Annotated in this window: 34 protein-coding genes and 5 pseudogenes; 17 read left to right on the forward strand and 22 right to left on the reverse strand. The window is 71.5% G+C overall.

Annotation, left to right across the window (positions count from 1 at the left end; genetic code table 11):
* Window positions 1-96: 96 nt before the first annotated feature.
* Window positions 97-468 (forward strand): annotated as a pseudogene (locus tag ACIRFL_RS37680) (alpha/beta hydrolase fold domain-containing protein); the annotation flags it as partial.
* A 30-nt stretch (window positions 469-498) separates the two neighbouring features.
* On the opposite strand, the gene ACIRFL_RS37685 reads toward ACIRFL_RS37680, so the two are convergent.
* On the reverse strand, window positions 499-1,260 hold the full coding sequence (locus tag ACIRFL_RS37685) for a DeoR/GlpR family DNA-binding transcription regulator (RefSeq protein ID WP_404038372.1): 762 nt from the start codon (window positions 1,258-1,260) through the stop codon (window positions 499-501).
* 78 nt (window positions 1,261-1,338) lie between these two features.
* Here ACIRFL_RS37685 and ACIRFL_RS37690 point away from each other — a divergent pair, with 78 nt between their 5' ends.
* The 7 genes and pseudogenes from ACIRFL_RS37690 to ACIRFL_RS37720 all read left to right on the forward strand — a co-directional run bounded on the left by ACIRFL_RS37690 (window position 1,339) and on the right by ACIRFL_RS37720 (window position 6,768).
* Window positions 1,339-2,538 (forward strand): MFS transporter, encoded by a 1,200-nt coding sequence (locus ACIRFL_RS37690; RefSeq protein WP_404038279.1) that lies wholly within the window; start codon window positions 1,339-1,341, stop codon window positions 2,536-2,538.
* 225 nt (window positions 2,539-2,763) lie between these two features.
* Window positions 2,764-2,922, forward strand: a pseudogene (locus ACIRFL_RS37695) (polysaccharide biosynthesis protein); the annotation flags it as partial.
* Between the two features lie 118 nt (window positions 2,923-3,040).
* Window positions 3,041-3,199, forward strand: a pseudogene (locus ACIRFL_RS37700) (alcohol dehydrogenase catalytic domain-containing protein); the annotation flags it as partial.
* 697 nt (window positions 3,200-3,896) lie between these two features.
* Entirely contained in the window at window positions 3,897-4,967 is a 1,071-nt protein-coding gene (locus tag ACIRFL_RS37705) for a saccharopine dehydrogenase NADP-binding domain-containing protein (RefSeq protein ID WP_404038282.1), read from the forward strand.
* Window positions 4,968-5,064: 97 nt separating this feature from the next.
* A pseudogene (locus ACIRFL_RS37710) lies at window positions 5,065-5,745 on the forward strand (IS481 family transposase); the annotation flags it as partial.
* Window positions 5,746-5,862: 117 nt separating this feature from the next.
* Window positions 5,863-6,183, forward strand: coding sequence for a hypothetical protein (locus tag ACIRFL_RS37715; RefSeq protein WP_404038284.1), 321 nt, complete (start codon window positions 5,863-5,865; stop codon window positions 6,181-6,183).
* Between the two features lie 312 nt (window positions 6,184-6,495).
* A complete protein-coding gene (locus ACIRFL_RS37720; RefSeq protein WP_404038287.1) occupies window positions 6,496-6,768 on the forward strand; it encodes a hypothetical protein in 273 nt (90 codons plus the stop codon).
* Window positions 6,769-6,851: 83 nt separating this feature from the next.
* Here the strand turns inward: ACIRFL_RS37720 and ACIRFL_RS37725 are convergent, their stop codons facing one another.
* Genes ACIRFL_RS37725 through ACIRFL_RS37745 form a run of 5 tightly spaced genes read right to left on the reverse strand, consistent with a single transcriptional unit; the run spans window position 6,852 to window position 11,808 of the window.
* A complete protein-coding gene (locus ACIRFL_RS37725; RefSeq protein WP_404038290.1) occupies window positions 6,852-7,919 on the reverse strand; it encodes an aldose 1-epimerase family protein in 1,068 nt (355 codons plus the stop codon).
* Window positions 7,916-8,662: an SDR family NAD(P)-dependent oxidoreductase gene (locus ACIRFL_RS37730; protein ID WP_404038293.1), complete on the reverse strand. Its 747-nt coding sequence runs from the start codon at window positions 8,660-8,662 to the stop codon at window positions 7,916-7,918. Before ACIRFL_RS37730 ends, ACIRFL_RS37725 begins: the two co-directional genes overlap by 4 nt.
* A 10-nt stretch (window positions 8,663-8,672) precedes the next feature.
* Complete coding sequence (locus tag ACIRFL_RS37735; RefSeq protein ID WP_404038296.1) at window positions 8,673-9,479, reverse strand: enoyl-CoA hydratase/isomerase family protein; 807 nt, start codon at window positions 9,477-9,479, stop codon at window positions 8,673-8,675.
* Window positions 9,476-10,600 carry a carbohydrate ABC transporter substrate-binding protein gene (locus tag ACIRFL_RS37740; protein WP_404038299.1) on the reverse strand — a complete coding sequence of 375 codons (1,125 nt, stop codon included), beginning with the start codon at window positions 10,598-10,600 and terminating at the stop codon, window positions 9,476-9,478. The genes ACIRFL_RS37735 and ACIRFL_RS37740 overlap by 4 nt, the downstream gene beginning before the upstream one ends.
* Window positions 10,597-11,808: a CaiB/BaiF CoA transferase family protein gene (locus ACIRFL_RS37745; protein WP_404038302.1), complete on the reverse strand. Its 1,212-nt coding sequence runs from the start codon at window positions 11,806-11,808 to the stop codon at window positions 10,597-10,599. Before ACIRFL_RS37745 ends, ACIRFL_RS37740 begins: the two co-directional genes overlap by 4 nt.
* A 264-nt stretch (window positions 11,809-12,072) precedes the next feature.
* Between ACIRFL_RS37745 and ACIRFL_RS37750 the strand changes: the two genes are divergently transcribed.
* Together ACIRFL_RS37750 and ACIRFL_RS37755 are read left to right on the forward strand one after the other, a co-directional pair.
* On the forward strand, window positions 12,073-13,245 hold the full coding sequence (locus tag ACIRFL_RS37750) for a fumarylacetoacetate hydrolase family protein (protein WP_404038304.1): 1,173 nt from the start codon (window positions 12,073-12,075) through the stop codon (window positions 13,243-13,245).
* A 20-nt stretch (window positions 13,246-13,265) separates the two neighbouring features.
* Window positions 13,266-14,309, forward strand: a complete 1,044-nt coding sequence (locus ACIRFL_RS37755) for a LacI family DNA-binding transcriptional regulator (RefSeq protein ID WP_404038307.1) — start codon at window positions 13,266-13,268, stop codon at window positions 14,307-14,309.
* A 239-nt stretch (window positions 14,310-14,548) separates the two neighbouring features.
* Here the strand turns inward: ACIRFL_RS37755 and ACIRFL_RS37760 are convergent, their stop codons facing one another.
* Window positions 14,549-15,214, reverse strand: a complete 666-nt coding sequence (locus tag ACIRFL_RS37760) for a ThuA domain-containing protein (RefSeq protein ID WP_404038310.1) — start codon at window positions 15,212-15,214, stop codon at window positions 14,549-14,551.
* 76 nt (window positions 15,215-15,290) lie between these two features.
* A complete protein-coding gene (locus ACIRFL_RS37765) occupies window positions 15,291-16,433 on the reverse strand; it encodes a mandelate racemase/muconate lactonizing enzyme family protein (RefSeq protein WP_404038313.1) in 1,143 nt (380 codons plus the stop codon).
* Between the two features lie 177 nt (window positions 16,434-16,610).
* On the opposite strand from ACIRFL_RS37765, the gene ACIRFL_RS37770 reads away from it, so the two are divergent.
* On the forward strand, window positions 16,611-17,360 hold the full coding sequence (locus tag ACIRFL_RS37770; RefSeq protein WP_404038316.1) for a FadR/GntR family transcriptional regulator: 750 nt from the start codon (window positions 16,611-16,613) through the stop codon (window positions 17,358-17,360).
* 85 nt (window positions 17,361-17,445) lie between these two features.
* Here the strand turns inward: ACIRFL_RS37770 and ACIRFL_RS37775 are convergent, their stop codons facing one another.
* The 12 genes from ACIRFL_RS37775 to ACIRFL_RS37830 all read right to left on the reverse strand — a co-directional run bounded on the left by ACIRFL_RS37775 (window position 17,446) and on the right by ACIRFL_RS37830 (window position 31,261).
* Window positions 17,446-20,076 carry a hypothetical protein gene (locus ACIRFL_RS37775; protein ID WP_404038318.1) on the reverse strand — a complete coding sequence of 877 codons (2,631 nt, stop codon included), beginning with the start codon at window positions 20,074-20,076 and terminating at the stop codon, window positions 17,446-17,448.
* Between the two features lie 117 nt (window positions 20,077-20,193).
* Window positions 20,194-20,985, reverse strand: a complete 792-nt coding sequence (locus tag ACIRFL_RS37780; RefSeq protein ID WP_404038321.1) for an SDR family NAD(P)-dependent oxidoreductase — start codon at window positions 20,983-20,985, stop codon at window positions 20,194-20,196.
* A 28-nt stretch (window positions 20,986-21,013) separates the two neighbouring features.
* The gene (locus ACIRFL_RS37785; protein ID WP_404038324.1) at window positions 21,014-21,355 is read right to left on the reverse strand and encodes an L-rhamnose mutarotase; all 342 of its coding nucleotides are present in this window, start codon (window positions 21,353-21,355) and stop codon (window positions 21,014-21,016) included.
* Window positions 21,356-21,423: 68 nt separating this feature from the next.
* Window positions 21,424-22,266 (reverse strand): carbohydrate ABC transporter permease, encoded by an 843-nt coding sequence (locus ACIRFL_RS37790; protein ID WP_404038327.1) that lies wholly within the window; start codon window positions 22,264-22,266, stop codon window positions 21,424-21,426.
* The gene (locus tag ACIRFL_RS37795; RefSeq protein ID WP_404038330.1) at window positions 22,263-23,174 is read right to left on the reverse strand and encodes a carbohydrate ABC transporter permease; all 912 of its coding nucleotides are present in this window, start codon (window positions 23,172-23,174) and stop codon (window positions 22,263-22,265) included. Before ACIRFL_RS37795 ends, ACIRFL_RS37790 begins: the two co-directional genes overlap by 4 nt.
* Before the next feature lie 3 nt (window positions 23,175-23,177).
* On the reverse strand, window positions 23,178-24,446 hold the full coding sequence (locus tag ACIRFL_RS37800; RefSeq protein ID WP_404038332.1) for an ABC transporter substrate-binding protein: 1,269 nt from the start codon (window positions 24,444-24,446) through the stop codon (window positions 23,178-23,180).
* Window positions 24,447-24,496: 50 nt separating this feature from the next.
* Entirely contained in the window at window positions 24,497-25,942 is a 1,446-nt protein-coding gene (locus ACIRFL_RS37805; protein WP_404038335.1) for a hypothetical protein, read from the reverse strand.
* Window positions 25,943-25,962: 20 nt separating this feature from the next.
* Window positions 25,963-26,847, reverse strand: a complete 885-nt coding sequence (locus ACIRFL_RS37810) for an amidohydrolase family protein (RefSeq protein WP_404038338.1) — start codon at window positions 26,845-26,847, stop codon at window positions 25,963-25,965.
* The gene (locus ACIRFL_RS37815; protein ID WP_404038341.1) at window positions 26,844-27,875 is read right to left on the reverse strand and encodes an aldo/keto reductase; all 1,032 of its coding nucleotides are present in this window, start codon (window positions 27,873-27,875) and stop codon (window positions 26,844-26,846) included. The genes ACIRFL_RS37810 and ACIRFL_RS37815 overlap by 4 nt, the downstream gene beginning before the upstream one ends.
* A 5-nt stretch (window positions 27,876-27,880) precedes the next feature.
* Window positions 27,881-28,900 carry a hydroxyacid dehydrogenase gene (locus ACIRFL_RS37820; RefSeq protein ID WP_404038344.1) on the reverse strand — a complete coding sequence of 340 codons (1,020 nt, stop codon included), beginning with the start codon at window positions 28,898-28,900 and terminating at the stop codon, window positions 27,881-27,883.
* Window positions 28,897-30,147: a mandelate racemase/muconate lactonizing enzyme family protein gene (locus ACIRFL_RS37825; protein ID WP_404038347.1), complete on the reverse strand. Its 1,251-nt coding sequence runs from the start codon at window positions 30,145-30,147 to the stop codon at window positions 28,897-28,899. The genes ACIRFL_RS37820 and ACIRFL_RS37825 overlap by 4 nt, the downstream gene beginning before the upstream one ends.
* Window positions 30,148-30,409: 262 nt before the next feature.
* The gene (locus ACIRFL_RS37830; RefSeq protein WP_404038349.1) at window positions 30,410-31,261 is read right to left on the reverse strand and encodes a fumarylacetoacetate hydrolase family protein; all 852 of its coding nucleotides are present in this window, start codon (window positions 31,259-31,261) and stop codon (window positions 30,410-30,412) included.
* A 274-nt stretch (window positions 31,262-31,535) separates the two neighbouring features.
* On the opposite strand from ACIRFL_RS37830, the gene ACIRFL_RS37835 reads away from it, so the two are divergent.
* Window positions 31,536-32,318: an IclR family transcriptional regulator gene (locus ACIRFL_RS37835; RefSeq protein ID WP_404038352.1), complete on the forward strand. Its 783-nt coding sequence runs from the start codon at window positions 31,536-31,538 to the stop codon at window positions 32,316-32,318.
* Window positions 32,319-32,333: 15 nt separating this feature from the next.
* On the opposite strand, the gene ACIRFL_RS37840 is transcribed toward ACIRFL_RS37835, so the two are convergent.
* Both ACIRFL_RS37840 and ACIRFL_RS37845 read right to left on the reverse strand, forming a co-directional pair.
* On the reverse strand, window positions 32,334-33,722 hold the full coding sequence (locus ACIRFL_RS37840; protein ID WP_404038355.1) for a glycoside hydrolase family 28 protein: 1,389 nt from the start codon (window positions 33,720-33,722) through the stop codon (window positions 32,334-32,336).
* A gap of 45 nt (window positions 33,723-33,767) precedes the next feature.
* Complete coding sequence (locus ACIRFL_RS37845) at window positions 33,768-34,943, reverse strand: GntR family transcriptional regulator (protein ID WP_404038357.1); 1,176 nt, start codon at window positions 34,941-34,943, stop codon at window positions 33,768-33,770.
* Between the two features lie 391 nt (window positions 34,944-35,334).
* On the opposite strand from ACIRFL_RS37845, the gene ACIRFL_RS37850 reads away from it, so the two are divergent.
* The 5 genes and pseudogenes from ACIRFL_RS37850 to ACIRFL_RS37870 all read left to right on the forward strand — a co-directional run bounded on the left by ACIRFL_RS37850 (window position 35,335) and on the right by ACIRFL_RS37870 (window position 42,552).
* Entirely contained in the window at window positions 35,335-37,224 is a 1,890-nt protein-coding gene (locus ACIRFL_RS37850; RefSeq protein WP_404038360.1) for a right-handed parallel beta-helix repeat-containing protein, read from the forward strand.
* Window positions 37,225-37,375: 151 nt separating this feature from the next.
* Complete coding sequence (locus ACIRFL_RS37855) at window positions 37,376-39,805, forward strand: glycosyl hydrolase family 95 catalytic domain-containing protein (protein ID WP_404038363.1); 2,430 nt, start codon at window positions 37,376-37,378, stop codon at window positions 39,803-39,805.
* A gap of 301 nt (window positions 39,806-40,106) precedes the next feature.
* Window positions 40,107-40,496, forward strand: a pseudogene (locus tag ACIRFL_RS37860) (DJ-1/PfpI family protein); the annotation flags it as partial.
* Between the two features lie 13 nt (window positions 40,497-40,509).
* Window positions 40,510-40,998: a helix-turn-helix domain-containing protein gene (locus ACIRFL_RS37865; protein ID WP_404038366.1), complete on the forward strand. Its 489-nt coding sequence runs from the start codon at window positions 40,510-40,512 to the stop codon at window positions 40,996-40,998.
* A 159-nt stretch (window positions 40,999-41,157) separates the two neighbouring features.
* Window positions 41,158-42,552 (forward strand): DJ-1/PfpI family protein, encoded by a 1,395-nt coding sequence (locus ACIRFL_RS37870; protein WP_404038369.1) that lies wholly within the window; start codon window positions 41,158-41,160, stop codon window positions 42,550-42,552.
* Window positions 42,553-43,110: the final 558 nt, after the last annotated feature.

The raw sequence follows: 43,110 nt of genomic DNA on the forward strand, positions 1-43,110 counted from the left end.
GAGATCCTCGCCAAGGTCCGACTCGTCCAGACCAGCGTGAAGAAACTCGTCAATAACAACTCGAAGTAACTCAATCAGGGTCACGAGACACTAGCCCGGACTACCGACTGCGTCGTTGTCTCGGTCGAATACCGTCTCGCGCCCGAGAACCCGTATCCCGCCGCGATCGACGACTGTTTCGCGGCTCTTTCCTGGATCGCTGAAAGCCGGCATGAGTTGCGCGTCGACCCGCGCCGCATCGCTCTTTACGGACCGAGTGCGGGTGGCTGCCTGGCAACGGCCACCGCATTGCTCGCCCGTGACCGCGGCGGCCCGGAGATCGCCTACCTGATGCTCATCTCTCCCATGCTGGACGATCGTTCGTCGACGCCCTCCAGCTTCGTCAACACCGGATTCGGCGCCGACCTGACGGTAAGAGTCCGGTCACGTCGGCTCAGCGCACTGCGCAGGGCTCTGTTCGTGCCTTGAGGGGCGCCGGAGCGTCGCCGGTGGCCGGGCTCAGACGATCCTGACGGTGGTGCCGCTGTTTTCGAGTGCGGTGGTCTCGTCGGCGGGTGCGGTGGTGTCGGTGACAAGGACGTCCACCAAGGTGGAGGGGCCGACGTAGGCGTGGGTGGTGCGGCCGAGTTTGCTGCCGTCGGCGGCGGCGATGATGCGACGTGCCGAGGTGATGACCGCCTTTTTCACCGCTGCTTCTTCGAGGTCGTAGGCGGTCATACCGTCGTCGGCGGTCAAGCCGCAGCAGCCCAGTACGGCGGTGTCGAATCGCAGCGCCGACAGGGAGGCGAGGGTGAGGGGCCCGGTGAGTGCACCCTCGCCGGCGCGGGGCCGGCCCCCGGGGACCAGGAGCGCGGTCGGTTCGGGCGCGCCACTGAGGACGTGAATCGCCTGCAGTGACAGGGGCATCACGGTGACGTGGCGTCCGCGCAGTGTGCGCGCGACTTCCAAACACGTTGTTCCACTGTCGAGCAGCACGGTCTCGCCGCTGGTGATGAGTGAGGCCACCTCCGCCGCGATCTGGCGCTTGGCATCGATGGCTTCGTGGGCGCGCAGCGCGAAGGGAGGTTCGTCTCCTCGCAGGAGGAGGGTGCGTGCGCCGCCGCGGAACCGTTCGAGGACGCCTTGCGCGGCCAAGTGATCCAGATCGCGACGAATGGTCATCTCCGAGGCGCCCGTCAGATCGGCGAGTTCGGTGACAGTGGCCGTGCCTGCCTCCTGGACGGCCTGCGTGATCAGTCGGTGACGTTCCACGGTGCTCATAGCGTGATTCAACACCACCCCCGACCGAACAGTGATGAGGTTCGAAGCTGGGTGTTTCGAACATAGCGGTTGTTCGTTATGGTGTCCCGCATGGAACGGGCACTGCATGCATCTCGCGTTGTGACATTTGTCTATTTCGTGCTCAATGGCACGTTGCTGGGCCTGTGGGTGGTGCAGATCCCCGCCATCGAGGCACGCGTGGGCATCAGCCACGCGGCCCTGGGCGGGTTCCTTGTGCTCCTGGGGGCAGGGGCCTTCGCCGGCATGCAGGTCGGCGGACGTCTGTCCGACCGGCTCGGCACACGCACCGTCGTTCCCCTGGCCGGAGTGCTGTGCAGCGTGACCCTGGTACTGCCCGGTCTCGCCCGAGAACCGTGGCTCCTCGGAGCGGCCCTGCTGCTCTTCGGATTCGGCAACGGCACCCTCGACGTCAGCATGAATGCGCATGCCGTGCAGGTGGAGAAGGCGTACGGGAGGCCTGTCATGTCGGCCTTTCATGCCACGTTCTCCGTCGGCGGTGTCCTGGCCGCGCTCGCCGGCGCCGCGGCCATAGGCATCGGATGGGGCCCGGCTGCGACACTGGGCACCGCCGCGGGTATCGGCGTCGTCATCGCCCTGGCGTCAGCTCGTGGTCTCCTGCCCGCCGAGTCGACCGCTCCCGCGGCCGGTGCCGCAGGTGAGCCCGTGGTGAGGAATCGCGCTGTTCCCGCCCGGATCTGGCTCCTGGCCGTCCTGGCTCTGCTGGTCATGCTGTGCGAGGGAGCCGCCAACGACTGGAGCGTCCTGCACCTCAAGACCGTGCTGGGCGCGCCGGAGAGCACCGCCGCCTTCGCCTACGGGACTTACGCGGCGACGATGACCACCGGCAGGTTCCTGGCGGACCGGGTATCCGCCCGATTCGGGCCGGTCGCCGTCCTGCGGTACGGCGCGGCTCTGGCCGCCGTCGGCATCACGGTCGTGGCCCTGTCGCCCTGGATCTGGGCAGCGCTGACCGGCTGGGCACTGTTCGGCCTGGGCCTGTCCGGATGCATTCCGCAACTGTTCAGCGCCGCCGGACACGCCGACCCCACGGCTGCGGGCACCAATGTCTCCCGGGTCGCCGGACTCGGCTACATCGGCATGCTCGCGGGCCCCGCGGTCATCGGCTGGATGACCCATCTCATGGCCCTCAACCACACCTTCCTGCTCCCCGCCCTGTTCTGCGCGACCGCGGCCGCAGCGGCCGGCATCCTGCGCCCCTCTCCAGACCGGCCACGCGTGGTCGAGCTGACCTCCTGACCGCCTGCGTGGCGCGCCCTGACCACGCGCCACGCAGGCTTCGTGCCCGGGATGCATCGCGAGCTGGAACAGGGCGGATCGGGGGCCAGGGGATCGCGGGTGCTCGGCCATGGGTGGCCTGATGGAGCTGTGGCCCAGGCTCCCGCACAAGTGCCTCCCCTCGGCTGCGACCCGGAAGCCGGATCGCGTGCAGGGCCGGGGGGTCGGGGTGAAGGCAGCCGAGCCGTGCGTGCCGGGTACGGCAGGGCCGCATGGCTGCGCACCGCGCTGCGCGGCCGGAGCGAGCGGCAGGCCCGGCACAACGGGACGGGCCGGCGGCAGACGGAGCGGCTGCCGACGTGGGCGGCACGGGTCCCGGACAGCGACCAGGAGGCGCGGGCGTGATGCGGGCTGCTTCGGGCGAGACGGCGGTCCCGAAGTTATGCGTTTGGAGGGCTTCGAGCCGGCTCGTCCCGGTTCCGGCGAGGTTCTGGTCTGCGTGCGGGCAGCCGCGGCCAATCCCATGGACTGGGGTATCCGGAGCGGCGCCATGAAGATGGTGACGGGGCGGAAGTTCCCGCGCGGACTGGGCTACGACTTCGCGGGCGTCGTCGAGGCGGTCGGCGACGGCGTCACCCGGCTCGCCGTCGGCGACGAAGTGCTCGGCGGGGCGTCGATCAAGGCGTCGGGAGCTTTCGCCGAGATGGTCCTGGCCGCGGAGAAAGGGGTGGTGAAGAAGCCCGCGAACCTCTCCTTCGAGGAGGCCGCTGCCATCCCGACCGTTGGCCTCACCGCCTTCCAGGCCGTGCTCCAGAAGGGAAAGCTGCAGCCCGGGCAGTCGGTCTTCATCAACGGCTGTCTCGGTGGAGTCGGCCGAGCCGGCGCTCAGATCGCGCTGGCGCACGGCGCCTCAGTGGGAGGCAGCTGCCGCGACACCGCCACACACGACGCGCGCGATCTCGGCCTCGACCCGATCGTCGCATTCGGCTTCGACCCGACGACGATCAGCGGCCGATTCGACCTCGTCGTCGACACTGCCGACACGCTCCCGACCGCCGCAGCGAAGAAGATGCTGAACCCCGGCGGACGCATCGTCAGCATCCACCCCACCCCCGCGAACATCGCGAAGAGCGCACTCCCGGGCCCGTACAACGTCTTGATCACCAGGCCCGTCACGGCGGACCTGGAGGAGGTCGCGCGCCGCTGGACGCGGCACACTGCGGGTGCCGATCGCCCGCACGGTGCCACTCACGGAAGCGATCGCGGCACTCACAGAGCTCGAGCGCAACGGCACGCCCAAGGGCGGCAAGCTCATCATCACGACCGACTGACCCTCACATCCGGCCGGCCCTCGCCCACCACTACAGGAGCTCCTTCGAATGACCGCACAGATCTGGGTGCTCGGCGGCACCGGGCGCAGCGGCCGCGCCATCGCAGCACAACTCGCCCGGCGCGGCGTGACAGCCGTCCTCGTCGGCCGGGACGTGCACCGACTGCACACCGCGGCACAGCAGACCGGCAGCGAAACACTGCCGGCCCCATCCCTTGCAGCCGCCGCCGCAGAAATCCGGCAGCAACGCCCCGCCGTGGTCATCAACACGGTCGGACCGTTCACCACAACGGCCCCTGAGATCATCGACGCCTGCCGCGCCGCCGGCAGCGACTACATCGACCTGGCGAACGATGTCGCGGCGCTCTCCGCCGCATACGAGATGCACGACGCAGCCACCCGGGCGGGCCACACTCTGGTCACCGGTGCCGGGTTCGGCGTGACCGCCACGGAGAGCGTCGTGGTGAAGCTGTGCGAGGGCCGACCCGCGCCGCTTCGGGTCCGTGTCGACATGGTGCCCTCGATCGCGATGGAGGAAGGCACCGCCGGTGAAGCCTTGATCGGCACCCTCTTGGGCAGCCTCCATGGACGTCGGATCACCGACGGCCGCCTGGTACCCGCCCGGATCTTCAGCGACGCTGTGCGCCTCACCCTGCCGGACGGCTCGCAGGTCACCACCGCGAGCATGCCGTCGGGCGAACTGCTCGCGGCCCACCGAGCCAGCGGGGCCCGCCATGTACTTTCGGCGACCAGCGAAGCCCCGTCCTCCCCCCTGCTCCGGGCGATGATGCCCGCCCTGAGCACGCTGATGCGATGGGAGCGGCTGCGCTCGTTCACCACACGCCACCTCGCCCGGGTACGCGTCAAAGCGAAGGAGCGCCCCCGCGAACACTCCTGGGGGCACGCCGTCGTGACCTGGACGGACGGCGAGACCCGAGAGGGCTGGCTGCGCCTGCGCGACGCGCAGGAGTACACCGGAGCAGTGCCCGCAGAGATCGCCCGACGCCTGCTGGCTGGTGAGGGCCGACCTGGCGCGTACACCCCGGCCGCCCTCTTCGGCCCCACCCTCGCCGAATCGTGCGGCGCCGCGTACCTGCTGCCCCGGGCCAGCCAACGGTGACCTGTCGCTGATCCTGCCCGATTCGCCGGCCTGTCGGTGGCTACCGCCGCTCCCCACCACCGCAGAGGCCGTTGTGTCCCACCCCCATGCCCGCCCGACCGTCCACCGCGTCCTGACCCGGCACAGCCTGAACCGTCTGCGGTGGATGGACCGACCCACCGGCCAGGTCATCCGCCGATACGAGCGATCACGACCTGGGGAACTGGTCCACGTCGACATCGAGAAGCTCGGCAACATCCCCGACGGCGGCGGGCATCGGATCATGCCCCGGCAGCAGGGCGGTGCCAACCGGCAAGCCACGACCAGCGCGCGCGAAGGCGGCAGTCCGGTGATGGGCTACAGCTTCATCCACACCGCCGTCGACGATCACTCCCGCCTCGCCCACAGCGAAGCCCTCACCGATGAACGCAAGGAGACCGCTGCAGAGTTCTGGCAGCGAGCCAGCGCCTTCTTCGGCGGGTACGGCATCACCGTCGAGCGAGTCCTCACTGACACAGGCTCCTGCTACAGATCCAGGCTGTTCGCGCTGACTCTGAAAGACGCCGACATCGTCCGCACGCGCACCCGGCCCTACCGCCCGCAAACGAACGGCAAGGTGGAGCGCCTGAACCGCACCCTGCTCGACGAATGGGCCTACGTGCGCCCGTATTCCAGCAACGCCGAGCGCACCGACGCCTAGGCGGAATTCATCCACACCTACAACCATCACCGCGGCCACACGGCGCTCAGTGGTCAGCCGCCCATCAGTCGTGTCAACAACCCTGCGGGTCAATACAGCTGGTGCGGGTGCCCCGGCAGTCACCTGGGACTCATCAGATTCCCGCTTCCGCAACCCACTGCGATGCCCCGGCGTCCCACTCCATGACGGACGGCCGCCGATCAACCGGGAGAGCACGTGGCGAAGAAGGACCAGACGACGGACGCGTCGGGGGAGAAGGACCGCGAAAAGTGGATGGCGCGTTTCCAGGTACGGCTGGCCATGCAGCCGGGCGTGGACCGAGCAGTCGTGCTCCAGGCGGTCAAGGATGTCACGGCGCACTGCGCGGACACGGGAGAGCACCCGCAGACCGCTTTCGGCGACCCGGACGCCTACGCCGTGCAGGCCGCCGCGCGGCTGGTGCCGGCGGACCGGGCGGCGCGCGCGAGGCGGCACAACGCCGTGGTGGATGCCTTCGACTCTGTGCTGAAGAGGGCCGGGGACGTCGCCGGCCTGTGACCGATCGAAGCGCCTTCCGCCATGGCCCGGCGCACGGGTTCAAACACACCTTCCACCCGCCGGGTCCGCTGGGCAGCTTGGGCGACCGGCGGAGCGCCGTGGCCGGTGACACCGGTCCTGCTGTGCTTGCTCCTGGTGGATGACCTCGCAGGTCACGCCGCGGCTCCGCCGAACACGCGGCGGCAGGCCTCGTCGTGCGGGACGCCGGCGTTCTCGCCGCGGGCCTGGCGGGCGCGTCGACCGGCACCACGGCGTCGGTGACATCGTCGAGTTCACGCAGCGTTTCGCCTCGACCTCCGCCGGTTCGACCCGGTGGCCCCGTCGGGCGCGCACGGCGATGCTGGGCACGGTGGCGGCCGCGATGGGCTGCCGAACGCCGCCGTCCGCGTCGCGATGGGCGCGCAGGCGTCGACCGCGTACCCGACGGGTCTGCTGACCGGGGCCGTCACCGACGCGGTGACGGCCCGGCGAGTCCAGTGGTGCGTCCTGGTCACGATGACGCTGCTGATCCTCGGCGCGGCCGCCGCCACGCAGCTGGAGCGCCTGCTGCCCGGCGCCGCCCCGCTGCCCCCGCGCCGCTGGTGACGGCCGCGCGGCTGACCGGGCCCGCGCGTAAGGAGGCCCGGCACAAGCCGTGACGCGCCGCGCCCGAGCCATGGATCCGGTGGTCAGCCCAGGTGGCCCACCCGGAACGTGGTCGTGTACTCCCGCTCCTCACCGGGGGACAGGAACGTCATGGACCCGTCCTCCCGGGCCGCGGCCTCGCCCTGCACATGGTGCGTGGACGGTTCGAAGCCGACCGCGTAGGCGCCCTCGCGCAGGTGCAGCCACTGGAAGAAGGACGGGAACTGGGCCGTGTCGAACTCCAACTCGAAGTAGACGCCAAGGCGTTCGTTGACCAGGCGGGGCCGGACCAGGCCCGCCGCGTCGGGCTCCAGTTCGTGCTCGTAGACCTGCTCGACGAAGCCCGGCAGCGGGGCGGGCATCTCGGTGTGCGACACGCCCTGCTCGGCGACGCTGCCGCTGCGCCACAGGGTGCGGTGCGGCGGCAACTCGTAGCGCGCGCCCTCGTCCAGGAAGGGCCAGCCGACGTTGACGTGGTACAGGTACATGTGCGGCGTCGGGTCGAAGCCGGCGTTGCGCACCCGGTCGATCAGGCGGATCTCGCTGCCGCCGAGGTCGGCCTCGATGCGGCGGGTGAGCCGCAGGTGCTCCCCGAAGATCGCGGCCTGGCGCACCTCGCCCTCCGCATAGAGCACGCAGCGACCGTCGTCCTGCCACCGCTCGCCGTACCCGGTGAGCCGGGCCGGCAGGTTGGCGACCCGCCCGTGGAGGGCGTGCACGGCCGTACGCCGCGGCGGATAGCGGTACTGCGAGGCGTCCACCTCGGCGCCGAAGAGCGTGTGGTCCAGGCCCGCGGTGAGCAGCAGCCCCGAGAAGCTGCGCATCATGGACAGGCCGTCGTCGTCGCGGTACTCGTGCAGTCCGGGGTGCCTGAAGCCCGTCGCCGAGCGCCAGCCGAAGCCCCGGCCCTCGAACTCGGCCCCGCCGAGGTCCATCGCCCGGTCCACGAGCACGTCGAAGGACAGTCCGGCACCGGTCCGGAACTCCAGCGTGCGGATGCCGCGTTCGGAGCCGTCGTCCAGGACGACGGACCGCACACCGCCCGCCGCGCTCAGGTCGCCCGCGCACCGGGCGAGGGACTGCCGGTCGTGAGAACGTCCGTACAGCTTCACGCCATCACCCACCCTCCGTTGACCTCGACGCACTGACCCGTGACGAACGAAGCGTCGGGGCCGGTCAGGAAGGACACCACCGAGGCCAGTTCCTCCGGCCGCCCGCGCCGCTTCAGGGCCTGGTGGTCGAGCACGTGGCGCCGGTAGGCCTCGGGGTCCTCGTGGATGTTCTCGGCCGCGGTCGGAAAGGCTCCGGGCGAGACGCAGTTGACGCGGATCTCGGCGGGACCCAGTTCCCGGGCGAGGGCGCGGGTCAGGGCGACGGCGGCACCCTTGGTGGAGATGTAGGCGGCCAGCGAGTCCCAGCCGCCGTGCAGGGTGATCGACGCGACGTTGACGATCGCCCCGCCGCCCCCGCCCGTCATGTGCCGCGCGGCGGCCTGGGCGGCGATCCAGTACGCACGCTGGTTGACCGCCACGACCTCCTCGTACTCGGCGAGCGGTACGTCGAGGAAGGCCCGGCTCGGATACACGGCCGCGTTGTTGACCAGCACGCGCAGCGCGCCCAGTTCGGTCACCGTCCGTCCGACGGCCTCCTCGATCGCCTGCGCGTCGCGCAGATCGGTGGTGAGCGCGAGCACGCGCGCGCCGGTCTTCTCCACCAGCGCGGCGGTGCTCTCCAGGGACTCGGTGTCGCGGTCGAGTACGGCGACGTCGTGTCCGTCGGCGGCCAGCCGGACGGCGGTGGCCCGGCCGAGGGCGCCGCCGGCACCGGTCACGAGTGCGGCTCGGGGTTGCTTCATGACGTTCCTCTCAGCGCTTGTGGAAGACGGGGCTGCGCTTCTCGGCGAACGCGCGGCGGCCCTCCGCGGCGTCCTCGGTGGCGAAGCAGATGGTCTGCAGGTCGCGCTCGTAGGCGAGCGCCTGGTCCTCGGGCAGGTTCCCGGCGGCGCGCAGGTTGATCTTCGCGGTCTCGGCCGCCACGGGGGCGCGGGAGGCGATCACGGCGGCGAGGGCGCGGGCCCGGTCGAGCAGCCCGGCGCGGGGCACGATCTCGCTCACCAGGTGCCAGTCCAATGCCCTTTTCGCGTCGATGCGTTCGCCGGTGAGCAGCATCAGCGCCGCGTTGCTCGGCCCGGCCGCGCGGCTGAGGAAGGCGGCCATGCCACCGCCTCCGATCCAGCCGAGCGTGATCTCCGGCGCCCCGAAGGACGCCGTGTCCGCGGCGAGCCGGATGTCGCAGGACAGCGCGGTCTCCAGTCCTCCGCCCAGTGCGTAGCCGCCGACCGCGGCGACGGTGGGAGTGCGGGCGGTGCGGATGGCGTCGCAGTAGTCGACGCGGTTGCGGAAGTCCCACGGGGTGGCGTACTGGTCGAGTGCGCCGATGTCCGAGCCGACGCTGAAGGAGCGCTCTCCGGCGCCGGTGACGACCACGGCCCGGACGTCGTCCGTGGTGTCGCACCACTCGATCGCCCGCACCAGCGCACGGGACATCTCGGGGGTGACGGCGTTGAGTTTGGCGGGCCGGTTCAGGGTCAGGGTGGCGACCCGGTCCGAGACGTCCAGCAGGACGTGCTCGGTGCCGAGTTCGGGCGGCTCAAGGGGGCCGGTGTCGGTCATGACTGTCGTTCCTTCGGGGTCCGGCTCGTCCGGTACAGGGTGCGCATCCGGGCGAGTGCTGCACGGTGGTCGGTCTCGCCGGCGAGCGCGGCGCGCACGGCGGCCGACGCGGCGGTCTGGAAGCCGATGTAGCCGGCGTGCCGGGGGCGCACCCAGGCCTGCTCGCAGGTGGCGGCGGTGCGTCGGTAGAAGTCGGCGGCGACGGTTTCGGGGGAGGTCCAGGCGGCGCGGGCGCTCGGCTGTCCGCTGTGCCGTGGCAGGAAGTCGCCCTGTGTCTTGGGGGACATCAGCCAGCGGACGTGGGCGAGGAGTTCGGGGGACGGCGTGCAGCGGGCGCTGAGCGCGATTCCCGTGCCGCCGAGCGTGGAGCCCGGGCGCCCGCCCGCCGTCATGCTGGGGGCGTCGGTGAAGGCCAGGCGGTCGGCGTAGGTGACGTAGCCGTACACCAGCGGGCAGTGTGCCAGCCGGTCCGTGGCGGCCATGAGTTCCAGCAACCCGATCGGGTTGAGTGTGCGGGTTTCGGGTGGGGCGAGGGCGTCGAGGGCGGCCATCAGGTCGAGGACCGCGAGCCCCGTGTCGTCGCCGATCAGCTCGTCGGGGTCGGTGGCCGGCTCCTCTCCCATGGCGACTGCGACGGAGGTGAAGGTGAGGAAGGCGTGCGGCCCGGCGAGGGACAGGGCCACGGGGGCCCGTTGGGCCAGGCCGCGGACCTCGTCCCAGCTGCGGGGCGCCGCGCCGACGAGGTCGGTCCGGGTGGCCGCGACCTGGGTGGCGGCGTCCAGCGGCAGCGCCCACTGACGGCCGTCCATGGCGTAGGACCGCATGGTGGGGCCGATGGAGTCGGCGCCCCAGCGGGCCAGTTCCTCCGGGGTGAACAGGTCGTCGAGCGGCCGCAGGCACCTGGTGCGCAGAGCCTCGCCGAGGTGGGGGTGGTCGAGGACGACGAGGTCGTAGCGGGCGCACAACTCGTCGATCGGGTGGGACTCGAAGCCCTCCAGCGGCTGTACGTCCCAGTGGATAAGGCCACCCGCGGATGCGGCCAGGGCGTCGTACCCGCGGGGGTGGTCCCACGTCAGTCCGGTGTACGCGGGCCCGGTGTGCGTCGGTCGGGTCTGCGTCATGAGGTCGTCTCCGCCACGGCGCCGGTGGCGAACAACTCCTCGATCTCGCCGTCCGCGAGGCCCGCTTCGGTCAGTACCTCACGGGTGTGCTCCCCGACGAGCGGGGCGCCGCGGTCGATGCGGGGCGGGGTGGCGGAGAACTTGTAGGGGAAGCCGGGCACGGTCACGCGGCCCTCGGTGGGATGGTCGTAGGTGACGAAGGTGCCGTTGTGGCGGATCTGCGGGTCCTGGACCAGGTCGGCGTAGCCGTAGACGGGGCCAGCCCAGATGCCGGCGGCGGCGAAGGCGTCGAGCCAGTGCCGCGAGGGCCGGGTCAGCAGCCGGGCGGCGGTTCGGGCGAAGATCTCGTCCCGGTGCGTCCAGCCGTGCTCCTCGTCCTCCATGGACAGGAAGGTGTCCTCGCCGAGGATCTCGCCGAGCTTCTTCAACGGGGGGAAGGCGAGGACGAGATAGCCGTCGGAGGTCTGGAAGGCGCCGTAGGGCGAGCGGATGTAGACGTGGGCGTGCGGCTCGGCGGAGCGGGTCTGGGGCAGCCCGCCGACGGTGTGGACCGAGAGTTCCTGCATCTGGAGGGTGGTGACGGCGTCGAGCATGTTCACCGTCACCAGCTGGCCCTCGCCGGTGCGTTCGCGGTGCAGCAGCGCGGCGAGCACACCCTCGAACGCGGTGGAGGCGGTGACGGCGTCGACGAGGTACTGGCCCGCCGCCCGCGGTGCCTCGCCCGAGCGGCCGCTGGACAGCATGGCCCCCGACATCGCCTGGAGCAGCAGGTCCTGGCCCGGGCGCTGGGCGTAGGGGCCGTCCTCGCCGTACCCGGAGATGGAGACGTAGACGAGGGAGGGGTTGATCGCGGCCAGGGAGGCGTAGTCGACGCCGAGCCGGTCGGCGACGCCTGGCCGGTAGTTCTGGAGGAAGACGTCGGCGCCCGCGACGAGGCGGCGCAGGACCTCCTTGCCCGCCGGGTCCTTGAGGTCGACGGCGAGGGATCTCTTGTTGCGGTTCAGGGAGAGGAAGGAGACGTTGATCCGGTTGCCCGCCGCTCCGCCGGCCGCGGCGTGGCGCTGCCACTCCCCGGTGACCGGTTCGACCTTGACGACGTCGGCGCCGAGGTCGCCGAGGCGCTGGGCGGCGAACGGGCCGGCCATGGCGATGGAACAGTCGAGGACCCGGTACCCGGCCAGGACGCCGGGTTTGTCGCGCGAGGTCATGGGGCTCCTTGGAGGCGGCGGGCGGCACCGGCGCGGACGGCGGCGCCGGTCGAGGCGGGAGGGGACCGGAGGAGAGGACGTGCGGGCTGTCGTGCGACGCCGCCGCGTCCGTGCGCGCGGCGATCACCGCCCAGACTCTGGTGTTAGCGCTATCGGCAGCGCTAACATGCACGCTAAGCGGGCGTCGCTCGCAGTGTCAACGCCCCTGCCCGGACCGCATCGCCCCCTCCTTGAGGAGGCCGGGGCAGCCACGAAAGGAACCCGATGAACCAGTGGCCGGACGCCGAGACCACCCTGCCCGCCGACGGCACCGCGGGCGCGCTCGTGGGCCGGGTCTGGCGCCCCGGCCTCGGGCCGTCCGTCGTGGCGGTCCGCGAGGACGGCCTGCACGACGTCACCCGGGCCTTCCCGACCGTGCGCGACCTGTGCGAGACGCCGGACCCCGCCGCACGCCTGCGTGCCGCCCGCGGCGAGCGGATCGCCGGACTCGACGAGGTACTGGCCAACACGCCCGTCGACGCCCGGGACCCACGCCGGCCGTGGCTGCTCGCGCCGGTGGACCTGCAGGCCGTGAAGGCCGCCGGAGTCACCTTCGTGGTCTCGATGCTGGAGCGGGTGATCGAGGAACGCGTCCGCGGTGACGCCGCCGGTGCCGCCGAGGCCCGGGAACGGATCCGCCGGCTCGTCGGCGACGACATCGCTTCCCTGCGGCCCGGCTCGGACGAGGCCGCCGCGCTCAAGGAGATCCTGGTCGCGCAGGGGGCGTGGAGCCAGTACCTGGAGGTCGGCATCGGCCCCGACGCCGAGATCTTCACCAAGGCGCCCGTGCTGGCCGCCGTGGGCAGCGGCGCCGACGCCGGGGTGCACGCCGGCTCGCGCTGGAACAACCCGGAGCCGGAGGTGGTGCTGGCCGTCTCCTCCACCGGGGCCGTGGTCGGCGCGACACTCGGCAACGACGTCAACCTCCGTGACGTGGAGGGCCGTTCCGCGCTGCTGCTGCCCCAGGCCAAGGACAACAACGCCTCGGCCGCCCTCGGCCCGTTCCTGCGGCTGTTCGAACCGGGCTTCCGCATCGACGACGTACGGCGGGCCACGGTGACCCTGACCGTCGAGGGCGCCGACGGGTACCGGCTGGACGCCGAGTCCTCGATGGCCGCCATCAGCCGCGACCCCCTGGACCTCGTGGCGCAGCTGCTGGGCCCGCACCACCAGTACCCCGACGGCGCCGTGCTCTACCTCGGCACGATGTTCGCGCCCGTGGAGGACCGCGACGCGCCCGGACAGGGGTTCACCCATCACGACGGCGACCTGGTCGCCATCGCCACGCCGAAGCTCGGCACGCTCGTCAACCGGATCCGGCCGAGCGACGCGTGCGTGCCGTGGACGTTCGGCATCGCGGATCTGATGCGGGCGCTGGTGGCGCGGGGAGCACTGTGACGCCCGATATCGTTTCCGGCGTGACCCAGCCGCCGTCCCGCCGTCCCCGCAAACGATCCGCGACCCGTTCGGTGACCCTGTCCGATGTCGCGGCGGCCGCCGGGGTGTCGGCCCAGACGGTCTCCCGGGTCGTCCGCGACCCCCTGTCGGTGTCCGACGAGACACGCGCGCGGGTCCAGGCGGCCCTCACGGCCACCGGCTACGTGCCCAACCTGGCCGCCAGCAACCTGGCGTCGAACCGCAGCCGCACCGTCGCCGCCCTGGTGCCGCAGATCAACGCGTCGGTCTTCGCCGACACCGTGCACGCCTTCTCCACGGCACTGGCGGCCCACGGCTACCAGATCTTCGTCGGCACCACCGACTACCGGCCCGAGCACGAGGAGGAGGTGCTGCGCAGCTTCCTGGGACGGCGGCCGGACGGACTGCTCATGGTGGGGACCCGCCACACCCCGGGCACGCTGACGCTGCTCGGGGCGGCCGGGGTGCCGGTCGTGGAGACCTGGGGCTGGTCCGAGGACCCGGTGGACCTGCTGGTCGGATTCTCCAACGCGGCGGCGGCAGCGGCGATGGTGGGCCACCTCGTCGAGCGCGGCCGGCGGCGGATCACCTTCGCCGGCCGGCACACCTCGGGCGACCCCCGGGCCGCGGAACGCCTCGACGGCTACACCGGCGCCGTCCGCGACCTGCTGGGCAGCGAACCGCGCACCGTGGACGCCGGTCCCGAGCCGGTCACCATGGACACCGGTGTCGCCCTGCTGGACCTGGCACTGGAGCGCCACCCGGACTCCGACGCCGTGATGTTCTCCAGCGACGTCTTCGCCGCCGGCGCCCTCCAGGCCTGCGTACGGCGCGGCATCGACGTGCCGGGCACGCTCGCCCTGGCCGGCTTCGGCGACTTCGAACTCGCCCGGCACCTGGTCCCGGCGCTGACCACGGTCGCCGTACCCAGCGCGCGGATCGGGGAGTTGAGCGCCGAGCTGCTGCTCACGCGGATGCGCGGCGCCCCGGTCGACGTCCCGCACCGGGACGTCGGGTACCGGGTCGTCGCGCGCGAGAGCACCTGACACGCGGGGAGTGCCGGGCCGGCGCGGGCTAGGCCCTGTCGTCAAACCCCCGCCTGCCCCGCGACGCCATGCACGCACTCTCGCCGCACCGGCCACAGGCCCAAGTACGTCCAGTACGAGGACCTGTGCCCGGCACACCGAGAGCACGCACCTGACGCCGCAGGGCCCGCCCTCCGGGCGAACGACGGGAGTTTGACGACAGGACCTAGAGCGCCGGACGGCCCGTACACCCCCGGGCGTCACGCGCGCGCCGCCCACACGAGCCCGCGGCCGACGATCGCCGCCGTCTGCGGCACCCGGAGGTCCGCGACGCGGTGTCCGAGGGTGCAGACGAAGACCCGCCCCGCTCCCCAGCGGCGCGTCCACACCACGGGGAACTCGACGGGGCCGTCCCACGGGTCGGCCGCGCCCGGGGTGAGCACGGACGTGGCCAGGACGGTGTTGAGGGAGTCCGTGAGCACCCAGTAGTGCTCGGTCTCGACGTCGTAGTCCGTGATGCCCTCGGTGATCTCGCCGTCCCGGTCCGGCGCGGCGGCGAGCCGCACGGTGAACTCCTGGAAGCCGTCCGGGTGCCACAGGAAGCGGCCCCCGACCATCCGCAGATAGCGGGGGTTGGCGACGTTCGTGGCGACCACGCCCCCGTGCCAGCCGGCGAAGCCGGTGCCGGCCTCGACCGCGTCGACCAGGTTCGCCTCCTGGTCCGCCGTCAGCCCGCCCGCCGACCACGAGTGCACGACGAGATCGGTGGCGGCGAGCAGTCCCGGGTCCTCGTACACCGACAGATCCTCGGCGACCTCGACCTCGAACCCCCCGCGCTCCAGTTCGGGCAACACCGCTTCGGTGCAGCCGACCGGGTCGTGGCCCTCCCACCCGCCGCGGACCACCAGGGCCTTTCGCGTCCTCATGTCCTGCTCCCCCTCACGTACGCAATACGTACGCAATACGTACGCAATACGTCCTCAATGCGTCCTCAACGCGTCCTCATCGCGCCTGCGGTGCGAGTCTGAGGCCGGCGTCGGCCGGACGGACGTGCGGTCCGGACGGGAGGGACCACCCGCCCGACCCGGCCCGCGCGACGATCCGCTCCTCGTCGACCTCGACACCCAGGCCCGGGGCGTCGCCGAGGACGATCCCGCCGTCGGCGATCTCCTGGTCCACCCGCAGCCCGACCGGGAAGGACAGGTCCTGCACCTCGGTCACCAGGTGGTTGGGCACGGCGGCCGCCGCGTGCGCGACCGGGTTGGCGTTGTACCCGACGGGACTCACTGGCACGCCGTGCCCGAGGGCCAGCGTGGAGACGCGCAGGAAGTGGGTGATGCCCCACACGGCACCGGTCTGCACGACCCCCACCGCGTCCGCGGCCAGCAGCGGCCGGAAGTGTTCGAGGCCCGTCAGGTTCTCCCCGGTCGCGACGGCGGCACGGATGCCGGTCGCGACCGCGCGGTGTCCCGCCACGTCCCAGCGCCGGACCGGTTCCTCGATCCAGGTGAGTTCGACCCGCTCCTCGACCTGCCGGGCCAGGCGCACCGCCTGGTGCCGTCCCCAGGACTCGTTGACGTCGTACATGAGCGCGGGACGGTCGCTGTTGACCCGGAACACGTCGCGGACCGCCGCCAGGCGCCGCACGTCCCGGTCCACGTCGAGGCCGCCCTTGACCTTGGCGCCCGTGAATCCGCGCCGCGCCCACCGCTCGTGGAACGCGACGAGCTCGTCATCGGTCAGCGCGTAGTCCAGGCCGGAGGCGTAACCCGGAACGAAGCGGTCGGCGGCGCCCAGCGTCCGCCACAGCGGCTCCTGGGCGATCTTCGCCTTGAGGTCCCACAGCGCCATGTCGAGGGCGCCGATCGTGCCGAACACATGCCCGCCGTGCCCGGACTTGAAGACATGGGCGAGCATCCTGTCGTAGAGCCAGGTGACCGCTCGGGGGTCCTGGCCCTCCAGTGCGGGGAAGACCCGCGCCACGTCGGCGTGGCCGCCGAGGCCCACGCCGGTGAGGCCCTCGTCGGTCTCCAGCAGCAGGACCGGCACCTCGGTGACGCCGGAGGTGACGACGCCGTTCACGTCGCCCACCGGTCGTCCCCACTCGTGAACCGTGGCAAGGGACCGGTATCCGGTGATTCGCATCGCGCTTCTCCTTGGTCTGCGCGCGGCGCCCGCGCGGCGCCCGCTCCCGGCCGGCGCGTCACACGGTAAGTCGTAACTTGTGATACGAGTGATGACCTTAGCACGTTCGGCTAACCTTGGGTCATTGGACAGCGGGGGCCGGGCGAACCTGCACGAACATTGGGAGTCTCTGACCAGATGATCAAGCCATCCGCGGACACCACCGCCGTGTCCCGCCCTCAACGACGACGGCCGCCGCTCGCTGCGGCCGTCGTCCAGAGCCTCGCGACGGCCATCGTGCTCGGTGAGTACCCGCCGGGCACGGCGTTGCCGTCGGCGGGTGACCTCTGCGAGGAGTTCGAGGTGAGCCGGACCGTGATCCGGGAGGCGACGACGACGCTCGCCGAGAAGGGACTGGTGGCGACCCGCCAGGGCTGGGGGACCGTCGTCCTGGGCCAGGACCAGTGGAGCCTGCTCGACCCGCTGGTCCTCGACGCGCTGTTCCAGCGCAAGGACCGCCTGGTCTACCTGGACAACCTGATCGAGATCAGGACCACCCTGGAGTGCGCGATGGCCGCCCGTGCCGCCGGGCGCATCGATGAGGAGCAGTCGGCGGCGCTCTCGGCCAAGCTCGACGAACTCGCGGGCCTGATCGACGATCCCGAGGCCTACTCGCGCTCGGACATCGAGTTCCACGAGATCATCCACCGCGCCTCCCGGGACGCGTTCGGACGGGCCATCGTCTCCAGCATCCAGGGCAAGGCCGTGCGCTCGCCGCAGTACAGCGGGAACCCGACGCGCGAGGACATCGAGCTCACACACGAGGCGCACGCCCGGGTCGCGGCCGCGGTGCTCGCGGGGGACGGCGACGCGGCCGCCGAGGCGATGCGCGAGCACATCACGTCGTCGTGGGCCCGCCGGCGTCCGGCCGACGTGCCGGACGCGTAGGGAGCGTAGGGCGCCACGACGAGGCGGCCGAGGGACCCGTCGTCCGACGGACCCCTCGGCCGCGCTGCAGGCCGTGCTCAGCCGGTCACGGCCGGCCGATCCCCTCCGCGCCGACGTGCCGGTTCCACTCCGCGACCCACGCGGCCCCGTACGACTCGGCCACCGTGCCGGAGCCGGAGAACTTCAGCGTGTCGAGGTCCAGGCCCGTCTCCGCCACCGAAGTGGCCTCCGCCGACCGGGTGTTGACCTTGTCGCTCCAGCGCGACAGGTTGTACTCCGCCGCAGGTTCCGTGAACGCCGCGGTCGTCTCCACGAATCCCGAGCCGCCCCCGACGACCACCGCGTGGTCGATCTCCACACCGGACGGCACATAGAGCGAGTCGGCGTCGTCCCACACTGTCGCCCGACTGCAGCCGTTCGTGCCCGCCGTCGAGTAGTCGGCCGCCGTGCAGTCCCGGCCCGTCGCGGTCACCCTCGGCACGTACCACCGCTCGACCTGCGGGTACACGATCGGCCTTCCGTCGGAGTACGACGCCTCCCCGCTCGTGTAGTGCTCGTGCCAGGCCGCCACGGTCTCGGGCGTAGCGCTGTACTTCTCGCCCTCACGGACATCGAGGAACGCGTTGAACCTGCTCTGCAGCACCCAGCTGTTGTCCAGCGGCAGCCGTTTCTCGCCCTTCTTGTGGTAGATGCCGCCGTGGCCCACGTGCTTGACCCCGATGAACACGTTGTCGTTCGCGGTGTTGCTGTGCCCGGAGTTGAGGTTGACGCCGGAGTTCGAGCCGTTCACCACGTTGTGGTGGAAGCGCACACCGGACGCGCCGTCGTCCATGTACAGCGCGTCGTTGGAACCGCCGATCTTCTCGAAGTGGTTGTACGCGATCTCGTTGCCCAGGTACGTGAAGTCCCGGCCCGCGTAAACCGCCCCCATGTCGCCGGCGTTCTTCACCACGTCGTAGAAGTGGTTGTGGTTGACCCGCATGTCGTTGCCCATGATCTGCACGGCCATGTGCGGTGCGTCGTGGACGTAGTTGTACTCGAAGGAGTTGCCGACCCCGTACAGGTAGCCGGCCGGTGTGTAGGTGGCCAGCTTCGAGAAACGCGCGATCTCGTTGTGACGGGCGACGTTGTTCCCCCGTTCCAGCGTGGCCCGGTCGCCGCCGCCGAGCAGGACCCCGCCGCCGCCCAGGTCGTGGAGGTAGGAGTTCTGCACGACGTTGTCGTGGCCGCCTTGCAGGGTCTCGTAGTCGGGCATGCTCGTGATGGTGTCGGTCGTCCGCCCGATGCGGATCGCGTCCATGCTCACGTTGGAGATGTCGACCGCGTCGATGAGCGTGCCCACGGCGTCGAGGAGCTGCACGCCGCTGACGAGCGACCCGGTCATGGCCAGGCCCCGCAGGGTCACGCCCCGCACCCCGTCGAGCAGGAAGAAGTTCTTGTCGAAGGTCTGGAGCGTGGTGTCCTTGCCCTCGATCGTCCCGCCCTCGGGCCGGTAGTACAGGACGTCGTTGTCGTCGTAGCGGTCGATGTAGTACTCACCGGCCGTGTCCATCTCCGAGAGGACGTTGAGGACCTTGACCTTGGTCCACGCGTCCTGCGGAATGTACATCGACGGGTACTTGGTGTAGATGCGGTCGCCGCTCCACGACAGGATCCGCACCATGTCGTTGGCGTAGTTGTTGCCGAAGTACCCCGACAGCCAGCCCTCGGTCTCGGCCTTGGTGTTGTCGATGTGCTCGATCCACCGCGGGTCGAGCTGCACCGGGACGTCGGTGTACTCGCCGAAGCCACGGGTGCCGAGGTCGTCCACCGTCGGAACCGCCTCGGGCGCCCAGCTCTTGTAGCGGTCGGCGGCCAGCGCACGGCCCCCGACCGTGAAGATCTGCGGTGTCATGCGCCGCATCTCCGTGGGCGACCAGGTGTCGCGCTGCTCCGGGTCCTCGAGCTGCTGCTTCTTGTCCTCGAACTGGGCCCGCGGGGTCGTGCCGGAGGAGTTCCAGTCGTCCTGGCGGCCGAAGCGGGCGTCGAGGTCCACGTTCATGAGGTCCCGGGGGCCCTCGGCCTTCCACTTGTCGCCCGTGCCCCACAGGTGACAGTCGGTCTCGGTCGTGGCGCAGGAGTTGCCGTTGGGGTACTCGGCCAGGACCTGGGTGTCACCGCCGACGACGAGCTCGGGAGCGAAGGGTTCCTGCACCCAGTTGAAGCCGTTCTTGTACAGGGTGCCCGGGTCGATGCCCTGGGCGCCGAGGTCGTAGACCCACACGCCCGCACGCAGCCCGGGGGTGTTCAGACGGGTGTGGGAGGAGTACTGCGGCTGGGCGAGGGTCTCCTCGGAGAGGTCGGTGAGCTTCTTCCATCCCTCGGCGGGCAGCTCGTGCGACCCGGTGATCGTCACCTTCTCGTTCCGGTAGGCCGCGTAGGTGACCCAGGAGTTCGCGGCGCCCTTCAACTCGACTGTGTCGTCGAGGACGTAGGTGCCGCCCCGGATCAGCACCGTGCCGCGGGCCTTGGCCGACGTGTGGCCGGCCAGTGCGTCCCGTGCCGCCGTGATGGTCCGGAACGGGTCCTTCCTGCCGCCGCTGTTGGTGTCGTCCCCGTCGGTGGCGGAGACGTAGACCGTCAGCTTCCCGGGAGCGGTCCAGGGGCCGGCCGCGGCGGCGGACCCGGCCGCCGGCCCACCGACGCCCGCCGTCAGCGCCAGGGCGACCGCGGCCATCAGTGTCCGCGACGGTCGTCGCCGAGTTCTCAGCATGGAGGTTGCCCTTTCGTCGGTTCTCATGTGACTGACGTGGGGGGTGCGATGCACGGACGGGGCTGGTGCGCGGTGCCTCGGTCAGCTGCCCTCGGGGCGCAGCCGCAGACCCTGCATGCCGCCGTCGACGGCGAGGGCCGTGCCGGTGACGGACGCCGCCGCCGGGGACGCCAGGTAGACGATGGCCGCGGCGACCTCCTCGGCGCTCACCAGACGCCCGGTCGGCTGGCGGGCGTTGAGCGCGGTGCGCTCGGCCCCCGGGTCCGCCGCGCTCGACAGCAGGCGGTCTATCCACGGGGTGTCCGCCGTGCCGGGGTTGACGCAGTTCACCCGTATGCCCTCACGGATGTGGTCGGCGGCCATGGCGAGGGTCAGGGACTGCACGGCGCCCTTGCTCGCGCTGTACAGCGCCCGCTGGGGCAGCCCCGCGGTCGCCGCGACCGAGCAGGTGTTGACCACCACCGCGTGACGGGAGGCACGCAGGTGGGGCAGCGCGGCCCGGGTGGTCCGCACGATGCCGAGGACGTTGACGTCCAGGACGTGCCGCCACTCGGCGTCGTCGTTGTCCGCGACCGTCCCCTGGGCGCCGATGCCCGCGTTGTTCACCAGGATGTCCAGGCCGCCCAGGAAGTCCACCGCCCGGGCGACGCCGGCCCGGACCGAGGCGTCGTCGGTGACGTCGCACCGGACGGGGAGCAGGGCCTCGCGGTCGGTGGCCGGCAGGGCGTCCGGGGCGAGGTCGAGGACGGCGACCCGGGCGCCGCGGCGGGCCAGGAGCCTGGCGGTGGCGAGCCCGATCCCCGACGCGCCGCCCGTGACGACGGCCCCGAGACCGTCGAGTTCGGGGGACGGGGGAGAGGGGGTGTGCGGCATGACGGTGTTCCTTCGCATGGGGTGGTGGTCAGTCCAGGTGGAAGAGTTCCTCGCCGGTCACCCACCGCTCCCCAGGCTGCGCCGAGTCCAATGGCCGCTGGCAAGGGTCGGTGAGCGTCCACCACTGCTGGGTCTGCGGGTCGGCGGCGATGGCGGCCATGTCGGCCTCGTAGTCGTCGCCCGTGTACTCGAAGTAGGCGAAGAGGGTGTGGTCGCGCAGGAAGATGGAGTAGTTGGTGACGTGCGCGCGGGAGAGGGTGTCCAGCACCGGCCGGGGCACCGAACGGTGCAGTTCCAGGTACTCCTCGGCGTGTTCGGGGCGCAGCCGGATCACGGACGCGACCCGGCGGGGTGTGCGGGATGCGGGCATGGCTGGTCACTCCTTCGCGAAACGGGTCACTTCTCGGTGCCGCGGGCCCGGCACGGGCGGCAGGGGCGCTAGCCCTTGACCGCCCCCGCCGCGAGCCCGCTCATGATGTGCCGCTGCATCACCATGAAGATCACCAGGATCGGGATCACCGCGAGCAGCAGGGTCGGGAACACCTTGGTGTAGTCCGTGGAGTACTGACCGACGGCCGCGTACACACCCGTGGTGACGGTGTAGACGCCGCTGCCGGGACCGAGGATCATCTGCGGGCTGGCGAAGTCGTTCCAGACGCTGAGCGAGTTGAGGATGAAGACCGTGGCGATGATCGGCCGCATCAACGGCAGGATGATCCGCCAGAGCGTGTAGTACCTGCCGGCCCCGTCGATGGCCGCGGCCTCGTCCAGCGACCTGGGCAGCACCCGGACGTAGCCGAAGAAGACGAACAGCGTGAACGGGATCGTGGTGGCCGTCATGAACAGGATGAGCCCCGGCAGCGTCCCCATCAGACCGATCGCACGCAGCACGAAGATGACCGGCACCAGGATGACCTGGGTGGGGATGAACATGCCCGCGATGAAGAAGAACAGCAGCAGCCGCGAGATCAGCTTCGGCGTGCGGGCCAGCACGTACGCCGCGGGCGCGCACACCGCCATGGCGAGGGCGTTCACGCAGAGCACCAGCGCGATGGTGACGCCGTAGCCCTTCAGGATGCTGAAGTCCGGGTTGTTCCAGGCGTCCGCGAGGTACCGGAAGGTCGCCGTGCCGAAGCTCGGCGAGAACGGGTTGGCGAGGATCTCCTGCTGGCTCTTGAAGGCGTTGACCACCAGGAGGTACATCGGCACGAGCATGCCGAGGGACACCAGGGAGACGAACGCGACCCGGACGGCGGCGGCCGAGGTGAGTGTTTTCTTCATCCGATGGACTCCGCGTCGTCCTCGGCACGCCTGCGCAGGACGAGGACTGTGATGGCCAGGACCGCGGCGGCGACGATCAGCAGCACGGCCTGGGCCGAGGCGACGCCGATGTCCCGCTGCGGGAAGGAGACTGCGAGGATCGAGTAGGCGAGGGTCTTGGTGGATCCCGCCGGACCGCCCCCGGTCAGCGACACGACCACGTCGTACGTCTTCAGCAGCGAGATGCCCGAGGTGATGACGGCGACCGTCACGGTGGACGCCAGGGAGGGCCAGGTCACGGCACGGAACGTCTGCCACCTGCTCGCGCCGTCGATCCGCGCCGCCTCCAGCAGATCCGCCGGCACCGCCTGCAGGCCCGCCAGGTAGAGGATCAGCTGGACGCCGAAGAGCGACCAGACGATGACGAGGATCATCGACCACAGGGCCCAGTCGGGATCGCTGAGGAAGGGCAGGCTGTCGGTGCCGGCCTTCTCCAGCATGGTGTTGACCACGCCCTGCGGGCCGAGGATGGCCTGCCACAGGAAACCCACGACCAGCGCGCTGAGCACGTGCGGGTAGAACATGACCACCCGGCCGAAGGTGTTGAACCGGTTGGTGCGCTGCAGCAGCAGCGCGAGACCGAGCGCGGCCAGGTTGACCGCGACCGCGCCCACCACGGCCACTACGGCGGTGACCACCATGGTGCCGGTGATGTCGTCGGACTCGAACATGGTCCTGTAGTTGTCCAGACCGACGAACTCGGGGACACGGTTGGGGAATCCGTTGTACTCGGTGAAGCTGTAGTAGATCGCGTAGATCACCGGTATGACCAGCAGGGCGACGTAGATGAGCACCGCGGGGACGACCATGCTGACGCGGGCGGCCAGATCGCGCCAACCCCGCGGCTTGGAGACTGATGTCCGTTGCATGGGTCAGCGGTTCTCGTCGACCCACTGGTCGATGCTCTTGGCGGCGTCCGCCGGGCCCGCCCCGGTGTAGAGGCTCTGCGCGACCTCGGTGAACTTCGGGTTGAAGCCGGTGACGGGCAGTCGGACGTTGCCCTGGCCCTCGCCCACGGCGACCAGTGCCGGGGCGGCGTCGAGGATGCCCTGGATCTGCGCGTCGACCTTCGACTGCTTCGGCTCGGAACCCTTGCGGAACACCCCGTCCGAGCCGAGCTGCGCCTCGATGGCCTTGGCGTCGGTGACCAGGTACTCCACCAGCTGCTTGGCGCCGTCCTCGTCGCCGATGCCCTTGCGGATCATGTAGGGGTTGGCCATGGTGGCGCCCTGCGGACCCGGGTACGCCTGGCCGTCCGCGGCCGGCGGGGAGAACACACCCACCTCGAAGGGCAGGTCCCCGGCCTTGTTCAGGGTGGCCGCGAACCAGCTGCCGTTGGTGTAGAGGCCCACCTTGCCCGCGGTGAAGTTGGCGTCCGCCTGGGAGGGGCTGAGCCCCACGTCGCTCTTGTCGATGTAGCCGGCCTTGATCCAGTCGGCGTACATCTGGAACGCGGGCTTGTACGCGTCACCGACCGAGAGCTTCTTGTCAAAGACCGCGGTCTGCCACTTCGGGTGCAGCTGGTTCAGCGTGGGGTGGTAGATCTGCTGGAGCTGGAGACCGGTCTGGAAGTCGCCGGCCGTCTGCATCGGCGTGTAACCGGCCTTCTTCAGGTCGCCGAGGTCCTTGGTCAGCTCGTCCCACGTGGTCGGCGGCTTGCTGATCCCGGCCTTCTCGAAGGCGCTCTTGTTGTAGTAGACCAGCGACTGCGTCTGGGTGCCGACGCCGACCGCGTAGTGCGCATCGCCCATGGCGTACTCGTCGAACATCGGCGTGCCCTTGGCCCAGGCCTCGCCGCTGAGGTCGATCAGTTCGGGCGCCGTGTCGTCGTCGGGGAAGATCGACTGGATGACGTCGGGCGCGGTGCCTGCGGCCAGTTGCTGCGGGAAGGACTCGGCGACGGACTTGCCGGTCGGGCCCTCTATCTTCACCTTCAGGCCGGTCTTGTCCTCGAACGGCTTGACCAGCTTCTCCCAGTAGGCATGGTTGAGGTTGTCGGTGAGGTTCACCATCATCCGGATCTCGCCGTCCTCGCCCCCCGCCGAGCCGGAGCCCGACGAGCAGGCCGCGACGAGGAGCAGTGGAACCGCGGCGGCAAGCGCGGCACCGCGCGCCTTGCTCCCTCTGGTGGTCGACGTCATTGTCATCTCTCTTTTCCTCGGTGGGGAAAGCCGGCGGTGTCGTTCGGTGGTCACAGCCGCCCCCGGTAGGGCAGGGGGCCGACGGCCGTGATGTCGGTGGGGGCCTCGCCGCGGTCGACGCGGTAGATGCCGTCGTCGGCGACGAAGAACTCGGGGACGTCCGGGTAGCGCAGTTCCTCGGGCAGCGGCTCGCGGTCCGTCCAGGCGAAGAACTCCCGGGCGAAGGTGGCCCGGTCCTTGCGGCCGTACAGATGCAGGTCGCCCGCGGTCAGCGGGCTGCGCACGGACCAGTGGACGCCGGACTCGGCCCAGTGCGCGCGATCGCTGACCAGCACCGACTGCCGTTCGCGCGGCGCGGTCACCCGGTCCCAGAAGTCCTCGTCCGGGCCGTACCGGGCCATCAGGAACAGCAGATCGTGCGCGTGCCAGGCGGTGCTGGGCGCGATGTCGGCCTCGTTGTGCCAGCCGCTCGCGGAGGCGAAGTAGCCGGCCGGAGTCTGGTAGCGGGCGTAGGTGGCGAGGCAGGCCCGTGTGAACGCTTCCAACTCGGCGTCCGGGCCCTCGGCCAGTACCTCGTGGATGCCGTACAGGGTCAGCCCCATGCCGGCGATCAGCATCGGCGTGTCCGTCTTCAGGGCGCGCTCGCCCTGGACGTACCAGTAGCGGTGGTAGCGGGTGGCGCCCGTCTCGTCGGTCCAGGCCGAACGGGCGACGTGCCGGCACAACCGCCGTGCCTCGGCGAGCAGTTCCCCGTCGCCCTGGGCGCGGTACCCGAGCACCAGGGGCACGATCATGAGCCCGTAGTACTCGGCGGGCTCCAGGATGCCGCCCTCGATGCGGTCGCGCACGGTGCGGAACGTGCCGGCGCTCTCCGTGTCGGGCACTCCACGGTGGTGGAAGAGCCGGATCAGCTCCGCCAGGTCCTCGGCGATCTCGTCGGCGTAGGTCTTGTCGTCGCTCAGCTCCGTGTAGAGCTGCTTGACCCAGACCCGGGCGTACTCCTGGTTGCAGGTGCCGTCCTCGCCCGGGCGCCCGCCGCCGTAGACCTCGCAGGCGTCCAGGTTGCGCCGTACGGCGGCCAGTACGGCGGCGACCTCCTCGGCCGGCAGCAGGTGACCGGCGTGGCGCACGGCGAGCAGCATGCCGAGGCTGCCGACGGCGTTGTGGATGAGGCCGCTGGTCGCCGACTCGCCGACCTGGAAGCCGATGTGCCGGTACTGCCCGTCGGGCTGCACCTCGGCGCACTGGTAGCGCAGCAGCCGGCGCAGCAGGGCGACGCCCCGCTCGTCCGGCCGCGCGGCCAGGGCCTGGGCCCAGGCGCCGACGGCCGGACCGGCGAACGTGGTGTGCCCACTGGTGAAGTCCAGGAAGGTGGCAGGGTTGGTGCCCCACACGCTGTGGTTGTGGAAGCCGTTGATCGCCCCTTCGTCGGTCACCCAGCTGTGCAGCCAGCCGGCCAGCGCGGCCGTGTCCGGCGTGGTGGTCTGGTGTTCCATGGCGTTCCTTCCGGAGCGGATCACACGGCCGCGTCGTGCGCGGCGTCCAGCAGGGCGGGGTCGAGGCGGTAGCAGCGGGCGGCGGTGCCGCCGAGCACGGCGGCGCGGTCGTCGGGGGCCAGCGGGGCGAGGAGTTCGCACACGGCCTCCCAGGTGCGCGCATAGCCCCCGGCCAGCACAGAGATCGGCCAGTCGCCGCCGTACATCAGCCGCTCGGGCCCGAACAGCTCCAGCGCGTCCTCGACGAACGGCCGCACCTCGTCGGTGGTCCACGCGTCGAGTGCGCCCGAGGCCGAGTAGAGCCCGGACACCTTGGCGTGGACGCGAGGGTGCTGCGCGGCGGCGGCGATCAGCCGGTGCCACTCGGCCCGCTCCTCGCGGCCGCCGCCGACGGGCGGCTTGCCGAGGTGGTCGACGACCAGGCGCAGGGTCGGGTGCCGGGCCGCCAGCTCGGGCAGGTGGCGCAGCGCGGCGGGCGAGGAGGTCGGGTAGTCGAAGGTGAGGCCGGCCTCGGCGAGCAGCGCGAGGCCCGCGCCGGCGTCGGAGCCGAGGATCCACTCCGGGTCGGACCGCTCGTGGAGCAGGGTGCGTACGCCCACCACGTGCGGGTCGTGGCGGAGCACGGTGAGGCGGGCCCGGGCCCGGTCCGGGTCGTCCAGCGGGACCCAGGCGACGACGCCGACGACCTCCGGGTTCCTGGCGGCGGTCGCCAGCATGAGGTCGGTGTCCGCGTCGTTGTCGGCCGCCTGGACGAGGACGGCTGCGGTGACCTGGGCCCTGCGCAGGGCCGGACGGGCGTCGCGGAACCGCATGGCGCGGTCGACGGGCGACATCGCGGGCCCCAGCCAGTCGTAGGCGGCCAGGCCGGGATCCCAGACGTGCAGATGGGAGTCGACGACGGTCATGACCGCTCCCTCGCGGCGGACGGCGCGGACGGCGCGGACGGAGCGGGTGTTGCGCCGGGGACGTCCGGGACCAGGCCGAGGTCCGCCAGCTCCGCCCAGAGCGCGTCGGGCACGCGGGCCGCGAGCCGCCCCGCGTTCGTACGGGACTGCCGCGCGTCGCGGGCGCCGAGCACCACCGACACGACCGCCGGGTGCCGCAACGGGTAGGCGATCGCGGCCTCGGGCAGAGTGACGCCGTGTCGCTCGCAGACGTCCGCGAGTGCGCCGGCCCGGGCGACCAGCTCGTGGGGCGCGGGCAGGTAGTCGTAGGTGGCGTCGGCCGGCGGACGGTCGGCCGCCAGCAGGCCGGAGTTGTAGACCGCGGCGGCGACGACGCCGACCCCGCGCTCCTGGGCGAGCGGCAGCAACTCGCCCCGCGCGGACTGGTCGAGCAGGGTGTGGCGCCCGGCCACCATGACCAGGTCGACGTCCGAGCGGCGGACGAACTCGGTGAGCATCGCGGCCTGGTTCATGCCCACGCCCACCGCCTTCACCACCCCCTGGTCGCGCAGTTCGACGAGGGTGTCGACGCCGGTGGTGGAGGCCTGGTGCCAGTGGTCGTCGGGATCGTGCAGGTAGACGATGTCGACGTGGTCGAGCCCGAGCCGGGTCAGGCTGCCCTCCAGGGAGCGCAGGATGCCGTCCCTGGAGAAGTCCCAGTCGCGCCGGAAGGCGGCGGGCACCGCGAAGCCGCCGTCGTCCTGAAGGTGCGCGGTCCCGGGGCTGGGCACCAGCAGTCGGCCCACCTTGGTGGACACGGTGTACTCGCCCCGCGGACGCCGAGCGAGGAAGGCGCCGAGGCGGCGCTCCGACAGCCCGAGTCCGTAGTGCGGGGCGGTGTCGAAGTAGCGGACGCCACTGTCCCAGGCCGCGTCGACGGCACCCTGCGCGTCCGTATCGCTCGTCTCCCGGGCCAGATTCCCCAACTGGGCGGCTCCCAGGCCGAGTTCGGTCAGCTCCGGACCGCGGGCGAGGGCACGTGAACGCATCGGCCTCACCACACCCTCGTACGCGCGGAGGCCGCGAGGTCCTCCGGGTGGGCGAAGGGCCGGCCCGCCGCGAACCGCTCCACCTCGTCGGCGACAGCGTCACCGATGCGGTGCAGCTCCCCGCCGAGCGAACCCGCCAGGTGCGGGGTGAGCACGACGTTGTCCAGCGTCCACAGCTCGCTGCCGGGGTCGGGCGGCTCCGGATCGGTGACGTCGAGGACGGCGTCGATGCGGCCGGTGCGCACCTCGGCGAGCAGGGCGTCCTGGTCGACGACGGCCCCGCGCGCGGTGTTGACGAGCGTCGCCCCGTCCGGCATCAGCGCCAGCCGTCCCGCGTCGATCTGCCCGCGGGTCGCGGGAGTCAGCGGCTGGTGCAGGGACACCACCCGGCTGTACGCCATCAGTTCGTCGAGCGGCACCAGGCGCGCGCCGAGGGCGGCCGCCTGCTCCTGCGTGAGCGTCGGGTCGTACAGGAGGACGTCCAGGTCGAAAGGGCGCAACAGGGCGAGCACCGCCCGGCCCACGGTGGAGGCGCCCACGATGCCCACCGTCTGCCGGTAGTTGCCGCGTCCGGTGTACGCGCCGAAGTGGTCGGGCAGGGTCCGCGAGGCGCGGTAGCGGCGCTCCTCGGCGAGGACGCGCTTGTTGGCGAGCAGGATCATGGCGAGGGTGTACTCGGCCACGGGCCCGGAGTTGGCGGCGCGGGCGTTGGCCGCGACCACGCCGCGGGCGGCGAAGGCGGCCGGGTCCTCCAGACAGGACGCGGCCACCCCGCCCGCGTAGACCACGGCCCGCAGCCGCTCGGCGCGGGCCAGGTGCTCCGCCCGTACGAGGGGCGCGTCCCAGCCCGCGACGAGGATCTCGGCGCCGGCCAGCGCGTCGCGGGAACGGGCGGATTCCAGTTCGCACAGCACCAGTGAGGTGTCGATGTCGGCCGCCCGGCGCAGCCGGGCCAGGGCGTCCTCGTCGAAGACGGCGTGGACCAGTCGGGGGTTCATGGCGAAGACGGCACGTGGTCGCGTCACGTCGTGCTCTCCCTCTCGGTGTGCTCACTGCGCGCGGGACGGTGGACGGGACCGGGAACGGCAGGAGAGGCGGTGCCCGCGGGGGTGCGGGGGGCCGGACCCGGGGGACCGGGCTCGGGCACCAGCCGCAGACCGGCGTCGCGCGGGCGCACATGGGGACCGTCGGGGCGGGCCCAGCCGGCGTTCTCCTCCGGGGCGGCGAGTGCGCTCTCGTCGACCGTGATGCCGAGTCCCGGCGCGTCGCCGAGGACGATGCCGCCGTCCTCGATCGTCTGATCCACGGTCAGCCCGGCCGGTGTGCCGGTGTCCTGCACCTCGGTGACCAGGTGGTTGGGAGTGGCGGCGGCCGCGTGCGCCAAGGGGTTGGCGTGGTAGCCGACCGGGCTGACCGGGAGGTCGTGGCCGTGGGCGAGGGTCGCGACCCGCAGGAAGTGGGTGATGCCCCAGACGCCGGCGGTCTGCACGACCTGGAGCGCGTCGGCCGCCAGCAGGGGACGGAACTGCTCCAGGCCCGTCAGGTTCTCGCCACTGGCGACGGCGGTACGGGCGGCCCGGCCCACGGCCCGGTGTCCCCTCGCGTCCCAGCGGCGCACCGGCTCCTCGATCCAGGCGAGTTCGACGCGGTCCTCGATGCGGGCGAGCAGCCGTACGGCCTGGTGCCTGCCCCAGGACTCGTTGACGTCGAGCATCAGGGCGGGGGAGCGGGTGTTGGCGCCCAGCACTGCGGCGACCGCGCGCAGCCTGGCGATGTCGCGTTCGGTGTCCAGGCCGCCCTTGAGCTTGGCGCCGGTGAAGCCGCGTGCGGCCCAGCCGGAGTACAGCGCGACCAACTCCTCCTCGTCCAGCGCGATGTCGAGACCGGACGCGTAACCGGGCACGAAGCGGTCCGCCGCGCCGAGGGTGCGCCACAGCGGCTCGCCGGCCATCTTCGCCTTGAGGTCCCACAGCGCCATGTCGAATGCGCCGATGGTGCCGAAGGCGGTGCCGGCGTGGCCGCTCTTGAAGGTGTGGGCCAGCATCCGGTCGTAGAGCGTGGTGACGGCCCGTGGATCCTGCCCGTCGAGTGCGGGGAAGACCCGCGAGGCGTCGCCGTGCGCGCCGAGGCCCACTCCGGTGAGGCCGCCGTCGGTCTCGACCAGCAGGACCGGGACCTCGGTGACGCCCTGTGCGACAAAGCCGTTGGCGTCTCCGACGGGACGCCCCCAGCGGTGCACGGTCGTCAGGCTCCGGAATCCGGTGATCTTCAACTGCTCCCCCTCTTCGTGCTCTCCTCGCCGTCCCGCCCGCCGGCCCACCCACCCCGCGCCAGGGAAGACCGAGGGGGCGTGGGAAGTGGGGGAGCGTGCCGTCGGGCCAGGGGAACGGGCGTTGTGCGGCCGCCGGGAAGCACTCCCGCAACCGCGCCCTCATCTAGTCGTAACGTATCATACAAGTGATGACTGAGAAGAGGTCTCGGTCACTGGTTCCGGAGGTGGTGCCGGGACCCGCGCGAGGGCCGGACGACGGCGGTCAGGCGGCGCCGAGTGTCTGGCGCTGACGCCCCAGCCCCTCGATCTCGATCTCCATCACGTCACCGGGCGCCAGGTAGGGGAAGCGGCCGGACAGGGCGACGCCCTCCGGAGTGCCGGTGTTGATGACGTCACCCGGATCCAGCACGAGGTACTGGCTCAGGTCGTACACGATCTGCGCGACGGAGAAGATCATGTCCGCGGTGCGGGAGTCCTGCCGCGGCTCGCCGTTCACGAAGGACCGCAGCCGCAGGCCCTGGACGTCGGGCACCTCGTCGGCCGGCACCAGGAAGGGGCCGAGCGGGTTGAAGGTGGCGCATGACTTGCCCTTGGACCACTGGCCGCCGGAGTGCTCCAGCTGGAAGTCGCGCTCGGAGACGTCGTTGGAGACGGCGTAGCCGGCCACGTGGTCCAGGGCCTGCTCGGGGGAGTCCAGGTAGCGCGCCGTCCGGCCGATGACGACGGCGAGTTCGACCTCCCAGTCCGTCCTGGCGGAGCCGCGCGGGATCTCCACCTCGTCGTGCGGGCCGACCACCGTGTTCGGGTGCTTGAAGAAGATCACCGAGCGGGTGGGCGGCTCGCTGCCGGACTCCGCCGCGTGCGCCGCGTAGTTCTGCCCGATGCAGACCACCGCGCCGGGCCGGGCGACGGGCGGTCCGAAGCGCAGCCCCTCGGCCTCCAGCACGGGCAGGGCACCCTCAGCCAGGGCCCGGCGGGTGCGGGCGATGCCGTCCGCGGCGAGGAAGGTGCCGTCGATGTCGGAGGTCAGGGAGGAGAGGTCCCGGGTGACACCCAGGTCGTCGATGACGGCGGGGCGTTCTTGCCCGGGGTCTCCGAGCCGTACGAGTTTCATGTGCCGCTTTCCTTGGTCGAGGGCCGGGTCCGGCCGTGGCCGCCGGCCGTGCCGGATGCGTCTGTCCCGGTCGGCCGGTCGTGGAGATGGCGAAGGCGGCCGTCGCGGTGACGGGACGGGTGTCGATTCCCGGGTGGGCGCGGGTGTCCGCCGTGATCGGCGCCGTGCCGGCGCCGCCGCTTTGGGACGTGCGGGCCCAGTATCGGTGTACGGCACCGCTTGTTGTCAATGGACTGGTTTACTGTCAACAGGCTGACAACTAGGGTGTGGCGCCATGAGTACTCGGGACGGATCGGTATGGGCCAGTGCCGCACCGGCGCCGGCCGTGCTGCGGGCGGGCGCGATCCTCGACGCGCTGGCGGACGCCCGTGGCCGTGCGCTGTCGCCCGCCCAACTGGCCGCCGCCGCGGGCGGCATACCGCGGGCGTCCGTCGTCAACATCTGCGCGGCCCTGCACGAACGGGAACTGGTCCGGGCCGTGGACGGCGGCTTCGCCCTCGGACCGGGCCTGCTGCGGCTCGCCCAGTCCTACCTGGACGCCTTCGATCCCGTCCGCAGCTTCCGGGAGCAGGTGAGCCGCCTGGGCGACCGGGAGGAGACGCTCCAACTGGCCACCATGGAAGGCACGGACGTCGTCTACCTGGCGGTGCACGAAGGCACCGTCCTGATGCGCCTCACCAGCCGGGCTGGGGCCAGGCTGCCGGTCACCTGCACGGCGCTGGGCAAGGCCATGCTGGCCGGCCTGGACGACACCGCGGTGCGTGAACTGCTGGCGGACCGGGAGCCGTTCGAGGCACGCACGCCCTGGTCGGTGACGACGCTCGACGCGCTGCTCGCGGACGTGCGCGACGTGCGCACGGCCGGTCACGCCGTCGACGACCAGGAGGCCGCCGAGGGCATCGTGTGCGTCGCGGCGGCCGTGCCCGGACCGCCGCCGGGCGGCCGGCCCTTCGCCGTCAGCTCCTCGCTGCTCAAGTCCCAGGCCACACCCGAGCGGGTGGCGGCGCTCGCCGCACTGATCAAGGACCTCGTGCGCAGGGTGGGCGCGGCGGCCTGAGCGCCGTCTGTGCCCCTACTGCGCGCGCCCGTTGACCGTCACACGACGCAGCGACAGGTCCGTGACGGACTGGAGCAGCATGTCCTGGGCGGCGTCGTCGAAGGCGAGTCGGTCGAGCCGGACCCCGTCGACCGGCGCATCGGCCAGCCCCCGCACGCGCACCGGGTACTCGCAGTGCCCGCGCACCGACCAGCGCTCGGCCGTCAGCCGGGACACCTCGGCCGGCCGGTCGCCGCCCGTACCGCCCGCGTACTGGAAGGTCACCTCGAAGGGCACATACGTCCAGGCAGGCGCGTCGACGTCGGTGACGCGGACGTCCCGGACGTACCCGCCCCGCGCGGGCGTCGACTTGACGTTGAGGACCGAGGCGACGGAGGCCTCGTCGAGGCCAGGGTCGAGCGGCAGGCGCAGGCGCCGCGCGACGACGTCCGACGCGCCGCCGCTCATCTCGCTGCCGATCGCCACCGCGGCTCCGCCGCTGAGGTAGACGCAGTCCTGGATCCGGATGTGCCGGGAGGGCACGCCGACCCGCCACCCGTCCTCGTCCCGCCCGGACTTGACGGCGATGCAGTCGTCGTGGACGGCGAAGGTGACCCGCTCGATGGTGACGTTCTCGCACGAGTCCGGGTCGCAGCCGTCGCTGTTGGGTCCCTCGCACTCGACCCGCACATCGCGCACGGTGACGTTCCGGCTCAGCACCGGATGGATGTTCCAGAACGCGGAGTTGCGCAGCGTGACGCCCTCGATCAGGACGTTCTCGCAGGAGTGCGGCTGGACGAAGCTCGGACGCAGGAGGTGCCCCGCGCCGAGGACACGATCGCGTACCGGGACGCCCTGCGCACTCCACCGCTCCAGCGTCGCCCAGTCCGCGAACTCGTTGGGCATGCCGGGTTTCCAGCCGTACTTCCCGGAGCCCTTCCACGGCCACCAGTGCGTGTCGTCGGCCTGTGCGTCGAGGACTCCGCGGCCGGTGACCCCGATGCCGTGCTGACCGTGGGCGTAGACCATGGGGGAGTAGTTGTAGACCTCGATGCCCTGCCAGCGGGTGCGTACCACCGGCAGATAGGCGGCCGGGTCGGTGCTGAACAGGACGGTGGCGCCCTCGGCGACATGCAGGTCGACGCCGCTGAGCAGATGGATCGGGCCGGTGGCCCAGCGCCCGGGCGGGACCAGGACGTGTCCTCCGCCGGCGGCGTGGCAGGCTCGGACCGCCGCGAGGACGGCGGCCGTGCAGTCGGTGGTGCCGTCGCCGACGGCACCGTGGTCGGTGACGGGGAACCAGGCGTCGGGGAAGTGCGGGCGACCCCGGTCGTCGGCCGCCGCGCCGGTGGCGCGGGCCAGTGGGACGGCGGCGGCCGTGAGGACGCCGAGACGGAGCAGTCGTCTGCGGGCCGGATCGGTCATGCTGTGCCCCTCGGTGAGATGGAACCGGTGGTGGCGGCGCTCGCTTCACCGCCCGGGCCCGGCCGCGGGCCCAGGAGGGCCGGGAAGGTAGCGGGCGGCCTCGCCCGCGGCATGGTCGGCGAACATGGGCCCGGCGACATCGGGGTCACCGGAGCGCAGGACGTCCAGAAGTTCGGCGTGGTGCTCGGCCATCGCGCCCCAGCCGCCCGCGTAACGCGGGTCACCCAGGACGTGCAGGTCCCACAGGCTGGACTCGATCATGTGCCACAGGCGGATCAGCGCCGCGTTGCGGGCAGCTTCGCACACATGTCGGTGAAATGACATGTCGGCGTCGCGGAAGGCGCCGATGTCGTCCTCGGCCGCGGCCCGGCGCAGTTGGGTCACGTCCTCGGTGAGCAGCCACGTGTGCTCGGCGTCCAGTCGGCCGGCCACCCGGCGGGCCGCGTACTCCTCGAACATCACCCGGATGTCCCGGACGTCCTGCGCCTGCCGCTCGGAGACCCGCACGACATAAGTACCGCGATGCGGTTGGGAGATGACCAGCCCCTCGTACGCGAGGCGTTTGATCGCCTCGCGGGGCGGGGCCTGACTGGTGCCGAAGCCGCGCGCGATCTCCGACTCGACCAGGCGTTGCCCGGGTGCGAGCCGGCCGTTGACGATCCAGTCCCGCAACAGCGTGTACACGTGGTCGGAGAGCAACTGCCGCGGCATGCGGGGCGCGCCCGGCACCGGACCGCCCTCGGTCCGGCCCGCCTCCCCGTCCGCCCCCCGGCGTGGCCCGCTCGGACGCGCGTCAGGCGGAACGGGCAGCTTGGCCTGCTGTTCCTGCCAGATCCGGGCGATCGTGGACTGCGACAGGCCCAGCGTGTCGGACAGCGAGCGGGTCGAGGGCACCGGGGCACCGGCACGGGCCTGTTCGAGCAGCACCGCGACCCGGGCCTCCGCCTCCTGCCGGTTGGTGCTGCGGGGCCGTCCCGGGCGAGGCGCGTCGTGCAGACCGGCGACGCCCCGCCGCAGATAGCGCTCGCGCCACTTGGCCACCGTGGTGGGAGCGCATCTGAGGCGCTGGGCGACCTCCGCGTTGGTCAGTCCCTCCGCACAGGCCAGGACGATCCGGCCGCGCAGCCGGAGGCCGGCCTGCGGCCGCCGGGCGAGGTCCGCAAGGGCCGCCCGGTCCTCCGCACTGAGCTGGGGAAATGCCGGCGGGTCGGAATCGGTCATGGCACCGCGCCTCCTGGGATGCGTGAACTTATGACTCACGGGCCGCGAGCCCGTCGCCCCTCAGGTCATCAATTTCAGGGTCAGCCAAGCGTATTGACGACACCACGGCACGAACATATTAACTATCGGTGCTCGATCAGTGACCCACTAATCGTGTACGCGATGCCGTGCGCGTGCTCCTCCGGAACGAGCACCCCGAGGGGCGGGCCCCGCCCCCTTCGGGCCCCCCGGGTCCAGCGGCGGCCGACGAGACGCCCCCGGACGGCGCCGACGTTCCGCACCAGGAACACGAGCCCGCGCGGCACAGCGCCGGTGACGGCACGGAACACACCGGCCCATCCACGCGGATCCGGACAACGACATCAGGCACTCCACGCGGCAAGGAGAACTCGTGCCAACCACCCAGGTACGACCCGTACGACGAAGGACCAGAAGAATTCCCCTGCTGCTTGCGGCCGGCGCCCTGCTGGTCGGCGGCGCCACCCTGGACCCGCCCGACGCGAGCGCCCAGGCCGCCGGCTGCAAGGCCACCGAGCTGTTCGTGTCCCCCGACGGGAACGACAAGGCCAAGGGCACCAGGAGCCATCCCTTCAAGACCATCGAGAAGGCGCGCGACCACATCCGCGACAAGGGCCTCAACCGGCCCGGCACGATGCGCTGCGACATCCACGTCAACCTGCGCGCCGGCGACTATCCGGTGAGCCGGACCGTCGAACTCGACGACCGCGACTCGGGCACGGGCGGCCACCAGGTCGTCTACCGCTCCTACGACGGCCCCGGCAAGGCCCGGGTGATGGGTGCCGAGCCGGTGACCGGCTGGGAGGAGTACAAGGACGGCATCTACCGTGCCGACGTCGGCACAGAGAACCCCTTCTACACCCTCTTCGAGGACGGCACGCGCGCCACCACCGCCCGCTACCCCAACCGCAAGTCCGACGACGAGTGGGCCCCGTACCTCACGTCCACCCTGCCGGAGCCGGAGAAGGAGGCCGTCCACCAGTGGCTGTACTCCAACCCCGGTGACTGGGACGCCAAGTGGGACCTCAGCAACGCCCAGGCGGTGGTCTGGTCCGGCGGCAGCTGGAGCTGGTTCACCGATACGGTCCCGATCCGGGACTGGAACCCCGCCAAGAACCAGATGACGCTCAAGTACTGGACCCGGTACGCGCTCAACAACTCCCGCGGCGGCTCGCGCTACTTCCTCCAGAACTCGCTCGACTTCCTGGACCAGGCCGGCGAGTACTACCTGGACTTCAAGAAGGGCCAGCTCTACTACAAGCCCCGGGGCGACATCAACGACGTCACCGTGCTGCGTCCCACGGTCAAGACCTTGTTCGAACTGGCCGGCACCGGCCCCGACCGGCGGGCGCAGGACATCACCCTGGACGGACTCGCCCTGCAGTACACCGACTTCGTCGACTGGTACCGCAACGGGTGGATCAGCGACGGCGACTCCGGCGAGGTGCACAAGTACCCGGAGTACGACCGGCAGATCGAGATGCCGCGCAACCGGTTCGGAGCCGTCTTGGTCACCAACAGCCGGGACATCACCCTGTCCCGGCTGAAGATCTCCGACACGGGCTACCACGCCGTCTACGCACTCGCCGCCAACGACCGACTGACGGTCCGCGACAGTCTGCTGGAGAACATCGGCGCCGACGGAATCAAGGTGGAGGGCCCCTACCCGGGAGAGGGAAACACCTCGAACGGCCACCTGCTGACCAACAACTACATCACCCACTACGGCGAACTGAACCCCGGCGACGCCTCCGGCATCGAGCTGATGAACACCGGGCACAACACGGTCAGCCACAGCCACGTCAAGCACAGCGCCCGCTACGGCATCAGCCTTGAGGTCCGACCGGAAGTGGCCCTCAAGGACAACTACGCCCGGGGCAACACCTTCGAGTACCTGCGGATCGACGAAGCCGGCCTGGACAGCGGCGACATGGGCGCCTTCTACACCTACGGCGTCAACAACGTCGAGCCGTACCCGATGGACAACCACGTGCGCCAGATGGTCGTCGGCGACGTGCTCCCGGACGAGTCGATGCCCGACAGCGGCACCCGGGGCATCCACATGGACGCCGGCGGCTGCGGCTTCACCTTCGAGGACATCGAGGTCGGCAGGACCACCGACCAGTCGTACCAGAGCTACCGGTGCAACGACGTGAAGAACGCCAACTGGGAGGACGGATACGACGCCTCCAGGATGGAGTACGACAAGATCGGCGTCACCGCCGGCTTCCCCTACCCGCTGCCCGACGGAGACACCCAGTGAGCGGTCGCTGAGCGTTCGCGTCCGACGAGCGCCCCCGGGCAGCGTGCCGCACGTGCCGCTGCCCGGGGTGCGGTGGGCGCGGGCCCGAGCCCGCCCGTGCCGAGAGCCCAGGCACCCGCACCGCCCTCAACACATACCTGGAGGCATTGCCATGCCCGAGTTGTCCCGACGAAACGTCCTGGCCGCGGCCGGAGCCTCCGCGGCGGCGACCGCACTGAGCGCCGCTCCCGCACAGGCCGCGCAGGAGGCGGCGGACACCAGCGCGTCGGCGGCGCGAGGAGGGGACCACGCCGCCGACCCGATGCGGCTGTGGTACCGCGCCCCGGCGGGGGAGTGGCTGGAGGCCCTGCCGGTCGGCAACGGCCGGCTCGGCGCCATGGTCTTCGGCGGCACCGACACCGAACGGCTCCAACTCAACGAGGACAGCCTGTGGGCCGGCGGCCCCAACGACTACGCCCGTCCCGACGCGGTGAAGCACCTGGCGGAGATCCGCCGCCTCGTGGTCGAGGAGAAGTGGAACCAGGCACAGCGGCTGATCGACGCCGAGTTCCTGGGCAGCCCCTCGGAGCAGGCCGCGTACCAGGTGCTCGGCGACCTCGAACTCACCCTCGCGGGCCAGGGCGAGGTGAGCGACTACGAACGCGAGCTGGACCTGGAGACCGCCATCGCCCGCACCACCTACACACAAGGTGGCGTACGCCATGTCCGGGAGGTCTTCGCCAGCGCACCCGACCAGGTCCTCGTCGTCCGGATGACGACGGACACCCCGGGCACCGTCGGCTTCTCCGCCCGCTTCACCAGCCCGCAGCGTTCCGGGGACTCGGCCGTGGACGCGCACACCATCGCCCTCGACGGTGTCAGCGGCGACTGGTACGGCCTGCCCGGCTCGGTGCGCTTCAGGGCTCTGGCGCGCGCCGAGGCCGAGGGCGGCCGGGTGCGCACCGACGGCGGAACACTCACCGTCGAGGGCGCCGACGGCGTCACCCTCGTGATCTCGATGGCGACCAGCTACCGCAACTACCTCGACGTCGGCGCCGACCCCGCCTCCCGCGCCCGCAACCACCTGGCACCGGCCGCGAGGAAGCCGTACGCACACCTGCGCGCCCGGCACGTGGCCGACCACCGGCGCCTGTTCGCCAGGGTCGCCATCGACCTGGGCCCCTCGGAACGGGCCGGGCTGCCCACCGACGAACGCATCCCGCTGTTCGCCGACGGCAAGGATCCCCAACTGGCCGCGCTCTACTTCCAGTACGGCCGCTACCTGCTCGCCTCCTGCTCCCGGTCGCCCGGACAGCCCGCCAACCTCCAGGGCCTGTGGAACGACGGCCTGAACCCGGCCTGGGAGTCCAAGTACACCGTCAACATCAACTTCGAGATGAACTACTGGCCCGCAGGACCCGGCAACCTCGCCGAGTGCTGGGACCCGGCCGTGCGGATGGTGCACGAACTGGCCGAGTCCGGCACCCGCACCGCCAAGGCCCTCTACGACGCCCCCGGTTGGGTACTGCACCACAACACCGACGGCTGGCGCGGCACGGCACCGGTGGACGCCGCCCAGTACGGCATGTGGCCGACCGGTGGCGCCTGGCTGTGCGTGATGCTGTGGGACCACTTCCAGTTCACCGGTGACACGGGCGCGCTGAGCCGCAACTACCCGGTGATGAAGGGCGCGGTGGAGTTCTTCCTCGACACCCTGCAGGTGGATGCGGAGACCGGCTGGCTGGTCACCAATCCCTCGCAGTCGCCGGAGGTCACCCACCACCAGGACGAGGGCGAGAGTGTCAGCATCTGCGCCGGCCCCACCATGGACATGCAACTGCTGCGGGACCTCTTCGACGCCTACCGGCAGGCCGCCGGGGTGCTGGAGCGCGACCCCCGGCTCGTCGAACGAGTCACCGAGGTCCGCGACCGGCTCGCTCCCACCCGCGTCGGCTACCTGGGCCAGATCCAGGAGTGGCTGGTGGACTGGGAGGAGGCGGCCCTGGTCAGAAGCCGACACATGTCCCACCTGTACGGGGTGTTTCCGAGCGCGCAGATCACCCCGAGGGGCACGCCGGAACTCGCCGCGGCCGCCAAGAAGAGCCTGGAGCTGCGCGGTGCCGCGGGACAGGGCTGGTCCCTCGCCTGGAAGATGAACATGTGGGCCCGGCTGCTGGACCCGGCGCGCGCCTACCAGCACCTGGCGGACCTGCTCACCCCGGCGCGCACCGCGCCCAACCTCTTCGACCTGCACCCGCCCTTCCAGATCGACGGCAACTTCGGCGGGGTCTCCGGCATCACCGAGATGCTGTTGCAGAGCCACGCCGGCGAGATCGAGCTGCTGTCCGCCCTGCCCGAGGCCTGGCCCACGGGATCCTTCCGGGGACTGCGGGCGCGCGGCGGCTTCGAGATCGACCTGGAGTGGACGGCGGAGGGGATCACCCGCGCGGAGGTGCGCTCGCTGCTCGGCAATCCCGTACGGATCCGCACCCCGCACCCGGTGCGCGTCGAGGGCGCCGCCGTGGACCGCCCCGAGCGGAGTGTGGTGTCCTTCGGCACCCGCCGCGGCGGCCGGTACCGGCTCGTCCCGGTCACCCAGTAACGGCGCTCACACCCCGTCACCGCGGCCGTCTCACCGAAAGGGGACGACCGCGGTGCCGACGCGGGGGCCTGGAACGTCCTGTCGAACCGCGGCCACACATGGCGCGTGCAGGAACGGATCCGTGTTCGCCGCCTCTTGAGTGCCAGATCTGTCCACTATCCGTGCTCGGCAGCCCGCGTGCGGGTGGTCTGTGGTGGCTTACCGTGGCGGGGTGAGCAAGGAGACGAACGGGTGCACCGGGCGGGTACTGGTCCTGGTGCTGCCTGAGGTGAATCTGCTGGACCTCGGTGGTCCTGTGCAGGTGTTCGACGCCGCGGCGCATCTCGGCGGCGGCTACCGGCTGGAGTACGTCGCCGAGACGGAGGGTCTGTGCTCCGCCCAGGGGCTGCGCCTGGCGGGGCTGGCACCGTTGTCGGCGAGCCGGGCGGAGCCCGGTGATCTGGTGCTCGTACCGGGGCCGCGGCTGACCGGATCCGACCGGCTGGTGGCACCCGCCGTGGTGCGCTGGGTGCGCGAGGCCTACGACACGGGTGCCCGGGTGGCGTCGGTGTGCAGCGCTGCCGCCGTCCTGGGGGAGGCGGGGCTGCTGGACGGACGCACGTGCACCACCCACTGGTCGCTCACCTCGGCGATGCGCGACCGGTACCCGCGGGCCCGGGTGCGCGAGGCCGCGCTCTACGTGCACGACGGGCGGATCAGCACCAGTGCGGGCATCTCGTCGGGGATCGATCTCGCGCTGTCCCTGGTTCGAGCGGGACCGCGGCCCGGAACTGGCCGCGGGAGTCGCACGCGAACTGGTGCTCTATCTGCGGCGCGACGGGGACGCCGCACAGATCAGTCCGTTCCTGCGGCACCGCGACCACGTCCAGCCCGCGGTGCACCGGGTGCAGGACCATCTGGCGCAGCATCTCGACGCCACCTTCACCCTGCGTGACCTCGCCGGCGTCGCCGGGCTGTCCCCGCGGGGTCTGACGCGGGCCTTCACCACGGCCACCGGTATCACCCCGTTCGCCTACCAGCGGCAACTGCGGCTGGAGCGGGCCCGCACCCTGCTGTCCGCTACCGACCTGACGGTGGAGGCGGTCGCGCTCCGCTGCGGATTCCGTGACGCTCGGCAGCTGCGCCGGGTGGTCGCCGGCGCCTTCGGAGCCCCGCCCTCGCAGTTGCGCGCACCCCTGCCGCCGGCCGTCTGACAGACCCGGCCCCCTGAGTGGGGCCCGGTTCCCGGACTCCGCCCTGACTCGGGCTTCTTCCCTTTCTCTCTTTGCCTTTCCCCGTTCCCGTTTCCATGAGGGCCGACGGCACCGCATTGCCGATCGACGCCCGGATTGTTGAGGTATGTCTTGTTCAAGGTGAGTTCCGAGGCGCGCAAGGGGCGCCGGGCGGTGCGCCGTATCGGCTGGGTACTGCTGGGTACGGCTCTGTCCGCGGCGTCCTTCGCGGGGATCGCCTTCGCGGGGGTGAGCGCGTCGATGGCCGACAGCTTCGCCGCCGCCCCCCGCGGATCCGATGCCAGGGCGTGGCCGGCCGCCCGGCCGGTGCCGGACGGCCGTATCACGGTGGCCGTCGCGGTCAGCAACGCGGGTTCCGTGGCCACCGACGTACTCGCGCCCTACCAGGTGTTCGCCGAGTCGCGGAAAATGTTCGTCTACACGGTGGCCGCCGAACGCCGTGTCTCCCCGCTGTCCGGCGGCGCCCATCTGCTGCCCGACCACACGCTGGCCGAGGTGGAGAACGGCATCGTGCCGGAACCCGATGTGGTGGTCGTGCCTGCGGTGACCGACCCCGCAGGCGCGGGCGAGGAACATGTGCGCCGGTGGATCGTCGAACGCCACCGCAGGGGCGCCCGGATCCTCGGGGTGTGCGCGGGCTCCGAACTGCTGGCCGCCTCCGGTCTGCTCGATCACCGCGACGCCACGTCGTTCTGGTCCAACATCGGCTCCCTCGAGCGCAATTACCCACACGTCGACTGGAAGCGCGGGCAGCGCTACGTCGAGGACGGGCGGGTGACCACCACCGCGGGTGTCACCTCCGGCACCGTGGGCGCCCTGCGGGTGGTCGAGGAACTGGCCGGCAGGGCGGAGGCGACCCGTATCGGCACCGGCCTGTCCTACCCCGGCTGGACTCCGGACGGACCGACCGAGATACCCGCCAACCACCTCGCCCTCGGCGACCTGCCGTACGCCCTCAACGCCGCGTTCCCATGGCTGCGCCCCACCACGGCCATCGGCCTGGTCGACGGCGTCGAGGAGATCGACGCGGCCGCGGCCTTCGAAGGGTACGGCGGAGTCTCCTTCGCCACCCGGACGGTGATGATCGGCGCCGGCGACACCGTCACCACCCGCCACGGCCTGGTCCTCGTCACCCGGCCGGCGCAGGGAGGCGCCCACGGGGCGGACCGCTTCGTGGTGCCCGGCGTCAAGGACACCTCCGGCATCGGCAGTGCGCTGCGCGGCTGGGCCCGACGCAGCGGGCTCACCGCCGAACTGCCCGACGGAGGACGGCGCTCCGGGGAGTTCGGCTTCGATCCGGTGCTGCGGCACCTCGCCGAGCACAGCGACCGCCGTACGGCGCTGGTCACCGCGAAGTTCTCCGAGTACCCCTCGGCCCACCTGGAGCCGAGGGGCGCATCCTGGCCCTGGCGGCCCACTGTGCTGGCCGCGGCGGCGGTCGTGCTCAGCGTGGGGGTCGGGCTGGCACCGACGGCTGTTCGACGCACGGTACGACGGCGGCGCCCGACGGCGTAGCGTCCCCGACACCCCGAGGGTGCCGGCGCCGGCACGCGGCCTGCCGACCCGTGCCTGCCGGACGCGGGCATCGGCATCGGCGAGGAAGAGGGCATCGCGGACGACGCCCCGGTCGGTGCCGGGTTGCCTGGGACACCGCGCACCTGAGACCGCCCTGGGGCTGCAGCGGGGGAGCGCCCGACTACTGCCGGCCGTCCCGCGTGGGGACGGTGCGGCGGCGGTGTCGTCCCGGCCCGCAGGCCGAGGCCCTGCGGCGGGTCTGCGTCATGTGCCGGACGGCAGGGGGGGCGATCGCGCGGAAGCCGTCCTCCCTGGCAGCGCCCCGCCGGGGGCAGTAGCCGGGGCGCGGGCACGTGGTCCCGTGGTCGGGCTCCGTGCCCGCGCATCCGGCCCGCTCAGGGCGTGGCTACGAGGGAGTGGCTGTCGGTGTACGCCTGCAGCGGGAGTGTAATCTAACGGCGGTGTATACCGAGAGGCTGTCCGACGTCGGGGCTTCGGCCTCGGTCGGCTCGGTCGCGGACAGCTATGACAACGCGATGGCCGAGGCCCTGAACGGCA

Source organism: Streptomyces sp. NPDC102462, from assembly GCF_044765425.1.
GTDB lineage: Bacteria > Actinomycetota > Actinomycetes > Streptomycetales > Streptomycetaceae > Streptomyces.

Bases quoted from the DNA above. Each gene is read 5' to 3' on its own strand.
- ACIRFL_RS37785 (WP_404038324.1), bottom strand. From the start codon at position 21,355: ATGCCCGCATCCCGCACACCCCGCCGGGTCGCGTCCGTGATCCGGCTG.
- ACIRFL_RS37730 (WP_404038293.1), bottom strand. From the start codon at position 8,662: ATGAAGCAACCCCGAGCCGCACTCGTGACCGGTGCCGGCGGCGCCCTC.
- ACIRFL_RS37740 (WP_404038299.1), bottom strand. From the start codon at position 10,600: ATGACGCAGACCCGACCGACGCACACCGGGCCCGCGTACACCGGACTG.
- ACIRFL_RS37840 (WP_404038355.1), bottom strand. From the start codon at position 33,722: ATGACCGATCCGGCCCGCAGACGACTGCTCCGTCTCGGCGTCCTCACG.
- ACIRFL_RS37835 (WP_404038352.1), top strand. From the start codon at position 31,536: ATGAGTACTCGGGACGGATCGGTATGGGCCAGTGCCGCACCGGCGCCG.
- ACIRFL_RS37800 (WP_404038332.1), bottom strand. From the start codon at position 24,446: ATGACGTCGACCACCAGAGGGAGCAAGGCGCGCGGTGCCGCGCTTGCC.
- ACIRFL_RS37790 (WP_404038327.1), bottom strand. From the start codon at position 22,266: ATGAAGAAAACACTCACCTCGGCCGCCGCCGTCCGGGTCGCGTTCGTC.
- ACIRFL_RS37760 (WP_404038310.1), bottom strand. From the start codon at position 15,214: ATGAGGACGCGAAAGGCCCTGGTGGTCCGCGGCGGGTGGGAGGGCCAC.
- ACIRFL_RS37855 (WP_404038363.1), top strand. From the start codon at position 37,376: ATGCCCGAGTTGTCCCGACGAAACGTCCTGGCCGCGGCCGGAGCCTCC.
- ACIRFL_RS37815 (WP_404038341.1), bottom strand. From the start codon at position 27,875: ATGCGTTCACGTGCCCTCGCCCGCGGTCCGGAGCTGACCGAACTCGGC.
- ACIRFL_RS37775 (WP_404038318.1), bottom strand. From the start codon at position 20,076: ATGGCCGCGGTCGCCCTGGCGCTGACGGCGGGCGTCGGTGGGCCGGCG.
- ACIRFL_RS37750 (WP_404038304.1), top strand. From the start codon at position 12,073: ATGAACCAGTGGCCGGACGCCGAGACCACCCTGCCCGCCGACGGCACC.
- ACIRFL_RS37770 (WP_404038316.1), top strand. From the start codon at position 16,611: ATGATCAAGCCATCCGCGGACACCACCGCCGTGTCCCGCCCTCAACGA.
- ACIRFL_RS37690 (WP_404038279.1), top strand. From the start codon at position 1,339: ATGGTGTCCCGCATGGAACGGGCACTGCATGCATCTCGCGTTGTGACA.
- ACIRFL_RS37765 (WP_404038313.1), bottom strand. From the start codon at position 16,433: ATGCGAATCACCGGATACCGGTCCCTTGCCACGGTTCACGAGTGGGGA.
- ACIRFL_RS37810 (WP_404038338.1), bottom strand. From the start codon at position 26,847: ATGACCGTCGTCGACTCCCATCTGCACGTCTGGGATCCCGGCCTGGCC.
- ACIRFL_RS37735 (WP_404038296.1), bottom strand. From the start codon at position 9,479: ATGACCGACACCGGCCCCCTTGAGCCGCCCGAACTCGGCACCGAGCAC.
- ACIRFL_RS37805 (WP_404038335.1), bottom strand. From the start codon at position 25,942: ATGGAACACCAGACCACCACGCCGGACACGGCCGCGCTGGCCGGCTGG.
- ACIRFL_RS37685 (WP_404038372.1), bottom strand. From the start codon at position 1,260: ATGAGCACCGTGGAACGTCACCGACTGATCACGCAGGCCGTCCAGGAG.
- ACIRFL_RS37830 (WP_404038349.1), bottom strand. From the start codon at position 31,261: ATGAAACTCGTACGGCTCGGAGACCCCGGGCAAGAACGCCCCGCCGTC.
- ACIRFL_RS37780 (WP_404038321.1), bottom strand. From the start codon at position 20,985: ATGCCGCACACCCCCTCTCCCCCGTCCCCCGAACTCGACGGTCTCGGG.
- ACIRFL_RS37745 (WP_404038302.1), bottom strand. From the start codon at position 11,808: ATGACCTCGCGCGACAAACCCGGCGTCCTGGCCGGGTACCGGGTCCTC.
- ACIRFL_RS37705 (WP_404038282.1), top strand. From the start codon at position 3,897: ATGACCGCACAGATCTGGGTGCTCGGCGGCACCGGGCGCAGCGGCCGC.
- ACIRFL_RS37795 (WP_404038330.1), bottom strand. From the start codon at position 23,174: ATGCAACGGACATCAGTCTCCAAGCCGCGGGGTTGGCGCGATCTGGCC.
- ACIRFL_RS37845 (WP_404038357.1), bottom strand. From the start codon at position 34,943: ATGACCGATTCCGACCCGCCGGCATTTCCCCAGCTCAGTGCGGAGGAC.